This window comes from Hamadaea sp., from assembly GCF_013362815.1.
Classification (GTDB): domain Bacteria; phylum Actinomycetota; class Actinomycetes; order Mycobacteriales; family Micromonosporaceae; genus Hamadaea.
The window spans coordinates 1-57,116 of record NZ_JABFVK010000053.1 but is presented as its reverse complement, the minus strand read 5'-3'; the positions used below and the strand labels follow the sequence as shown (position 1 = coordinate 57,116).

General features: G+C 69.5%; 53 protein-coding genes and 2 pseudogenes (1 of these 55 running past the window's edge). 26 read left to right on the top strand and 29 right to left on the bottom strand.

Translation table 11 applies throughout. From position 1 onward, the window contains the following. Positions 1-214 (bottom strand): annotated as a pseudogene (locus HOV77_RS34825) (MFS transporter); its annotated part reaches 800 nt to the left of the window's first position; the annotation flags it as partial. Positions 215-284: 70 nt separating this feature from the next. Here HOV77_RS34825 and HOV77_RS24305 point away from each other — a divergent pair. The 3 genes from HOV77_RS24305 to HOV77_RS24295 all read left to right on the top strand — a co-directional run bounded on the left by HOV77_RS24305 (position 285) and on the right by HOV77_RS24295 (position 1,972). Further along, on the top strand, positions 285-806 hold the full coding sequence (locus tag HOV77_RS24305) for a hypothetical protein (RefSeq protein ID WP_290865420.1): 522 nt from the start codon (positions 285-287) through the stop codon (positions 804-806). Positions 807-842: 36 nt separating this feature from the next. Continuing rightward, on the top strand, positions 843-1,295 hold the full coding sequence (locus HOV77_RS24300) for a hypothetical protein (RefSeq protein WP_290865409.1): 453 nt from the start codon (positions 843-845) through the stop codon (positions 1,293-1,295). Positions 1,296-1,510: 215 nt separating this feature from the next. Continuing rightward, positions 1,511-1,972 (top strand): excalibur calcium-binding domain-containing protein, encoded by a 462-nt coding sequence (locus HOV77_RS24295; RefSeq protein ID WP_290865407.1) that lies wholly within the window; start codon positions 1,511-1,513, stop codon positions 1,970-1,972. Here HOV77_RS24295 and HOV77_RS24290 read toward each other — a convergent pair. Continuing rightward, positions 1,969-2,304: a DUF952 domain-containing protein gene (locus tag HOV77_RS24290; RefSeq protein ID WP_290865405.1), complete on the bottom strand. Its 336-nt coding sequence runs from the start codon at positions 2,302-2,304 to the stop codon at positions 1,969-1,971. The genes HOV77_RS24295 and HOV77_RS24290 overlap by 4 nt on opposite strands. An 85-nt stretch (positions 2,305-2,389) precedes the next feature. On the opposite strand from HOV77_RS24290, the gene HOV77_RS24285 reads away from it, so the two are divergent. After that, positions 2,390-3,355 carry a hypothetical protein gene (locus HOV77_RS24285; RefSeq protein WP_290865403.1) on the top strand — a complete coding sequence of 322 codons (966 nt, stop codon included), beginning with the start codon at positions 2,390-2,392 and terminating at the stop codon, positions 3,353-3,355. 10 nt (positions 3,356-3,365) lie between these two features. Here HOV77_RS24285 and HOV77_RS24280 read toward each other — a convergent pair whose 3' ends face one another. After that, positions 3,366-5,135, bottom strand: a complete 1,770-nt coding sequence (locus HOV77_RS24280; RefSeq protein ID WP_290865401.1) for an HNH endonuclease signature motif containing protein — start codon at positions 5,133-5,135, stop codon at positions 3,366-3,368. Positions 5,136-5,330: 195 nt separating this feature from the next. On the opposite strand from HOV77_RS24280, the gene HOV77_RS24275 reads away from it, so the two are divergent. Then, positions 5,331-5,954 (top strand): hypothetical protein, encoded by a 624-nt coding sequence (locus tag HOV77_RS24275; RefSeq protein WP_290865399.1) that lies wholly within the window; start codon positions 5,331-5,333, stop codon positions 5,952-5,954. 193 nt (positions 5,955-6,147) lie between these two features. On the opposite strand, the gene HOV77_RS24270 is transcribed toward HOV77_RS24275, so the two are convergent. From HOV77_RS24270 to metH, 4 genes are all read right to left on the bottom strand, one after another. Continuing rightward, a complete protein-coding gene (locus HOV77_RS24270; protein WP_290865397.1) occupies positions 6,148-6,399 on the bottom strand; it encodes a hypothetical protein in 252 nt (83 codons plus the stop codon). Positions 6,400-6,451: 52 nt separating this feature from the next. Further along, entirely contained in the window at positions 6,452-6,961 is a 510-nt protein-coding gene (locus HOV77_RS24265; RefSeq protein WP_290865395.1) for a GNAT family N-acetyltransferase, read from the bottom strand. Between the two features lie 76 nt (positions 6,962-7,037). Beyond that, complete coding sequence (locus tag HOV77_RS24260) at positions 7,038-7,298, bottom strand: hypothetical protein (protein WP_290865393.1); 261 nt, start codon at positions 7,296-7,298, stop codon at positions 7,038-7,040. A gap of 83 nt (positions 7,299-7,381) precedes the next feature. Continuing rightward, positions 7,382-10,915, bottom strand: a complete 3,534-nt coding sequence (metH, locus tag HOV77_RS24255; RefSeq protein ID WP_290865391.1) for a methionine synthase — start codon at positions 10,913-10,915, stop codon at positions 7,382-7,384. Positions 10,916-11,016: 101 nt separating this feature from the next. Between metH and HOV77_RS24250 the strand changes: the two genes are divergently transcribed. The 3 genes from HOV77_RS24250 (at position 11,017) to HOV77_RS24240 (ending at position 13,269) form a co-directional block, all read left to right on the top strand. Then, positions 11,017-11,898 carry a PAC2 family protein gene (locus tag HOV77_RS24250; protein ID WP_290865388.1) on the top strand — a complete coding sequence of 294 codons (882 nt, stop codon included), beginning with the start codon at positions 11,017-11,019 and terminating at the stop codon, positions 11,896-11,898. Positions 11,899-12,000: 102 nt separating this feature from the next. Continuing rightward, the gene (locus tag HOV77_RS24245; protein ID WP_290865386.1) at positions 12,001-12,828 is read left to right on the top strand and encodes a GntR family transcriptional regulator; all 828 of its coding nucleotides are present in this window, start codon (positions 12,001-12,003) and stop codon (positions 12,826-12,828) included. 48 nt (positions 12,829-12,876) lie between these two features. Continuing rightward, a complete protein-coding gene (locus tag HOV77_RS24240; protein ID WP_290865384.1) occupies positions 12,877-13,269 on the top strand; it encodes an Hsp20/alpha crystallin family protein in 393 nt (130 codons plus the stop codon). Here HOV77_RS24240 and HOV77_RS24235 read toward each other — a convergent pair whose 3' ends face one another. Both HOV77_RS24235 and mshC read right to left on the bottom strand, forming a co-directional pair. Then, positions 13,270-14,478, bottom strand: coding sequence for an MFS transporter (locus HOV77_RS24235; protein WP_290865382.1), 1,209 nt, complete (start codon positions 14,476-14,478; stop codon positions 13,270-13,272). An 82-nt stretch (positions 14,479-14,560) separates the two neighbouring features. Beyond that, positions 14,561-15,799, bottom strand: a complete 1,239-nt coding sequence (gene mshC / locus HOV77_RS24230; RefSeq protein WP_290865380.1) for a cysteine--1-D-myo-inosityl 2-amino-2-deoxy-alpha-D-glucopyranoside ligase — start codon at positions 15,797-15,799, stop codon at positions 14,561-14,563. Between the two features lie 100 nt (positions 15,800-15,899). On the opposite strand from mshC, the gene HOV77_RS24225 reads away from it, so the two are divergent. After that, positions 15,900-16,472 carry a DUF3090 domain-containing protein gene (locus HOV77_RS24225; RefSeq protein ID WP_290865378.1) on the top strand — a complete coding sequence of 191 codons (573 nt, stop codon included), beginning with the start codon at positions 15,900-15,902 and terminating at the stop codon, positions 16,470-16,472. Next, entirely contained in the window at positions 16,453-17,226 is a 774-nt protein-coding gene (locus HOV77_RS24220) for an SCO1664 family protein (RefSeq protein ID WP_290865376.1), read from the top strand. The genes HOV77_RS24225 and HOV77_RS24220 overlap by 20 nt, the downstream gene beginning before the upstream one ends. Here the strand turns inward: HOV77_RS24220 and HOV77_RS24215 are convergent. Continuing rightward, positions 17,219-17,668, bottom strand: a complete 450-nt coding sequence (locus tag HOV77_RS24215) for a GNAT family N-acetyltransferase (RefSeq protein WP_290865375.1) — start codon at positions 17,666-17,668, stop codon at positions 17,219-17,221. The two genes, HOV77_RS24220 and HOV77_RS24215, sit on opposite strands and share 8 nt — an antisense overlap. A 52-nt stretch (positions 17,669-17,720) precedes the next feature. Between HOV77_RS24215 and HOV77_RS24210 the strand changes: the two genes are divergently transcribed. Continuing rightward, positions 17,721-18,257, top strand: coding sequence for a helix-turn-helix domain-containing protein (locus tag HOV77_RS24210; RefSeq protein ID WP_290865373.1), 537 nt, complete (start codon positions 17,721-17,723; stop codon positions 18,255-18,257). A 2-nt stretch (positions 18,258-18,259) separates the two neighbouring features. Then, positions 18,260-19,081, top strand: a complete 822-nt coding sequence (locus HOV77_RS24205; protein ID WP_290865372.1) for an MOSC N-terminal beta barrel domain-containing protein — start codon at positions 18,260-18,262, stop codon at positions 19,079-19,081. On the opposite strand, the gene HOV77_RS24200 is transcribed toward HOV77_RS24205, so the two are convergent. From HOV77_RS24200 to HOV77_RS24155, 10 genes are all read right to left on the bottom strand, one after another. After that, entirely contained in the window at positions 19,074-20,045 is a 972-nt protein-coding gene (locus tag HOV77_RS24200) for a trypsin-like peptidase domain-containing protein (protein WP_290865370.1), read from the bottom strand. The genes HOV77_RS24205 and HOV77_RS24200 overlap by 8 nt on opposite strands. A gap of 24 nt (positions 20,046-20,069) precedes the next feature. Beyond that, positions 20,070-20,753: an MSMEG_4193 family putative phosphomutase gene (locus HOV77_RS24195; protein WP_290865368.1), complete on the bottom strand. Its 684-nt coding sequence runs from the start codon at positions 20,751-20,753 to the stop codon at positions 20,070-20,072. A gap of 19 nt (positions 20,754-20,772) precedes the next feature. Further along, positions 20,773-21,612: an undecaprenyl-diphosphate phosphatase gene (locus HOV77_RS24190; protein WP_290865366.1), complete on the bottom strand. Its 840-nt coding sequence runs from the start codon at positions 21,610-21,612 to the stop codon at positions 20,773-20,775. Further along, positions 21,613-22,680: an LLM class F420-dependent oxidoreductase gene (locus HOV77_RS24185; protein WP_290865364.1), complete on the bottom strand. Its 1,068-nt coding sequence runs from the start codon at positions 22,678-22,680 to the stop codon at positions 21,613-21,615. Between the two features lie 39 nt (positions 22,681-22,719). Then, positions 22,720-22,911, bottom strand: a complete 192-nt coding sequence (locus HOV77_RS24180; protein ID WP_290865362.1) for a DUF5703 family protein — start codon at positions 22,909-22,911, stop codon at positions 22,720-22,722. A 40-nt stretch (positions 22,912-22,951) separates the two neighbouring features. Next, positions 22,952-23,905, bottom strand: coding sequence for an aldo/keto reductase (locus tag HOV77_RS24175; protein ID WP_290865360.1), 954 nt, complete (start codon positions 23,903-23,905; stop codon positions 22,952-22,954). Between the two features lie 105 nt (positions 23,906-24,010). Further along, on the bottom strand, positions 24,011-24,655 hold the full coding sequence (locus HOV77_RS24170) for a hypothetical protein (protein ID WP_290865358.1): 645 nt from the start codon (positions 24,653-24,655) through the stop codon (positions 24,011-24,013). A gap of 54 nt (positions 24,656-24,709) precedes the next feature. Then, a complete protein-coding gene (locus HOV77_RS24165) occupies positions 24,710-26,002 on the bottom strand; it encodes a M20/M25/M40 family metallo-hydrolase (RefSeq protein ID WP_290865356.1) in 1,293 nt (430 codons plus the stop codon). Positions 26,003-26,070: 68 nt separating this feature from the next. Continuing rightward, entirely contained in the window at positions 26,071-26,898 is an 828-nt protein-coding gene (locus HOV77_RS24160) for an SGNH/GDSL hydrolase family protein (protein WP_290865354.1), read from the bottom strand. A gap of 229 nt (positions 26,899-27,127) precedes the next feature. Then, on the bottom strand, positions 27,128-27,940 hold the full coding sequence (locus HOV77_RS24155) for a DUF6042 family protein (RefSeq protein WP_290865353.1): 813 nt from the start codon (positions 27,938-27,940) through the stop codon (positions 27,128-27,130). Positions 27,941-28,138: 198 nt separating this feature from the next. On the opposite strand from HOV77_RS24155, the gene HOV77_RS24150 reads away from it, so the two are divergent. After that, positions 28,139-30,079, top strand: coding sequence for a cellulase family glycosylhydrolase (locus HOV77_RS24150; protein WP_290865351.1), 1,941 nt, complete (start codon positions 28,139-28,141; stop codon positions 30,077-30,079). A gap of 28 nt (positions 30,080-30,107) precedes the next feature. On the opposite strand, the gene HOV77_RS24145 is transcribed toward HOV77_RS24150, so the two are convergent. Next, the gene (locus tag HOV77_RS24145) at positions 30,108-31,160 is read right to left on the bottom strand and encodes a LacI family DNA-binding transcriptional regulator (RefSeq protein ID WP_290865349.1); all 1,053 of its coding nucleotides are present in this window, start codon (positions 31,158-31,160) and stop codon (positions 30,108-30,110) included. 205 nt (positions 31,161-31,365) lie between these two features. Between HOV77_RS24145 and HOV77_RS24140 the strand changes: the two genes are divergently transcribed. The 5 genes from HOV77_RS24140 (at position 31,366) to HOV77_RS24120 (ending at position 36,856) form a co-directional block, all read left to right on the top strand. Next, on the top strand, positions 31,366-33,012 hold the full coding sequence (locus HOV77_RS24140) for an ABC transporter substrate-binding protein (RefSeq protein WP_290865347.1): 1,647 nt from the start codon (positions 31,366-31,368) through the stop codon (positions 33,010-33,012). Positions 33,013-33,079: 67 nt separating this feature from the next. After that, positions 33,080-34,075, top strand: coding sequence for an ABC transporter permease (locus tag HOV77_RS24135; RefSeq protein WP_290865345.1), 996 nt, complete (start codon positions 33,080-33,082; stop codon positions 34,073-34,075). Further along, on the top strand, positions 34,072-34,953 hold the full coding sequence (locus HOV77_RS24130) for an ABC transporter permease (RefSeq protein ID WP_290865343.1): 882 nt from the start codon (positions 34,072-34,074) through the stop codon (positions 34,951-34,953). Before HOV77_RS24135 ends, HOV77_RS24130 begins: the two co-directional genes overlap by 4 nt. Next, complete coding sequence (locus tag HOV77_RS24125) at positions 34,950-35,924, top strand: ABC transporter ATP-binding protein (protein WP_290865341.1); 975 nt, start codon at positions 34,950-34,952, stop codon at positions 35,922-35,924. Before HOV77_RS24130 ends, HOV77_RS24125 begins: the two co-directional genes overlap by 4 nt. After that, positions 35,921-36,856, top strand: coding sequence for an oligopeptide/dipeptide ABC transporter ATP-binding protein (locus tag HOV77_RS24120; protein ID WP_290865339.1), 936 nt, complete (start codon positions 35,921-35,923; stop codon positions 36,854-36,856). The genes HOV77_RS24125 and HOV77_RS24120 overlap by 4 nt, the downstream gene beginning before the upstream one ends. A gap of 110 nt (positions 36,857-36,966) precedes the next feature. On the opposite strand, the gene HOV77_RS24115 is transcribed toward HOV77_RS24120, so the two are convergent. Beyond that, positions 36,967-37,218 (bottom strand): Smr/MutS family protein, encoded by a 252-nt coding sequence (locus HOV77_RS24115; RefSeq protein WP_290865337.1) that lies wholly within the window; start codon positions 37,216-37,218, stop codon positions 36,967-36,969. Positions 37,219-37,294: 76 nt separating this feature from the next. On the opposite strand from HOV77_RS24115, the gene HOV77_RS24110 reads away from it, so the two are divergent. The 6 genes from HOV77_RS24110 to HOV77_RS24085 all read left to right on the top strand — a co-directional run bounded on the left by HOV77_RS24110 (position 37,295) and on the right by HOV77_RS24085 (position 47,090). Then, positions 37,295-38,512 (top strand): tetratricopeptide repeat protein, encoded by a 1,218-nt coding sequence (locus HOV77_RS24110; RefSeq protein WP_290865336.1) that lies wholly within the window; start codon positions 37,295-37,297, stop codon positions 38,510-38,512. Between the two features lie 177 nt (positions 38,513-38,689). After that, on the top strand, positions 38,690-41,263 hold the full coding sequence (locus HOV77_RS24105) for a fibronectin type III domain-containing protein (RefSeq protein ID WP_290865334.1): 2,574 nt from the start codon (positions 38,690-38,692) through the stop codon (positions 41,261-41,263). A gap of 49 nt (positions 41,264-41,312) precedes the next feature. After that, positions 41,313-42,308: an AAA family ATPase gene (locus HOV77_RS24100; RefSeq protein WP_290865332.1), complete on the top strand. Its 996-nt coding sequence runs from the start codon at positions 41,313-41,315 to the stop codon at positions 42,306-42,308. Positions 42,309-42,322: 14 nt separating this feature from the next. Beyond that, positions 42,323-43,546: a DUF58 domain-containing protein gene (locus HOV77_RS24095; RefSeq protein WP_290865427.1), complete on the top strand. Its 1,224-nt coding sequence runs from the start codon at positions 42,323-42,325 to the stop codon at positions 43,544-43,546. Next, a complete protein-coding gene (locus HOV77_RS24090; protein WP_290865330.1) occupies positions 43,540-45,810 on the top strand; it encodes a transglutaminase domain-containing protein in 2,271 nt (756 codons plus the stop codon). The genes HOV77_RS24095 and HOV77_RS24090 overlap by 7 nt, the downstream gene beginning before the upstream one ends. Positions 45,811-45,824: 14 nt before the next feature. Beyond that, the gene (locus HOV77_RS24085; protein WP_290865328.1) at positions 45,825-47,090 is read left to right on the top strand and encodes a protein kinase; all 1,266 of its coding nucleotides are present in this window, start codon (positions 45,825-45,827) and stop codon (positions 47,088-47,090) included. 23 nt (positions 47,091-47,113) lie between these two features. Here the strand turns inward: HOV77_RS24085 and HOV77_RS24080 are convergent, their stop codons facing one another. Together HOV77_RS24080 and HOV77_RS24075 are read right to left on the bottom strand one after the other, a co-directional pair. Then, on the bottom strand, positions 47,114-47,521 hold the full coding sequence (locus HOV77_RS24080) for a roadblock/LC7 domain-containing protein (RefSeq protein WP_363260867.1): 408 nt from the start codon (positions 47,519-47,521) through the stop codon (positions 47,114-47,116). A 31-nt stretch (positions 47,522-47,552) separates the two neighbouring features. Then, complete coding sequence (locus HOV77_RS24075) at positions 47,553-48,515, bottom strand: ATP-binding protein (protein ID WP_290865324.1); 963 nt, start codon at positions 48,513-48,515, stop codon at positions 47,553-47,555. Between the two features lie 360 nt (positions 48,516-48,875). Here HOV77_RS24075 and HOV77_RS24070 point away from each other — a divergent pair, with 360 nt between their 5' ends. Further along, positions 48,876-50,711: a chorismate-binding protein gene (locus HOV77_RS24070; RefSeq protein ID WP_290865322.1), complete on the top strand. Its 1,836-nt coding sequence runs from the start codon at positions 48,876-48,878 to the stop codon at positions 50,709-50,711. Positions 50,712-50,836: 125 nt separating this feature from the next. Continuing rightward, positions 50,837-51,658, top strand: coding sequence for a metal-dependent hydrolase (locus HOV77_RS24065; protein ID WP_290865320.1), 822 nt, complete (start codon positions 50,837-50,839; stop codon positions 51,656-51,658). Positions 51,659-51,814: 156 nt separating this feature from the next. Here HOV77_RS24065 and HOV77_RS24060 read toward each other — a convergent pair whose 3' ends face one another. The 5 genes and pseudogenes from HOV77_RS24060 to HOV77_RS24040 form a co-directional block, all read right to left on the bottom strand. Next, on the bottom strand, positions 51,815-53,479 hold the full coding sequence (locus tag HOV77_RS24060; RefSeq protein ID WP_290865318.1) for a bifunctional 3'-5' exonuclease/DNA polymerase: 1,665 nt from the start codon (positions 53,477-53,479) through the stop codon (positions 51,815-51,817). Positions 53,480-53,547: 68 nt separating this feature from the next. Beyond that, a complete protein-coding gene (locus HOV77_RS24055; protein ID WP_290865316.1) occupies positions 53,548-54,465 on the bottom strand; it encodes a carbohydrate ABC transporter permease in 918 nt (305 codons plus the stop codon). Positions 54,466-54,477: 12 nt separating this feature from the next. Beyond that, positions 54,478-55,392: a sugar ABC transporter permease gene (locus HOV77_RS24050; RefSeq protein WP_290865314.1), complete on the bottom strand. Its 915-nt coding sequence runs from the start codon at positions 55,390-55,392 to the stop codon at positions 54,478-54,480. Positions 55,393-55,410: 18 nt separating this feature from the next. Beyond that, positions 55,411-56,838 carry an N-acetylglucosamine/diacetylchitobiose ABC transporter substrate-binding protein gene (gene ngcE, locus HOV77_RS24045; protein WP_290865312.1) on the bottom strand — a complete coding sequence of 476 codons (1,428 nt, stop codon included), beginning with the start codon at positions 56,836-56,838 and terminating at the stop codon, positions 55,411-55,413. A gap of 169 nt (positions 56,839-57,007) precedes the next feature. Then, positions 57,008-57,116 (bottom strand): annotated as a pseudogene (locus tag HOV77_RS24040) (RpiR family transcriptional regulator); the annotation flags it as partial.

Sequence of the window (57,116 nt, the reverse complement as noted above, 5' to 3'; positions counted from 1 at the left end):
CGCGATCAACGACCGCTCCCAGCAGCGGGCCGAACAGCGTCGGCAGGTAGACGCACAGCCCGGCCAGCGAGGCCAGCTCGCTCGATCCGCCGAGGGCCAACACCCACACCGTCGCCGTCAACGACATCGCCGAGCCGCCGAAGCCGGAGGCGATCGAGACTCCGACGAACAACGCTGCGTTCTTGTTCTTCGGTCTTTGCTTATTGAGTGGCACGGGCTCAAGTTATCGTTGCTCTTTGCGGTTGCCAAGGTCAACTTTCCGTTGACTGCGGTACGCTGCGCCCATGACCCGCGCGTACGACGTCGTGGTGGCCGCAGTTGCCCGGGACGACGCGTCTTCCGCCGACCAACTCGCCGCGTTGGGGCAGATCGCGGTCGCCCGCAAGGATCTCGACTCGCTCGAACGGGGGCTGATCGCGAATCTGCGCACGAGCGGCGTCTCCTGGACCCAGATCGCCGCCACCATCGGCGTCGGCTCCCGGCAGGCGGCCGAACAGCGGTACTTGCGCCTCTGCGGTTCCCTCGATCGTCAACGAACCGTTGACACCGCTGCGATCGCATCACTGCGAGCGTCGGCTCTGCGCGCGTACACGTCGTTGGTCGCCTCGCCGCCCGACGACCCGCGCGCCCGGCTCGCCGTCGCGACTCTCGAACACGCCTTGTCCGCCTCCCCCGGAGCCCTGTACGCCCTCGTCGAACAGGCACTCGGCGATCTTCGGGAGGTGGACTTCGACTCTTCCCCCTTGGCGCTGGCTCTTTCGACGGCATCCGCTCGTTCCGCGGCGTCCGCTGGCGGTCCGAAATAGGCGTATTCTGGGGATTCTTCGGCTTGGGGGGTCGTCATGGGCCTGTCGATCGCGCTGGTCACCGGCGCTTCTCTGCTCCTTGGTCCCGTCGCGGCCCCGGTCGCTGATCCATCCACCGACCCACAGGTGCGGCAGGCGATCGCCGACTGGTTCACCAAGGGCGGCGAGAAGCGGCTGACCGCGCTCCAGTCCGACTTCGAGACCATCGCGAAGGCCGCCACCGCAACAGATCTCCCAGCGGTCGAGGCGAGCTGCGGCACCTTGAAGTCCGATGTGGACGCCGCGCAGGCGTACGCCCCGCTGCCCGACGCTCAGGCCCAGAAGTCGTGGGCCGCCTCGCTCGACCTCTACGAGAAAGCCGCACTCGACTGCGTCGCCGGAGCCGACCAGGCCGACGCCCAACTGCTGCTCAAGTCGAACGACGAGATGACGCAGGGCAGCCGGCAGCTCGCCGCGGCCACCGCCCGGGTGCAGGACATCCTCCGCTGACGGGCTTCCGACTTCCTCACTCCACGGCGTACGCATCTTCGGCCGGCTCAGCCCCGTTTTCGGTGACCAGCCGCGACCGATCTCTTCGCCCGCACTGACCGAACTCCCGCTTTCTGGGGTTCTGTCGCTGAGTGCAGAGTTCCACCATGACTTATCCATCTCCGGGTGATCCGTGGAATTCGCACGATTCTTCGTCTCGCCCGTCGCCGCGCCGCGTGAGCAGCGGTACTCCGGCGCTGATCATCGGCGTGGTCGCCGCGGTGTTCGGCGGGCTCTGCGGGATCGGGCTCATTGTCTCGGCCCTGAGCGCCGACCCGGCTTCCCCGTCGGCCGCCGCCACTTCACCGGCTCCGCTGGCCTACACCGAACCGGCTTATACGCAGAGCCCGGAAGCGGTGCAGACGGCCGTCCTCGTGTCTCCCACGATTTCAGTGTCGCGCTCGCCGTCGCGGTTGCCTTCGCGCTCACCGTCGCGGTTGCCTTCTCGCTCGCCCTCACGCAAACCCGCTTGTGATCCCAACTACGCCGGTGCGTGCGTGCCAGTGGCGTCTGATGTGGACTGTGCAGGTGGTAGCGGCAACGGACCGGCCTACTTCTCGGGCACCGCTCGCGTGGTCGGCACGGACATCTACGACCTCGACCGCGACAACGATGGCATCGCCTGCGAGAAGGACTAATCCGGCAGGACGTCGTCCAGCTCGCTCGCGTCGTCCGCCTCGAATGCGCCGGTGACCGCACTGAGCGGCAACGTCCCGTAGATGTGCGGGAAGGCCTCACCCCGGCCCGGGGCCAACTCCCACTTCACCGTGCCGCCCAGGTCCTCTTCGCTGACGGCGAGCACTACTAGCGGCGTACGCGGACCGAACACACGCAGCGCGGTCGTCTGCACCTGCTCCCGTGAGGAGCAGTGAATGAAGCCGCTCTCGTGATCGAACGGAGTCCCGTCGAACTGCCCGGCCGCTTGGAATTCCGCCCACTCGGCGGGCCGCAGAAGCTTGTAGATCGCCATGCCCCACAGCATCGCAGAAGGCGGCCCCCGCAACCGCGTCCATCCTGCTATCGTCCGCTCGCTAGACGATCATGGGGGAGGACCTATGCGGCCGGAGACCGACGATGACGACCCGCTCGCTCAACTCGCCGAATGGGGGCGGGGCGCCGAGCGCCGGGCGCGTCGTGCGTACCGGCTGAAAGCCTTGGGCCGCACGGTCCGGCGAAGTGCGGGAGCAGCGCGCCGAGTCGTGATTTTCGCCGTGGTCTTGGCGATCCTCGGCACGTGCGGCGTGCTGACCTGGCGCAAGGTGATCGCAGCGCCCCGCGGACCTCGGCCGTACGCGACCGCCGCGACGCCGGACGGCATCAGCGCGACGACGGGCGCCGGCGACAGTCTGGCGAGCCCGTTCGACGGTACGCCCGCCGCCCTCTTCCCGGCCGGGCAAGCCGGCATCGTCCTGCCCTCGCCGACGGCGACCGGACCATGGACCGCAGCCGACGTACGCACAGCGCTCGACCGGGTCCGGACCGCCCTCATCGTCAGCCACCTCGACCAGCGCATCCTCGTCCAGCACGATGCCGCGCCGTTCGCGTTGCTCGCCGCCGACAGCCGCACCTGGTGGACGAAAACGCTGAAGGGCACCGACTACGGCGTGACGGTGGTACGCATCGCCACCGACGCCAAGCTGGCCCCGGTCGAACCGCGCGTCAGCGGCCGGCTCACCTACCGTGCCGCCAAACTGAACGGCCACCAGGCGCTCGAAGTCATCACCAACTACGTCTGGGTGTACGCCTTCGACGTGCCATCCGGCTGGACCGGCAGCCGCACCACGGTCGTCCACGGCGAAGAACACTGGTTCTTCATCCGGTCCAAGAACGCGCTCCTGATGTACCTCCAAGACACCGACGGTTACTGGAGCTCGATGGACTGCGCGTCAGCCAAGCAAGGTTTGACGGCACCTTGGCGCGGCGGTCCGGCCGAAGCCAAGCCGACCAGTACGCCGTTCGACGAGCCGACGGAGGCGTACTACCAGCCCGACCACAGCCTGGACATCGCCGAGAGCTGCTGAGTCCGGCGCATTACGGCGGTTCTGGCAGCGCTTCATAGGTTCGGCCGTTGGGGCTGGTCCAGTGGAAACGGCCGGGTTCGGGTTGGACGAGTTGGAAGCCGCCTTCGTGCTTGAGCCGATGGTGGTGTCGGCAGAGCACGCCGAGATTGTCGTGCTTCGTACGCCCGCCGTCGGCGTGGTCGATCGTGTGGTCGACGTCGCAGGACCGGGCCGGTGCGGTGCAGCCCGGGGCTCGGCAGGTCACGTCTCGGGCGTTGATCCAGCTGCGGAGCGCGTTGTTGGGGAAGCGCGCTGTGTCGTCGGCCTGCCCCGGTGGACTCGGCTGCTGCCCTCTCACGCTCGCCCCGGCGTTGTTCGGCCCGCTCTCGCCTGTCCCGCTCCCGCTCACCCGGCTTCCGCTGGCCCCGATCCCGTCCGCCCCGCGGTTGCCCGGCCCGCTCTCGTCGGCCCCGCTTCCGCGCGCCACGCTGCTGTCCACCCCGCTCCCGCTCGGCTCGGGTGGTACGTCATCGACCTCTCGCGCCACCGATGACGTGCGTGACGTACCACCCGAGCCAGAGTCATCCTCGAAGGTCGGCCGCGCACGAGTGGTGCCGCGGAACAGCAGCGTCCCGTCCTCGTCATGCACCCGGTACCGCCACGGCATAGCCGGTTGCGGTGCGACGACATCACCCGACGCCGCCGCAACCACCGGATCAACCCCAACGGCCTCCATCCCGCCCGCGCCTCGCGCGTCGGCGGAAGCGGCCCCCTCACCTATTCCGGCACCGTCGGCAGCAGCCGCAGCCGAAGAGCGGGCGTGGTTCGACCGGGCTGCAACAGCTGCGCCCGCCTCGGCCCGGCCGCCACCGCTGGTGGCAATCTGCGCACCGTCCCTACTCCCAGCTGGAGAGCCGACGACCGTGCTGGCGGCGGCCTGCGCACCGTCCATACTCCTAGCTGGGGAGCCGACGACGGTACTTGCGGCAGCGACTTGGCGCGCGATGTCGGCGATCACCGGCCCGTATCCGGCGAAGGTGCCCGAGGCATCGGACAGCCCGGCAAGCGTCGCCAGCGGCACCAGCAACTCCACCGCGCCCGCCCGCACGATCGGCCCTGACGCGGGCGAGATCCCGGCAAGCAGGTCGCAGAACACATCGGCCCTCAACTGGTCCAACGTCCGGGTCTCACCATCGCGCTTCATCCCCCGCGCAATGGCGTCCACCCGCTCGAACGCAGCCGCCGCCTTAGCCGGAGGCAGGAAGATCCCCGACAGGCACGCGGTCGTGTCATCGTTGTGCGACAACGACACCCGCCGCTCCTCGATCGACCGCTCATAGCGGGCCTTCGCCGCGTCAGGATCAAGATCGAGCAAGGCCTTGAGCAGCCGCGCGCGAAGCTGCGACGCCGTCCACTTCGCCGCCGGGGGCAGGAACCGATCCGCCAGATCTCGTGCCGTGTCATCACGGGCGGGCGTAAGGACATCGGAGAACACGCGCGCCCGCGCCAAACAGATCAAGCCACGCCGCAGGGCGTCCAAGACATGGGGCAGCCGACGGGTCAGATCAAGCGCCAACGCCACCTGGTTCTGCGCCACCATCCGCGGCAGACGCAACGCGAACGCCACTTCATCGGCATCGAACCCGACACCGGTCGACGTCCCGGCCACCGCCGCCATCGCTTCCAACAACCGGGCCTGGTCATGAGCGACGACGCGGGCGACCGCGCAGAGCGCATCGACTCGAGCGCCACCGTCCAAAGACGACAGATCCAGATCATCTGGAATCGCGTCTTCGAACATGTGTCCATCCTACGAATCAGCCCGACAAAAAGCAGCTCCCACCTGCACCGATAGCAGCAAGATCCGGGATATCGCGGTTATCCCGGCCAGACTGGCACACCTCGTGCCAACGGGTCCGGTCCGCTGACTGATCGGCGAAGTCGGTCTGAACGCGAGGATCTGGCCGGTGATCTCGGCCGTACTTACTCTTCCTCCGTGGACATCGACACAGGCACAGCAGTAGCAGGTGTCGCAGTTGCCGTCATCGCCACGGCGCTCGCCGTCTGGCAGGTACGCCTGGCCCGCGCCCAAACGACGGCCGGCAAGGATCAAGTCGAAGTCGCGAAGGATCAGGCGCTCGCGGCCGCCCAGGAGGCGCTGCTCGCCCGGCGTCAGATGCAGGCGGCGGCGCTTCTCGACCTCTCGGCCGAAGCACGTACGACGCAGGCACTTCTGCTGAACGCGTACGAGGTCATCGCAGCGAACGGCATCGTCGGTGGGCTGCTCGCGGGGCTGACGTTGCGCTCGCCTGGCCAACTGGAAGACACGCGGGAACGGATCGCCGCCGACCTCAATGCCGCTAACGTGCGGCTCATGTCGGGCGTCGCCAAGATCAACACACTGTTTCCCGAGCCCGACGAACTGATCCAGCAGGCCGTCGACAATCTCGTCGCGGCCCTCCGAGACGCCGACGACAAGCTGCCCGTCGCCAGCATGAAGGGCTACCGCTCGAAGAAGCAACGTCGAGCGGACGGCTTCCAGGAAGCCGCCGAGCGCATCGTCGCTTGTGCGTACGAGCTGGAACAAATCGCCGCGACCGTGACCGCGGACGTCGCCTGAAGCGCGGACCGGAGGGGATTCGAACCCCCGGTAGGACAGGCGCGTACGCCATCCGTCCCACACGCCTCGCGCCACCTGTACGCAGGCTTCGCGGCGAGCGGCGTCGCAATCGTCCAGACTCTGCCAACGATCCGGAACAACGATGACGCGTTCTTCGGTTCACCACAACGGATTTGCTTGCTAGGTCGAGCCGTCAATCATCGTTACGCACAAGAGGCGACAACACCCATGCGACCACCATGCTCGTGCCCGCCGCGACCGTGGCGAGGATGGCGACCGCAAGCGAAGCCACAAACAGGTAACCCGCGTTGCGCGCGCCGTACTGCACATCGCTCAGCGTGTTACCGACGATGATCCAGCCGACGATCCCGACGACGACGGCGAGGAGAGCGACCCATTTCGCCTGGTCCTGCACCGTCACAACGCTGTGCTTCTGCTGATCCATGCCAGGAGAGTACGAACACCGGTCCACCGCGTCGACGACGCGTCACACGTCCTCAGAGGTCCAGCAGGTACAAGCTGAACGTGACCGGTGTACCGTCGGGATGCGCATCCCGGTTGGACGAGAAGTCCCGGATGTACCTGAATCCGGCCTTCTGCGCCACGCGAACAGAAGCCGAATTCTCCGGCTCGACGCGAATCGCGGCGCGCGTCCCGATGCCGTCGGCGAGAAGGACTTCACAGACCAGCCGGACGGCCTCGACCGCGACGCCTTGGCCTCGCGCCCACGGATGAACCGCATACGACAGCGCCACGTCCTGCGGCTCGATGCCGTCGTCGAGATCGGGGTCGTAATCGACGTAGCCGCAGAGCCGCCCGGGCTTCCAGATCCCGAACCCGCGCTTGCCCGTTCCAGCGGCGGCGTTAGTCGCGAGCCATTTGAAGTACTCGATCGTCCCGTCGACGTCTCCGTAGCCGCCGGTGAGCCAACGGACGGTCAGCGCATCTTCGCCGGCGCAATGTGCTTCCGCGTCCGCTGCCGTGAGCGGCCTGAGTTCGATCGTCACCCGGCGACGGTACGCCGCGCCAGCTCGGATTATCGCCCTCGCTGCAGGCTGCGAGGCGAGACGTCCGAAGCCGTGTTTAGCGTTGCTTGTACGGCCCGAGTGCCGCCGACACCCAGGCCACCACGAGGCCGGCACCCGTCATGACCGTGGCAAAGACTGCCAGCGCGAGCGACCCCGCGACCATGACGCCGATCCCGCTCGACGGATACTTCGCGAATGCGTCATTGAGCGAGGCGGCGACAAGAACCCAGCCGACGATCGCCAGCACCAAGGAGGCTACGGCTACCCACGTCGCCTGCAATCGTGCCCAGGCAAGCTTGTGCTCTCGCTGATCCATGGCGGGAGAGTACAGGCAATGCGCATCCTGCGAGGTCCCCCAGGCTCCGCTAGTTCCGCGACAGTTCAGGCCAGGTGAAACCGTCACTTGGCGTTGTAGTAGCTCGCCTCCGGGTGGTGCACGATGATCGCGTCCGTCGCCTGCTCGGGATGCAGCTGGAACTCCTCGGACAGCTCGACCCCGATCCGACCGGCGTCCAGAAGCGACACGATCTTCGCGCGGTCTTCCAGGTCGGGGCAGGCGGGGTAGCCGAAGGCGTACCGGCAACCGCGGTAGTCGTTGCGCAGGATGCCCGCCAGGTCGGCCGGATCGTTCGAGGCGACGGTCTCCCCGGACGGGAGCATCAGCTCGGCCCGGACCCGGGCGTGCCAGTACTCGGCGAGTGCTTCGGTCAGCTGGACGGACAGACCGTGGACTTCGAGGTAGTCGCGGTACTGGTTGCCGGCGAACAGCTTGTTGGCGTACTCGCTGATCGTGTGGCCGACCGTCACGAGTTGCAGCGCCAGGACGTCGGGACCGAGGTCGCGCGGGCGGAAGAAGTCGGCCAGGCACAGGCGGCGTTCCTGGCGCTGGCGCGGGAAGGTGAACCGGGCTCGCTCGCTGTGGCCGTTCTCGTCCAGCACGATGAGGTCGTTGCCTTGCGAGTACGCCGGGAAGTACCCGTACACCACGGCGGATTCGAGCACCTGCTCGGTGGCGAAGCGCTCGAGCCAGTAGCGCAGCCGGGGGCGGCCCTCGGTCTCGACGAGCTCCTCGTAGGACGGTCCCTGGCCGGCCCGGGCGCCCCGCAGGCCCCACTGGCCGAGGAACAGGGCCCGCTCGTCCAGCATGGACGCGTAGTCGGCGACCGGGATGCCCTTGATGACCCGGGTGCCGAAGAACGGCGCCTTCGGGACGTCCACGTCGACCGCCACGTCACTGCGTACCGTGTCGTCGTCGAGAGCGGGCAGCTCGGCCGTGACGACCGCGCGGTGCTTGGCCCGGCGTTCCCGGCGGGCTGCCAGCGCGGCCTCGCGGGCCGGGTCGATGATGGCCGTCCCCGTACGCTTCGCGGTCATGACCCGGTCCATCAGCGCGAGTCCTTCGAAGGCGTCCCGGGCGTAGTGGACTTCGCCGCCGTCGAACAAGTCGCGGAGGTCGTCCTCGACGTAGGAACGGGTGAGCGCGGCTCCGCCGAGCATCACCGGCCAGCGGCTGTGCAAGCCGCGGGCGAGCATCTCGGCGAGGTTCTCCTTCATGATGACCGTGCTCTTGACCAGCAGGCCGGACATGCCGATGACGTCGGCGTCGTGCTGCTCGGCCGCGTCGAGGATGGCGTTGATCGGCTGCTTGATGCCGAGGTTGACGACCGTGTAGCCGTTGTTGGACAAGATGATGTCGACGAGGTTCTTGCCGATGTCGTGGACGTCGCCGCGCACGGTGGCCAGCACGATGGTGCCCTTGCCAGACGAGTCCGCCTTTTCCATGTGCGGTTCGAGGTACGCCACGGCGTTCTTCATGACCTCGGCGGACTGCAGCACGAACGGCAGCTGCATCTGGCCGGAGCCGAACAGGTCGCCGACCGTCTTCATGCCTTCGAGCAGGATCTCGTTGACGATGTCGAGCGCGCTGCGCGACGACAGGGCGAGGTCGAGGTCGGCTTCGAGGCCGTTGCGCTCGCCGTCGACGATGCGCCGCTGCAGGCGCTCGTCCAGCGGCAGCGCCGCCAGCTCCTCCGCGCGGGTGGCGCGGGCCGAGGCGGCGTCCACGCCTTCGAACAGCTCGATGTAGCGCTGCAACGGGTCGTACTCGACGTTGCCGTCGGCCGCGAACACCCGGCGGTCGTAGATCAGGTCCATCGCGACCTTGAGCTGCTCTTCAGGAATGCGGGCGATCGGAAGGATCTTCGAAGCGTGGACGATCGCGCTGGTCAGCCCGGCTTGCTGGCACTCGTGGAGGAAGACCGAGTTGAGCACCTGACGGGCCGCCGGGTTGAGACCGAACGACACGTTCGAGATGCCCAGCGTGAAGTTCACGCCCGGGTACAGCGACGCGATCTCCTTGATCGCCTCGATCGTCTCGATGCCGTCGCGGCGGGTCTCCTCCTGACCGGTCGCGATCGGGAAGGTGAGCGCGTCGATGAAGATGTCCGCCCGGCGCAGACCCCACCGGCCGGTCAGGTCGTCGATCAGACGCGACGCGATCCGGACCTTCCAGTCCCGCGTACGCGCCTGGCCCTCCTCGTCGATGGTCAGCGCGACGACCGCCGCGCCGTGTTCGGCGACGACCGGCATGACCCGCGCGTAGCGAGAGGTGGGGCCGTCGCCGTCCTCGAAGTTCACCGAGTTGATGATCGAGCGGCCGCCCAGCATCTCCAGACCCGCCTCGAGCACGGCCGGCTCGGTCGAGTCGAGCATGATCGGCAGCGTCGACGCGGTGGCGAACCGACCCGCCAGCTCGCGCATGTCCACCGCGCCGTCCCGGCCGACGTAGTCGACGCACAGGTCGAGCAGGTGCGAACCGTCGCGCGCCTGCTGACGGGCGATCTCGATGCACGCGTTGTAGTCGGCGTTCAGCATGGCCTCGCGGAACGCCTTGGAGCCGTTGGCGTTGGTCCGCTCCCCTACCATCAGCACGCTCGCGTCCTGCTGGAACGGCACGTGGTGGTACAGGCTCGCGAGGCCGGGCTCCGGCTGCGGGCCACGGTCGGCCGGCGCGGCACCGTGCAGTTGGTCGACCACCGCGGCGAGGTGCGCCGGGGTCGTGCCGCAGCAGCCGCCGATCAGCCGCGCGCCGTACTCGGTCACGAAGCGGCCCAGGGCCTCGGTCAGCTCGGCCGGAGTCAGCGGATAGCGCGCGCCGTCGGCGGTCAGCTCCGGCAGGCCCGCGTTCGGCATCACCGACAGCGGCACCCGCGAATGCTGCGACAGGTAGCGCAAGTGCTCGGTCATCTCGGCCGGTCCGGTCGCGCAGTTCAGCCCGATCAGGTCGATGCCCAGCGGCTCCAACGCGGTCAAGGCCGCGCCGATCTCACTGCCCAGGAGCATGGTCCCGGTGGTCTCGACGGTCACCTGGCAGACCAGCGCCACCTCGCGCCCGCTGGCGGCGATCGCCCGCTTCGCGCCGATCACGGCGGCCTTGGTCTGGAGCAGGTCCTGGCAGGTCTCCACGAGGATCGCGTCCGCGCCGCCGTCCACCAGGCCGCGCACATTCTCCTGGTACGCGTCCCGCAGTGCCGCGTACGGCACGTGGCCGAGGGTCGGCAACTTCGTGCCCGGTCCGACGGAGCCGATCACGAATCGGGGGCGGTTCGGGGTGCTGAAACCGTTCGCCACTTCCTTGGCGATCTGCGCTCCGGCCAGCGAATACTCGTAGATCCGCTCGCTGATCCCGTACTCGCCCAACGCCGCGAGGTTGGCCCCGAAGGTGTTCGTCTCGACGCAGTCCGAGCCCGCCGCGAAGTACTCCTCGTGCACCGACCGGACGATGTCGGGCCGGGTCACGTTGAGCACCTCGTTGCAGCCCTCGAACCCGGAGAAGTCGTCCAACGTCGGGTTGGCCGCCTGCAACATCGTTCCCATCGCACCGTCGGCGATGAGAATCCGATCACGAAGAGCAGCGAGGAAGGCGTTCGTCACCCGGCAAGCCTAGCTAATCGGGCCGACGGCCCCTCGGACACGGTCCGGCTCCCGGGTTGTGAGAACGCGGCCGCGTCGGTCCTGCGGACTAGGGTGTAGGTGTGAGCGAGTTCGACGGACTGCCGACCCTGCGCAACCCGGTGGCGCTGGCCGCCTTCGAGGGCTGGAACGACGCGGCCGACGCGGCCAGCGGCGCCCTCGACCATCTCGAGCAGGTCTGGGACGCCAAAGAGGTGGCGGCGGTGGACCCCGAGGACTACTACGACTTCCAGGTCACCCGGCCGCACATCAGCCTGGTCGACGGCGACACCCGGCGGATCGAGTGGCCGACGACCCGGTTCCTGGTGGCCAGCCCGCCCGGCGCCGACCGCGACGTCGTGCTGATCCGCGGGATCGAGCCCAACATGCGCTGGCGTGGCTTCTGCGCCGACGTCCTTGAGCTGTGCCACAGCCTGGAGGTCGGGCAGATCGTGCTGCTCGGCGCGCTGCTGGCCGACGTTCCCTACAGCCGTCCGCTGCCGATCAGCGGCAGCTCGCCGAACGCCGAGGCGATGGAGCGCTACAACCTGCTGCCGACCCGATACGAGGGGCCGACCGGCATCGTCGGGGTGATGCACGACGCGGCGCAGACCGCCGAGCTGGAGTCTCTTTCGTTCTGGGTGCACGTCCCGCACTACGCCAACAACCCCCCGTGCCCGAAGGCCACTCTCGCGCTGCTGCACCGGATCGAAGAGGTGCTCGACCTGCCCGTTCCGGTGGGCGACCTGGCGGAGGAGGCCGCCGAGTGGGAGGACAAGGTGCGCGCCGCCGGCGAACAGGACGCCGAGCTCGGTGAGTACCTGCGGGAGCTGGAGGAGCGCGCCGGCGACGCCGGCCTCCGGCCGCTGTCGGGCGACGAGATCGCCAACGAGTTCGAGAAGTACCTGCGCCGCCGGGGCGGGGGCAACTCGGGCCCGGCCGGTCCGACCGCCGGTTTGTTCTAACCTTCGGCAATACCGAATCGGACACAACGGCGATTCGAACACATCGCCGAAGCAATCCTAGGAATCTAGGTATTCGGACATCAGTGCGGCAGAATCCCGCTTGTGACAGAGGTGAGCACTTCCGGGATCAATCCGGGCGTCGCCGAGTACCCGCACCGGCAGATCGCCGACGCGCTGCGCGCCCGGATCCGCCGCGGCGACTGGGCCGCCGGCGAGCGCCTGCCCAGCATCCCCGCGATGGCGACGATGTTCGGCGTCGCGAAGCAGACCATCCAGCGCACCGTCGACCAGCTCCGCGTCGAGGGGCTGCTCATCACCAAGCCCGGCTCGGGCACCTACGTCCGCGGCACGCGCCGCCGCCTCAACCGCCTCGCGCGCGGCCGCTACGGCGCTCATCGCGGCTACCACGCCGATCTGGCCGCGCGCTACCGCCAGCAACTCGTCTCCGTCGGCCGCGAGGCCGCGCCCGCCGAGGTCACCGACGCGTTCGGGGTCCCCGACAACACGATCCTGGTCGTACGCCGTTATCTCGTGCGTACGCTGGACACCACGGTGTCGCAGGTGACCGTGGAGGTCGGCGCCTCCTGGTTCCTGCCGTCCGATGTCGACGGTTCCGGGATCGAGCGCGCGGAGGCGTTCGGGCGACCGCTCTACCAGGAGGTCGAGGAAGTCACCGGGCGGCGCTACGTCAGTGCCACCGACGTGCTCAGCGCGCGGTTGCCGACGCGGGAGGAGTCCGAGCTGCTGGCGATGCGGCCCGACACGCCCGTGCTGCACCTGCTGCACATCGCGTACGACGCGAAGCACCGCCCGATCGAGGTGGCCCAGTCGACCTGGCCCGGCCCGATGACGACGCTGACCGAGGACTACCAGATCCCCGCGCCCCGGCCGGAGTCCGCCGACGACGATCCGGGCCTGGTCCTCGGCTGAGTTACGTCTTCGCACCGGTCGGGTACAGGGTCGCCGGAGGTGGGAACGATGACGAACGAAACCGTGGAGGTACGCCCGACCGAGCGCGGCTGGGAGGTGGTGGCGGCGCTGCCCGGGGTCGCGCCGGAGGAGGTCGCCGTCGAGGTGGCCGACCGCGAACTGCGCATCGTCGTGGCGTCCGAGGACGGAGCCACGCCGGCGGCGCTGGATCAGCGGGTGAAGCTGCCCGAGGACGTGGACCCCGATCACGTCGACGCGACCATGGATCACGGGCTGCTCACCGTGCGGCTGCCTCGCTCGGAGACGCTTCCGGAGCCGATCCCCGGGCAGATTGCGACAGCCGAGGAACAGCTCGACCGGGGCCGGGAACCGGCCGGCGGCTACCCCACCGGCGAGGACGCCACCGGCAAGAACGTCGCGGCCGGCGTACCCCTGAGGTGATCAGGCCGCGGCGGGCTCGGTGGCGGATTCGGCCGGGGCCCGGCGATCGGCCGGCGTGATCGGCACCGAGACCAGCGCGAACAGGGCGGCGAGCCCGATGCCCACGGCATAGCCGTTGCCCGCGATCAGTGCCCCGATGAGGCCGGGCGTGAGTGCGCCGACGATGTTCTGCACCATGTTGTGCACGCCGAGCGCGCGCCCGGCCCACGCCGATCCGGCGAGCTCCGCCACGGCGGTGAAGGCGAACCCGTTGCCTGCCATGGCGACCACGAGTGCGCCGATCAGCAGGGCTGGGCTCACTCCCGCGTCGAACTTGATGGCGGCCGCCGCCAGCAACCCGACCAGTCCGTTGACCACGGCCAGCTGCCGCATCGGGCGAACGCGGCTGCCGACGGCGTCGGACCACCGTCCACACGCGAGCCGGCACAGCGCCCCGAAGATCTGTACGCCCGCCAGCAGCTGACCGGCGAGCGCCGGATCCCAGCCGCGCTCGGCGACGAGGTAGTCGTAGGTGAACGCCGCGGTGGTGAACTGCGGCACGACGAGCAGCATCGCCGAGCCGTGGATGCGCCACAGATCGGGCAGCCGGTACGGGTTCCGCCCGTTCGCCGGGCCCGCAGCCGCACCCCGGGGCGGGTCGACCACGAAGATCGCCACCACCACCGACGTCACCAGGCACACCGCCGCCAGTACGCCCAACGCCCCCGGCAAGCCGTGCGCGGCGGCCACCGGCGGCAGGGCCAGCGCCGCGACCGCGATGCCGAGCGGCTGCGCGGCCTGCCGGAACGCCATCGCGACCCCCCGGCGCTCGGGCGGGAACCAGCCCAGCACCACCTTGCCGCTGGCGGAGTTCGCGGAGGAGCCCAGCGCGCCGGCTAGCCCTAGCAGCAGGCCGGTCACCGGGATCGACGGGTCCGTGAGCGCGGCGATCGCCAGTACGACGCCGGCGAGCCCCTGACCGAGCGACATCGTGATCCGCTCGCCGAACCGGTCGGCGATCCAACCCCAGGCCACCAGCGTGAACAGCATCCCGGCACTCGGCGCGCCGACGATGAGGCCGGCCTGGCCGAGGCTGAGCCCGTGACTGCGGAGCACGGGCACGAGCACCGGCAGGCCGTACATGAAGACACAGCTGGCGCCTTGGGCCGCCATGCCGAGGGCCAGCATGTTCCAGGGGCGGGGCCTCCGACCCGACGGTGCCGTGCTCATGATCCTGACGCTATGCCCGTCGTCTCACAAGTCAAGACAACTATCCCGACATTTGGGACAGCTGTGGCTCAGCTCACGAGACCTACAGGTAGACGCCGAGGAGGGCGTCGACGGTCGACGACATCAGCTCCGGCGCGTCCGGGTCGCTGCCTTCGCCACTGAGTGCTCCGTCGACCCATTCGTCCACCAGGGCAAGGGCTTTCGGAGTGTCCAGATCGTCGGTCAGCGCTGTGCGTACCCCTGCCAGAAGAGCCGCACCCGACGGACCGGCGGGAGCCGACGCGGCCGCACGCCACCGGGCCAGGCGCTGTTCCGCAGCCTTGAGCACGTCGTCGGTCCACTGGCGGTCGGCGCGGTAGTGGTCGGCGATGAGCGCGAGCCGCAACGCGTTCGAGTCGATGTGGTCGGCCCGGAGCCGGGACACGAAGACCAGGTTGCCGCGGGACTTGCTCATCTTCTCACCGTGCAGGCCGATCATCCCGGCGTGCACGTAGTGCTGGGCGAACGGTGCCGCGCCGCTGAGCACCTCGGCGTGCGCGGCCGAGCATTCGTGGTGCGGGAAGAGCAGGTCGTTGCCGCCGCCCTGCACCTCGATGGTGTCGCCGATGAGGGTCATCGCGATGACGGCGCATTCGATGTGCCAGCCGGGGCGGCCCGGGCCGAGCGAGCCACCCGGCCACGAGGGCTCGTCGGGCCGTACGCCGCGCCACAGCAACGGATCGAGCGCATCCCGCTTGCCGGGGCGCTCGGGGTCGCCACCGCGCTCGGCGAAGAAGCCGAGCATCTGCTCGCGCGACAGGTTCGACTCGTAGCCGAACCGCGGCGCGGCGCTGATGTCGAAGTAGACGTCCCCGGTGCCGTCCTCCAGCCGGTACGCCACTCCGCGTTCGAGCAGTTCCTGCACCTTCTCGGCGATGACCGGGATGGACTCGACCGCGCCGACGTAGTGCTCCGGCGGGATGATCCGCAGCGCCTCCATGTCCTCGCGGAACAGCGCGGTCTCCCGCATCGCCAGCACGACCCAGTCCTCGTGGTCGCGCGCCGCCCGCTCCAGCAGCGGATCGTCGATGTCGGTGACGTTCTGGACGTAGACGACCTCATGCCCGGCGTCCCGCCAGAGGCGGTTGACCAGGTCGAACGTGATCATCGTGGCGGCGTGCCCGAGGTGGGTCGCGTCATACGGCGTGATCCCGCAGACATACAACCCGGCCCGGCCGTCCGGCTGGCTCGGATACTTGTCCCGGCGAGCCGAGTCGAACAGGTACAGGGGCTGGCCCGCGCCGGGCAGGCGGGGCACCTCGGGAGCGGACCACGATTCCATCCCGCCAGCCTATCCGGCCCCCGGACCGGCCCCATCCGGGTGCGCCGGGAACAAGCGCGCCGGGTGCGCGGTTGAGAATTCGGGAGGCTAAGGTCGGAGCATGACTCATCAGGTGTTCGCGTTCGACCCGCCCGAGCGGTTCGTGGCCGGCACCGTGGGTCCGCCTGGGGAGCGGACTTTCTACCTGCAGGCGCGCGGCGGGGGCCGGGTGGTCAGTGTCGCACTGGAAAAGGTGCAGGTTTCGCTGCTCGCCGAGAAGCTCGAGGAGCTGCTCGCGGAGGCGCATAGCCGGTTCGGGCTCAAACTGCCCGACTCGTCGGCCGTCGTCGACAACAACCCGCTCGACTCCCCGGTCGAGGAGGAGTTCCGGGTCGGGACGCTCGGGTTGGCGTACGACGTCGAGGACAGCTCGGTCATCATCGAGGCGATCGCCGTCGAGGAAGTCGAATTCGACGCCGACGCCGAGACCGACAGCCCCGAGGACGAGGCCGCCGAGATCCCCGACCATCTCGACCGGCTGCGGGTCCGCCTGACGCCGCAAGGCGTACGGGACTTCGTGGATCGCGCCAAACGAGTGCTCGCCGCCGGCCGGCCGCCGTGCCCGCTGTGCGGTCAGCCGCTCGACCCCGCCGGCCACCTCTGCCCCCGGAACAATGGCTACCACCGGCGGTAAGCCGACGCTGGCGCTTCTCACCCACGGTGAGATGGAGATCGAAGGCCGCCTGGTCGACGCGTCCAACACCACGCTCCGGGTGATCCTCACCCATGAGGGAGTCGAGGCCCGCGCGGTTTACAAGCCGGTACGCGGAGAGGCTCCGCTCTGGGACTTCCCCGACGGTACGCTCGCCGGTCGCGAAGTGGCCGCCTACTTGGTGAGCGAGGCGCTCGGCTGGAACATCGTGCCGCCGACGGTGCTTCGGGACGGGCCGCTCGGTCCGGGCATGTGCCAGCTGTGGATCGACGAGCTCGACGAGCCGCCGGTCGATTTCGTTCCCGCGTACGCCTTGCCCGAGGGCTGGTTCCCGATCGCGAGCGCGCGGGACGAGGACGGCGACGCGTACCTGCTGGCGCATGCCGACCTGCCAGGCCTGGCGCGGATGGCCCTTTTCGACGCCGTCGTCAACAACGCCGACCGCAAGGGCGGGCACGTGCTCGCCTCCGGCGATCGGTTGTACGGCGTGGACCACGGCATCTGCTTCCACGCCGAACCCAAGTTGCGGACCGTCCTCTGGGGATTCGCCGGGCGGGAGATCCCGGACACGTTGCGTACCGATCTCAAGGGACTGCGGCTCGACGGGCTGCTCGACGAGCACCTGACCATCACCGAGATCTCGGCGCTGGCCGATCGGATCGGGATGCTCAGTACGCTCGGTGTCTTCCCGCAGCCCGACCCGGACCGGCGCGCCATTCCCTGGCCGCCTATCTAGTGACCGCCCAGGTCTTGGCGTCGACCTGCCGAAAGCCGGCCTTCTCGAGTACGCGCACCGAAGCCGGGTTCTCCGTGGACACCGTGGCGTAGATCCGGGTCAGGCCGAGCTCGGCGAATCCCTGGCGCACCATCAGCATCGCCGCTTGCGTGGCCACTCCACGGCCCCAGTGGTCGGGGTGGACGACATAGCCGAGTTCGCCTTCCGACCCCTCGATCGTCAGCCCGATGGAGCCGACCACTTCCCCGTCGAGGACTATCGCGCGCTCCTTGCGCGGCGAATCCGGCTGCGCGGCCAGCTGAGTCACGAAGGTCCGCACGTCTTCGACGGACGGCACCTGCGCGGCGTCGACCGTCGGCAGGACAAGGGGATGAGCCGCGAAGGCGTGGAACTGCTCGGCGTCGCCGGGGGTGAGTTCGCGGACCACAACATCGATCGTCATGCTCGAAACAATACGCTCGAAACAGTTCTTCCGAAAGAGTAGACTTTCCGGCATGGATGCCCGGACAATGCGTGCCCTCGCCCATCCGACCCGCCTGGCGCTGCTGGAGGTGCTCAATCTGCATCCCAGCCTCACCGCGACCGAGGCGAGCGAGCTGATCGGCATCTCCCCCACCAACTGCGCGTTCCACCTGCGCACCCTCGGCCGCTACGGGTTCGTCGAGGAGGTCGAGACCGGTCCCGGCCGCCGCCGCCCATGGCGGATCAAGGAGACCGACATCCGCTTCTCCGATACCGAGGGCGAGGCCGCGAGCGCGCTCGCCGACGTCATGCTCGACCACTGGCTCACGCGCATCCGGGCGGTTCAGGGCCGTCGCCACACGCTGCCTGCGGCTTGGCAGGAGGTCCTCGGGGGTTCGCAGACCATCGTGTACGCGACGACGGCGGAGACCGCCGAGCTGGTGGAGGATCTGCGCGCCGTCTTGAGCCGGTACGCCGATCGCGCGCGCGATCCGGATCAGCGCCCGGCCGACGCCGAGGCGGTCGAGATCCTGGTGTTCACCCAGTTGTTCGACGCCCTATCCTCGTGAGCGTGCGACTGGCGAGCATCCATCTGTACCCGGTGAAGTCCCTCGGCGGCGTGACCGTCGACGAAGCAGCCGTCGAACCCTGGGGGCTGCGGCACGACCGGCGATGGCTGGTGCTCCACCCGGACGGCAGCTACCTCACCGCGCGCGACGAACACCGGATGCTCGGCGTCACCGCCGTTCCGGCGGCCGGATCGCTGACGCTGACCGGCCTGGACGGCAGCCGGTTGACCGTGGCCGAACCGGTGGACGGCGACCTGGTACCGACCGAGGTCTCCCGGCTGGAGCAGATCCGGCTGGCCCCCGCGGAGGCGCACGAGTGGCTGTCCGTCCAGTTCGGACGGTCGCTGCGGCTAGCCTGGCTCGACGATCCGCGCCGCCGCTCGGTCGGGCTCGACCACGGCGGTCAGCCGGGCGACCCGCTGAACCTCTCCGACGCCGGTCCCCTGCTCGCCGCCACCACCGCCTCGATGCGCCGGCTGAACGACTGGATCGCCGACGGCGCGGCCGAACGCGGCGAAAAACTGCCGGAACCGTTGCCCGTCAGCCGATTCCGGCCCAACCTCGTCTTCGACGGCGTGACCGAGCCGTTCGCCGAGGACGGCTGGCAGCGCGTACGGGTCGGGTCGGTGGACTTCCGGTTCGCCGAGGTCTGCGATCGCTGCGTGCTGACCACCATCGACGCGGCGACCTTCCGGACCGGCAAGGAACCTATCCGCACCCTGTCCCGGTTCCGCAAATGGGACGGCAAGACCTGGTTCGGCGTACGCCTCATCCCGCTGCGCGACGGCGTGATCCGGGTGGGCGACGACCTGACGGTCAGCTGAGTTCGGCCGGGACCGCCACGACGTCGACGAACGCGCCCCGGCGTAGCACCGTCAACGACAGCCGCTGCCCGATCGCCGGCCCGAGCATGAGCCGCTGGACGTCCTGAACGCCCTGGACCGGCTTGCCGCCCGCGCTGACGAGGATGTCGCCGAGGTACATCCCGGCGACTCCGGCCGGGCTGCCCGGGACGACTTCGACCACCCGCAGTCCCCGGCGCTGCCCCAGGCGCTCGGCGATCGGCGGGGGCAGCGGCACCGGCACACCGGCGACGCCCAGCCACGCTCGGCGTACCCGTCCATGGCTGACGAGATCGGCGATGATCTGGCGGGTGTTCGCGTTGATCGGCACCGCGAGGCCGAGGCCGATGCCCGCGACGGCGGTGTTGACGCCGACGACGCGACCTTGCGCGTTGGCCAGCGCGCCGCCGGAGTTGCCGGGGTTGAGCGCGGCGTCGGTCTGGATGACGTCGTCGATGAGCCGGACCCGGCGGCCGTCCTGCACGGGCAGCGACCGGCCGAGCGCGCTGACCACCCCGGCCGTGACCGAACCGGCCAGACCGAGCGGGTTGCCTACGGCGACCACCAGCTGGCCGACGCGCAATTCGTTCGCGTCGCCCAAGGTGGCCGGGGGCGAAGCCGTCGCGGCAACCCGGACGACCGCGAGGTCGGCGAGCGGATCGGCGCCGACGAGGTCGAACCGGGTCTCCTCGCCGTCGCCGAACTCGGCCGTGCCGGTCTGCGCACCCGCGACGACATGCGCGCTCGTCAGGAGGAATCCGTCGGCGGTGAACAGGACGGCCGAGCCGGCGCCCGCCCCCCGGGGTGTACGCACGCTGAGGCTGGCGACGCTGGGCAGCACCGTCGCCGCCACCGAGGTCACGATCCGGGAGTACGCGTCGAGGGCGTCCGTCTCGAGGTTGTCGGCATCCATGTATCGGTGAACGTCGGCGCTCAGCCGAACCATCCAGCCGTCCGCCCTAGGCGAAAATCACGCGCCGCCACCGACGGCCGCGTCGCCCGTCGGGACTTCTCCCGTCGCCGGATGCTTGACCGGGAAGAGGCTCTGGAGGTCGCCGCCGGTGTCCGACAGCCGCAGGACGAACGGCCGGTTCGGCGTGTAGCGGATCGCGGTGATCGATCCCGGGTCGACCGAGATCCGCTGGAAGAGGTCGAGATGCAGGCCGAGCGCGTCCGCGACGATCGCCTTGATGACGTCGCCGTGGCTCGACGCGACCCAGATCGCGTCCGCGCCGTGGTCGGCCTCGACCCGGGCGTCCCAGCTGCGGACGGCGGCCACCGCGCGGGTGGCCATCGCCGCCATCGACTCACCGCCGGGGAAGGTGACCGCCGCCGGATGTTGCTGGACCGTGGCCCACAACGGGTCCTTGGCCAGCTCGGCGAGCTTGCGGCCGACCCACGCGCCGTAGCCGCACTCGGTCAGCCCGGCCTCGACGACCGGCGCGACGCCGGGCAGCGCGAGTTCGAGGGTCTGGCGGCAGCGCTTGAGCGGGCTGGTCACGACGGCCGCCAGCGGCAGGCCCGCGAGCCGCCGGCCGACCGCCTCCGCCTGCTGCCGTCCGCGGTCGTCCAGCTCCACCGGCAGGTCGCCGGCGAGCACGCCGTCGGCGTTCGCCGTGGTACGCCCATGGCGCAGGAGCAGAACGGTGGTCACGGCAGAAGTCTAGTTTTTCTCAGTACGCCGTGATCGCCCCGGTGACGAGCAACGCCATGATGCCCAGTCCCAGGAGGACGCGGTACCACACGAACACCATGATCGAGTGGTGCGCGACGAACTTGAGCAGCCATGCGATCGCGGCGTACGCCACCACGAAGCTCACGATGGTGCCGACGGCCAGCGCGACGGTCGACACGGACGGGCCGGAGATCGCGTCCTTGAGCTCGTAGAGGCCGGCCGCGGTGAGCGCCGGGATGCCGAGCAGGAACGACAGCCGGGTGGCCGTCACCCGATCGAGGTCGCGAAGCAGACCGGCGGTGATGGTCGCGCCGGACCGGGAGACGCCGGGGATCAGCGACAGGCACTGGGTGAAGCCGATGATGATCGAGTCCTTCATCGTCAGGCCGCGTTCGCCCTTGATCTGCGTGGCCGCGTGCTCGGCGAACGCCATCGGGATGCTCCACAGGATCAGGGCGGCCGCGACGACCCACAGGCTCCGCAGGCCGCCCTTGATCAGGTCCTGGGCGAGGAAGCCGACCACCCCGACGGGAATCGACCCCACGATGACGTACCAGGCGAACCGCCAGTCGGGCTCTTGCCGGGCCGAGGCCGAGAACAGACCCCGGACCCAGGCCTTGACGACGCGGACGATGTCTTTGAAGAAGTAGATGATGGCGGCGAAGATCGCGCCGATCTGGATGACGGCCGTGTACGCGGTGACCGCCTCGTCCTTGATGTCGAGCCCCAGCAGCTGCTCGGTGATGGTCAGGTGACCCGTCGACGACACCGGGAGGAATTCGGTGATCCCTTCCACGACGCCGAGCACCACCGACTGCCAGACCTCGATCTCCGACATCTACTCTCCCACTCCCGACATCTCCAGCGCCTCAGCGAGCGTACGCAGCGTCGCCATCCCGGATTCCGCGTCCGCGGCGAAGAGCGACACCGAGAGCGTAGTCACTCCGGCTGAGGCGTAGTCACGCAGCCGGGCCGCGATCCTCTCCTTCGGACCGAGAAGGCTGGTCCGGTCGATGAACTCGAACGGAATCGCCGCCGCCGCATCGCGATGACGCTTGGCCAGATACAGGTCCTGGACCTCGCGAGCCGCCTCACCGTAGCCCATGCGAGTGGCGAGCTGGTTGTAGAAGTTCTGCTCACGACTGCCCATGCCGCCGACGTAAAGGGCGGCGTACCACCGGATCAGCTCAGCGCAGTTGGCCAGCCCCTCGGGCGAGTCGTCGTCGCCGACGACCACCGGCACACTGGGCACGACATCGAAACCGTCGAGCGTCTTGCCCACCTTGGCCCGGCCGCGCGCGATCGCGGCGAGGTGCTCCTCGGCGTGCTCCGGCGAGTAGAAGATGGCCAGCCAGCCGTCGGCGATCTCGCCCGCGAGCTCGAGGTTCTTCGGGCCGATCGCGGCGAGGTAGATCGGGACGTGCTCGCGTGGCGGGTGGAAGCCCAGCTTCAGCGCCTTGCCGGGGCCGTCCGGCAACGGCAGCTCGTAATGCTCGCCGTGGTACTCGACGGTCTTGCGGCCGAGCGCCAGCTTCACGATGTCCACGAACTCCCGCGTACGCGCGAGCGGCTTGCCGTAGCGGACGCCGTGCCAGCCTTCGGAGACCTGCGGACCCGAGACGCCGAGGCCGAGCCGGAAACGGCCGTGGCTCAGCGCGTCGATGGTCGCGGCGGTCATCGCGGTCGCGGCCGGGGTCCGGGCGGGGATCTGCATGACGGCGGAGCCGACGTCGATCCGCTCGGTCTGCCCGGCGATCCAGGCCAGCATGCTGGGCGAATCCGAGCCGTACGCCTCCGCCGCCCACACGACGGCATAGCCGAGCCGGTCGGCCTCCTGGGCGAGGGCGAGGTGATCCGCCGGGGTGGACCACGCGGTCTGATAGCCGAGGCTGAGTCCAAGCTTCATGCCGACATGCTACTGGCGAGTAGCCTCCTGGCAACCACCCTAGGTCGACAGGCCCGGCAGCAAGCCCCCGATGCTCGGCCGGCGGAGAACCACCCGGCGCGTTCCGTCTTTGAGCAGCTGGAGCCGGTCGAGCTCCCAGCCGTTGTACTCGGCCTGCAACGTCAGCCGCACCGCGGCGGTCATCCTGTCGACATCCGGTGGCAACCGCAGCGGTGCGTATTCGTAGTCCATAGCCCGATCCTGCGCCTGCGGGGCGAATGCGACAAGTACCTCACGCGGGTTCTATTGCGGAGACGTCGTCGAGCGCCCGGCTGATCTGCGGCGGCAGCTCGACCTCCTCACACCGCAGCGCCTCGCCCAGTTGGTCGGCCGTACGCGCGCCGAGCACCGGAGCAGTCACGCCCGGCCGATCCCGGACCCAGGCCAGCGCCACCTGTGCGGGTGACACCCCGAGTCCCTCGGCAGCTGTGCGTACCGCCTCGACGATCGCCGAGCACCGCGGATCCAGGTACGCCAGCACGAACTGCTCGTATTGGGGCGAAGCCGCCCTGGAGTCGGCGGGACGCCCATTGCGGTACTTGCCGGTCAGTACGCCCCGGCCGAGCGGTGACCACGGCAGTACGCCGACGCCGAGCGCCTCACAGGCGGCCAGCGACTCCCGTTCGACACTGCGTTCCAGCAGCGAGTACTCGAATCCGGCGGCCACGATCGGGGCGCGCTGCGGCCAGGCCTGCTGCCACGTGGCCGCCCGGGCGATCTGCCAGCCCGCGAAGTTGGCCACCCCGGCGTACCGGACCTTGCCGGTGGACACGGCGTGGTCGACCGCCGCCATCGTCTCCTCGAACGGCGTCGCCGGGTCGTAGCCGTGGACCTGCCAGATGTCGAGGTAATCGGTGCCGAGACGGCGCAGCGTCACGTCGAGGCTGCGCAGTAGATGACCGCGCGAGCTGTCGCGGCGGCGCGCCCCCTGCGACCGTACGCCCGCCTTGCCGATGATGAGCAGCTCGTCCCGGGGAACCATGGCGTCCAGGAGGGTGCCGAGGACCGCCTCGGCTTCGCCGTCGGCGTACACGTCGGCCGTGTCGACCAGCGTCCCACCGGCATCCACAAAGGACTTGAGTTGCGCACCAGCGTCATCGGGGTCGGTGTCGTGACCCCAGGTCATCGTGCCGAGGGCCAGCCGGGAGACCGACAGCCCGCTACGGCCGAGCGGACGCTGCTGCATGAGGTGAACGATATTCGCTCCGGGCGTGTCGCGTCACTGCCACCCGGCGGCAGTCGTCCGGGTGGCAGTGGGTGCGCGCGATCGGTCCCTGATCAGTGGCCCTGATCAGTGCTCGTGGTCGTGGTCCTCGTCGTCCTCGGCGTGCAGGTGCTCGTCCATCCGGCCGATGAGCCGGTCGCTGCCCGACAGCGTGAACGGGCCGGCGCCGTCGCTCTCCTCGAACGCCTCCGGGTCGAGCGGCTCGTCCACCTCGGCCACCGCGACCAGGCCGTCCAGCGGCTCCAGCTCCGGGATGTCGAGCGCGGCCAGCGAACCGTCACCGGCCTGCAGCAGCTCGACCAGGGCCTCGCTCACCGACTCGACCGCGCCGGACTCGGCGCCCATGGCCGTGTCCCGTGCCTCCTGGCCCGCTCGCAGCAGGGCCGACACACTGGGTACGCGGTAGTCGCGCCGCTGCCGCACCGAGATCACCCGGGAGTGCGGGTCGTCGCCGGCGGCCGCCTCCTCACCGAAGAACTGGTCGGCCTTGTCGACGTCGATGCTGTCTACGTTCCACGGCGTGACCTCGCCGAACACGTCGAGCAGCGCGTCGTCGTACGCCACCGAGGCGTTGTTGAGCCCGACGTAGGTGCGCCAGACCTCGTCGTCGTCGATCTTGCCACCGGCGGCGCGTACCGCCGCGAGGTGTTCACGCGCCGCGGTGATGACCGCCTCCAGCGCGGCGTCGACCTGGGCGTCGGTGTAACTCATGGGCTTGTCCCCTTCGGACTCTTCAACGGTTCTCAGCGATGGGCGAGGCGGCGCTCAGCTGCTGCGGAGCAGGCGGTCCAGCACTCTAACGCCGAACTCTAGTCCCTCCGCCGGGACGCGCTCGTCAATGCCGTGGAACAGCGCGGCGAAGTCGAGATCGGCCGGCAGTTTCAGCGGCGAGAAACCGAAGCAGCGCATGCCGAGCGTGGCGAACGCCTTCGCGTCGGTGCCACCCGAAAGCATGTACGGCACCGGGCGTGCCCCGGCATCCTCGGCCCGCAGCGCCGCCGCCATCGCATCGACGAGCGGCCCGTCGAACGTGGTCTCGAGAGCGGCCTGGTGGTGGACCGTCTCGATCTCGATCTGGTCGCCGACGACCTCCCTGAGCTGGCGCTGGAACTCCTGGTCGAAGCCGGGCAGCGTACGGCAGTCGATGGTGGCGCTGGCCTTGCCCGGGATGACGTTGTCCTTGTATCCGGCGGCCAGCCGAGTCGGGTTGGCGGTGTTCCGGATGGTCGCACCGACGATCCGGGCGATCGGGCCCAGCTTGGCGATCGCCGTCTCCGGGTCGTCCGGGTCCAGCTCGACGCCGAGCACCTCGGAGACGTGCTCGAGGAACGCCCGCACGGTCGGCGTCACCTCCACCGGGAAACGCGTACGCCCGAGCCGGGCGACCGCCTCACAAAGTGCGGTCACCGCGTTGTCGTCGTTGACGAACGAGCCGTGCCCGGGGCGGCCGGCGGCGTGCAGCCGCAGCCAGTCGATCCCCTTCTCGGCCGTCTGGATCAGATAAAGACGCAGGTCCGGTGCGACCGTCACGGAGAAGCCGCCGACCTCGCCGATCGCCTCGGTGCAGCCGTCGAACAGCTCGGGGTGCTGCTGCACCAGGAAATGAGCGCCGTAATCGCCGCCCGCCTCCTCATCGGCGGTGAACGCCAGGACGATGTCGCGCGGCGGGACGTAGCCCTCGGCCTGCCAACCGGCGACCGTCGCGAGGATCATCGCGTCGAAGTCCTTCATGTCGACCGCGCCCCGGCCCCAGACGTAGCCGTCCCTGACCTCGCCGCTGAACGGGTGGACCGACCACTCGCTCGCGTCGGCCGGCACGACGTCGAGGTGCCCGTGGACCAGCAGCGCGCCCCGCGAGGAATCCCGGCCGGGGATGCGGGCGACCAGGTTGGTCCGGCCCGGCGCCGACTCCAGTACGGCCGGCTCGATCCCGGCGTCGCTCAGCACGGTCGCGACGAACTCGGCCGCCTTCCGCTCACCTGCGCTCGTGGCGAGGTCACCGGTGTTGGTCGAGTCGATCCGGATCAGGTTGCTGCAGAGGTCCACGACGTTCGTCATGCAGTATTCCTACCGCAAGCAGGCCGGGAATCCGACCCCGGCCTGCTGCGCAGAAGATCACCCGAGGGTCACCAGCCGAAGCCGGCGGCGTAGGTCACGCTCGCCAGCACGGCCTGCCCCGAGGTGTTCGGGTGGAAGTAGTCCCACCCGGAGACCTGGGACAGCTGGAACGGATAGTTGAACACCGCGTTGTCGTCGAAGTCGCAGTTCGCCCCGTACGCAGCACAGGCCTGGGCGAGCTGGGTGTTGAAGTCGACGACGCGCTGGCGTACGCGAGCCCGCCGGTCGACGTCGGCCTGAGCGGTCGAGGTCGGGTTGGCCAGCAGCGACTGGCAGATGCCGAACAGGCCCCAGGTGCTCACGGCGGAGCCGCTGACGTGCCCGACGTTCCAGAGCTGCCACACGTTCGGGATGGAGATCAGCGCGACCTTGGCGCTGGGCAGCCCGGTCTTGATCCGGTTGAGCGCGGAGTCGATCGAGGTCCGGAAGGCCGCGACCGAGGTCATCGACGACTCGCTGCTGGTGCAGGCGTCATTCGCGCCGATCAGGATCGTCACGTACTGGACGCCCTGGCCGACGGCGGTCCCGGCCTGGCCGTACATGTCGGCGACCTTCGCCCCCGACTTCGCGTCGTTGTAGTTCTTCCCGGAGATCGCCGAGTTCTTGGCGAGGATTCGGGAGTACTGGCTGTTGACCGAGGAGTACGTGCCGGTGCTCCAGGACCTCGACGGGCAGTCGACGTACCAGCCGCAGGCGTTGAACCCGCGGGTGATGGAGTCACCCATGCTCGCCATCGAGTTGGGCGGCGGGCCGGGGTCGGCGGCGGCCGGTGAGGCGAGCAGAACGGCCGTGACGAGGCCGGCGAAAAGGGCGAGGAACTTGCGCGGTACGCGCATCGGGGGCCTGCCTTTCCTGTGGGGACGGGGGTTACCAGACAGTAACGTCGGTGTGGCCTCCATCACAAGAGTTACACCCATGAATTCACCGACGGGTGCCGGTCCAGCATGGACAGCCGATCGATCATGTACTTACGGGATCGATCAGGGCGCTGGGAACACGCCACGCCGGTCGATCACGACCGAAAGTTCATGATCGCGGGGAAAACCAGAGGGCAGGGCAGTGCGGTCAGATCATGTGCTCGGGGGCGATCAGTTCGTCCATGTCGTACACCTGGGCCAGCCGGGCGTGGTCGGCCCGGATGACGAACGGGTCGTCGAGGCCGACGGTGAGCAGGCTGACCCCGCGGTCTACCGAGATCCACGACTCCTCGGCGGCGATGAGGTCGAGCGCGAGCCGAGTCGCGGCCGGCGTCAGCCCGATCTCGTCGCCCAACCGGCGCAGGGTCAGCCAGACCGCTTTGCCACCACCGTCCGGGGCCTGTTCCTCGGCCAGCCGGCGCAGCCCGATCCCGGCCAGTACGCCGCGTTCGAGCATCTGCGCAGCGGCCTCTTCGGCTGCTTCTTGCGGAGTGAGCGGGAGGATGTCGAGCGGGTTCGCGGCGAACTGTCCGATCAGCCAGGGTTCGTCGCCGGGCCCGGGGACCAGGTCGAGCACGCCCAAGGCGATCAGGCAGTCGACGAGGTGGCGCAGGGTGAGCGGCACCGGGATGCCCGCCCGCGTGCAGCACTCGGTGAACGTCTCGATCCGCCGCGTACGCGCCTCGACCACCTGGTCGTAGTGCGCGCGCACCTCCTCCTCGGAATGACCGGGCGACTGCTCGTACCACTCCTCGACCGGGCCTGGGTCGCACCACACCGGCTCGTCCCACGGCAGCCCCAGCTCCGGCCGGTCATACCAGGAACGGGGAAAGCGCGGCGGGCCGTCGTCGTCGGGCACCACCCGCAGGCTCGCGACGGCGCACGGCAGCCAGCGCACCCAGGACGGATGCATCGGAGCCAGCCTCCACAGTGGCTGCTCCTCCTCCGGCTCCCAGCTCACGACCTCTCCCCCAGGACCGTCCCTTGTCGTCAGTCGCGAACGGTACCGCAGCCGTCCGACATCGGCGCGGACCAGATTGACTAACCGGTTAAGCGCGACCGCCCGACGCCCCCGCGACAGGGCGGGCATATTGACACTTAAACGGTTCAGTGCTGTGATCGCAGGCACGCCCTTCCCCCACCATCACGGGAGCCCTCCATGCACCGTCCCCTCCAGGTCCTCACCAGTGAGCCGCTGCTCGGCGTCAACTTCTGGTCCCGAGTCGGCGGCCCGCGCATGTGGACGCGCTACGACCCGGCGGTCGTCGCCAAGGAGCTGCAGGTCCTCGCCGATCACGGGCTCACCGTCACCCGGAGCTTCTTCTTCTGGCCGGACGCCATGCCCACCCCGGACCGACTGGACGAAGACGTCATGGCGCGCTTCGCCGACTTCTTGGACCAGCACACCGCTCAAGGGCTGCAGACGATCCCGACGCTGATCGTGGGCCACATGTCCGGGGAGAACTGGGATCCGTCCTGGCGCGGCGGCCGCGACCTCTACAGCGACGTGTGGCTCGTGGGCCGCCAGGCCTGGTTCGCCGAGCAGGTCGCGCGCCGGTTCGCCGGGCATCCGGCGGTCAGCGGCTGGCTGCTGTCCAACGAGATGCCTCTGTACGGCGGGCGCGGGACGGTCGAGACGGTGTCGTCGTGGGCACAACTAGTCGTCGCTGGGCTGCGCGCCGGTGGCGCAACGCAACCGGTCTCGATCGGCGACGGCGCCTGGACGATCGAGCTGAGCGGCGTCGAGAGCGGCTTCCGGCTCGCCGAGCTGGGCCCGTTGCAGGACTGGATCGGCCCGCACGTCTACCCGATGGGCGACGACCAGGTACGCCAGCACTGGCGGGCGGCGTACACCTGTGAACTGGCGCAGGTCGCAGGCAAGCCGGTGGTGCTGGAGGAGTTCGGCGCGTCCAGCGACTTCGTGTCGGACGAGAACGTCGGGCACTGGTACCGGCAGCTGATGCATACGTCGCTGCTCGCCGGGTCGACCGGCTGGGTCGGCTGGAACAACACCGACTTCGACGACCTGTTCGACGAGCCGCCCTACTCGCACCACCCGTTCGAACTGCACTTCGGGGTCACCGACGTGCACGGGCAGCCCAAGGCGTCACTGCGCGAGATGGCGGCGTTCCGGCGGATCCTCGACGCGATCGACCTGCCCCGCTGCGTACGCGAGGACAGCCAGGTCGGGCTGGTGCTCACTTCGCACGCCGACACGGCGTACCAGTTCACCGACGAACGGGAGCGGCGGGTCGCCTTCGGCGCGGTCGAGCAGGCGTACCTCGGTCTTCGGTCGGCCGACCTGCCCCCCGCGCTGATCCGCCAAAGCGATCCGACCGCGGCCGGCGGCATCCCGGACGGCGCGCGGCTCTACGTCCTGCCCAGTCTCAAGCAGCTCACCGCGCCCGGCTGGCGGCGGCTGGAGCAGCTCGCCGCGGCCGGCGCGACGGTTTACGTGTCCTATTGCGACGGAGGCTCCGACAATCAGCGGGGACCCTGGTATGCAGGGGTCGACCGGATCTTCGGCATCCGGCACGAACTTCGCTACGGCTTGGTCGACCGGGTGGACGGCCCGTCCGTCCGGTTCACCGTCACTCAGGACTTCGGCGGGCTGCGTACCGGGGACTCCCTGGAGTTCGCGGTGGGCGGCAACGAGCATCTGCGGGCGTACCTGCCCGTCCAGGCGGTGGATGCCGAGGTGCTCGCGGTGGATCCGAACGGCCGGCCGGCCCTGCTGCGGCGGGCGGTCGGCGACGGCGGGATCGTCTTCTGTGCGTACCCCTTGGAAGCCATGGCGGCCGCGACGCCGCACGTCAACCCGGACTCGACCGGCCGGCTCTATGCCGCGCTGGCCGCGCTCGCGGGCGTGACGCCGGGGGTCCGCGTGGACGACCCACGCGTGTTCGTGGACGCCTTGCGGCACGCGGACGGCGACCGGTTCGTCTGGCTGATCAACGCGGTGGGCGAGCCGGTCACAGCGGTTCCGGTCCGCGCTGACGGCACCCCGGCCGGCCTGCGCGATCTCACCACCGGGCACGAGGTGGCCGAGGCGGATCTCGAGCCCTATGGGGTACGCGTTCTGCGCGACCCGAGCCGGTGATGGCTGACGCGGCGTGAACCGGACGGGCCTAGTCCCGGGGTGGAGCGGTACTGCCCCGGGGCACCAACCTCGGCGTCGCGTCCTGCGCAGTGCCCGACGGGGTGCCGTCGACGATCTCCAGCAGCCGCTCCGCCGCGTGCGACCCGTACGCCGCGATGTCCCGGCTCACCGCGGACAACTGCGGATGCACCAACTGGCACAGCGGCGAGTCGTCCCAGGCGACGACGGACAGCTCCCTGGGGATGTCGACGCCCATCTCGTGCGCCACGGCGACCCCGGCCACCGCCATCACGTCGTTGTCGTAGATCACCGCCGTCGGCACCGGCCGTCGCGACAGCAGCGCCCTGGTCATCCGCGCGCCTTCCTCGCCGGTGTAGTCGGCGTACACCGTGTCGACCTCGGGCAGGCCCAGCCGTTGCGCGGTGGCCGCGACTCCGCGGTCGCGCAGTGCGGTGTGGTAAAGCCCGCGCAGCCCGGCGACCCGGGCGATGCGCCGGTGGCCGAGCGCGGCGAGGTACTCCACGACTTCGGTGACGGCTCCGGTGTCGTCGCTCCAGATGCCGGGCAGGGCGCCCAGGCCCTCGGGCCCGCCGATGACCACGCACGGCATGCCGAGCTGTTCGAGCAGCGGCACCCGGGGGTCGTCGCGGCGCAGGTCGACCAGGATGACGCCGTCGACCCGGCGCTGCGCCCACCATTGCCGGTACGCCGCCATCTCCTTCTCCTGGTCGTCGGTGACCTGGAGCAGCAGCCCGACGTCGCGGGCCGACAGGGTCGCCTCGATGCCGGAGATGAGCTGCATGAAGAAAGATTCGATGCCGAGCGTCCGGGCGGGCCGGTCGACGATCAGGCCGAGTACGCCGGTCCGCCCGTCCGACAGCGCCCGCGCCGCACTGCTCGGATGCCAGCCCAGGTCCCGGGCGATGGCGAGGATCCGCTGGCGCGTCGCGTCGGAGACGCCGGGCTTTCCGTTCAGCGCGTAGGAGACCGCGCCTTTGGAGACGCCGGCCGCCTTGGCGATGTCGCCGATCGTCTTCCGGGGGGCCCCGACCCGGGCCGCGTTGGAGCTGCCGCTGTGCATCGCTCCATCTTGAGACCAAGAACCGGTTAAGGCAAACAGGCTTACGGTCAGCGATCAATGCCGACCTGTCATGAGCTATTGACACTTAAACGGTTCAGTGCTGTGATCGCAGACACCTGACGGTCACCTCCGCGAAACATCCGCCGATATCTGGGAGCGCTTCCCACCCCCCTCACCGGAGTCCCACCCCTCACTGGAGACAGCCATGAGTCTGAGCAGAAGGCAGTTCCTCGGCACCACGGCCGGCGCCGGCATCGCGGCCTTCCTCGCCGCATGCGCGGAGGAGTCGGCCAAGCCACCGGCCGAGCGCATCCTCAACGTGTTCGCCGGCGCCTCGGGCCAGTTCACCGAGAACTTCAACCAGTTCGCCCCGACCCCGCTGAACGGCACTCGCGGTCTCGTCTACGAACCGCTGTTCTTCTTCAACCAGGCCAAGGCCGACGATGTGCAGCCGCTGCTGGCCACCAAGTACGAGTTCGGCGACGGCGGCAAGTCGCTGACCTTCACGCTGCGCGAAGGCGTGCAGTGGAACGACGGCAAGCCGTTCACCGCCGAGGACGTCGCGTTCAACTTCCTCTACCGCAAGAACAACCCGGCGTTGAACGCCAACGGCAGCAACATCGTCGACGCCACGGTGGTCGACGCCAAGACCGTGAAGATCACCTTCAAGGATGCGGTCTACACCGAGCTGTGGAACATCGCGGGCCGCACGTACATGGTTCCCAAGCACGTCTGGGAGCCGATCGCCGACCCGACCAAGGAGGTCAACGCCAACCCGGTCGGCACCGGCCCGTTCGTCAAGGACTCCTTCGCCGCGCAGAGCTACGTGCTCAAGAAGAACCCGAAGTATTGGGACAGCGGCAAGCCGAAGATCGCCGGGCTGCGGTTCTGGTCGTTCACCGGCAACGATGCGGCCACCACGGCGCTCGCCTCCGGCCAGCTCGACTGGGCCGGCATCTTCATCCCGGACATCCAGGGTCAGTTCATCAGCAAGGACTCGGCGCACAACAAGTTCAAGAACGAGTCCTTCCTCTACGTCACGAACCTGATCCCCAACCTGAGCAAGCCGCTGTTCAGCGACCCGGCCGTACGCCAGGCGATCAACGTGGCGCTCGACCGCCCGAAGATCATCAAGCTGGCCTTCGCCGACCTCGGTACGCTCCCCAGTCCGCTGCAACTGGTGGTGCCGACGTTCCAGAGTTACATCTCGCCGAAGCACACGGACGCCAAGGTCGAGTACAACCCGGACAAGGCCAAGCAGCTGCTCGAGAGCGCCGGTTGGGCCAAGGGCCCGGACGGCGTCTACGCCAAGAACGGCAAGAAGCTCAGCTTCTCCTGCAACCTCGTCACGGGCTGGACCGACTACGAAGCCACCATGCAGGTCGTGCAGCAGCTGCTCAAGGAGGTCGGCATCGAGTTCAAGCCGAACGCCTTGTCCTACAACGCCTTCATTGCGGCATTGCAGAGCGGCGACTTCGACATGGCGATCTACAACGCCTGGGGCGGGCCCAGCCCGTACTTCATGTACTACAACATCTGCAGCACCAAGAGCATCCCGCCGGCGAACCAGAACAACGCCCGCTGGAAGAACGCGAAGGTGGACGCGGCGCTGGCCACGATCGCCGCCACCCCGCCGGACCAGCTCGACGCGATCAAGCAGCAGATCTACGCGATCCAGGACGAGATCGTGGCGGACACCCCGTACATCCCGATCCAGCAGTCCAGTTCGCTGGCCGAGTTCCGCACCCTGCACGCCACCGGCTGGCCCTCCGAGGACAACCCGTACGCGCTCGCGCTGCCGTTCTCCGAGCCCGACTGCGGCATCGTCGCCAAGAACCTGAACCCGGCGTAGCAAGACTCGGCCCGGTCCCGACCACCAGAGGGACCGGGCCATGACGCGCGTCTGAAAGGAGGCATGGATGCGATTCGTCCTGCGCAAACTGGGGTTCTACGCGATCGCGGCCTGGGCGGCGATCACCCTCAACTTCTTCATCCCCCGGCTGATCAAGGGCAACCCGGTCGACCTGTTCCTGTCCCGGGTCCAGGCGACCTCACCCCCGCCGCCGGAGTACCGCCGCGCGCTGGAGCTCCAGTTCGGCGTGAGCGACGATCCGCTGTGGGTGCAGTACTTCGGGTATCTGAAGAACCTCGCGCACGGCAACTTCGGCCTGTCGATCACGAACTATCCCGTGCCGGTCAGCACCGTGATCGCGCAGGCCCTCCCCTGGACGCTGGTCCTCGTCGGAGTCAGCCTGACCATCACCGTCGTGCTCGGCGTCGGCCTCGGCGCGCTCGCCGGCTGGAAGCGCGGCACCTGGATCGACGGCCTGATCCCGTCGACGACCTTCCTCGCCGCCATTCCGTACTTCTGGCTGGCGTTGATCCTGCTCTTCCTGCTCGGTTCGACGCTCGGCTGGTTCCCGCTGAACTTCGGTTACGACGTCGCGAACTTCACCGGGCCGGAGGCGAGCGGCGCCTTCCTCGGCAGCGCGATCTACCACGGGACGTTGCCCGCCCTGACGATCGTCCTGTCCGGCGTCGCGGGCTGGATGCTCGGCATGCGCAACATGATGGTGTCGACGATGGCCGAGGACTACGTGGTCATGGCCGAGGCCAAGGGGCTGTCGCCGCGCCGGGTCATGCTCTCCTACGCCGCCCGCAACGCGGTGCTGCCGAGCGTCGCCGGGTTCGCCATCTCCCTCGGCTTCGTGGTGAGCGGCCAGATCGCCACCGAGATCGTCTTCAACTACCCCGGCATCGGGTTCGCCCTCATCCAGGCGGTCAACAGCGCCGACTATCCGCTGATGCAGGGCATCTTCCTGATCATCTCGCTCGCCGTGCTCGGGGCGAACCTGCTGGTCGACCTCGTCTACGGCGTCATCGATCCGCGTACGCGACAGGAGGCTCGCGCGTGACCGCCGTGCTCGCCACTCCCACCGCACCGGTGACCGACGTCCGGCGTACGCGCCGACGGCCGTCCGGCAAGCTCCTGGCGGGCCTCGGCATCGCCGCCGTATTCTTCGTGATCGCCGTCGTCGGGCCGCTGCTGACCGGCGATCCCGAAGCGCTCAGCTACGACCAGCTCCAGAGCCCGTCGGGCGCGCACTGGCTGGGCACCACCAACACCGGGCAGGATGTGCTGGCCCAACTCATGTCGGCCACCCGCGGCTCGCTGACGATCGGCGTACTGGTCGGGGTGTTCGCCACCGCCGTCTCGCTGCTCATCGGGGTCGTCGGCGGTTACCTGGGCGGCTGGCTCGACGAGTCGTTCTCCTTGCTCAGCAACGTCTTCCTGGTCCTGCCCGGACTGCCGCTGGTCATTCTGATCACCGACTACACGCAGACCAAGGGCATCATGATGATCGCGGCGATCATCAGCGTCACGGCCTGGGCCGGGCCGGCGCGCGTACTGCGGGCGCAGACGTTGTCGCTGCGCAACCGCGACTACGTCGACGCCGCCCGGGTCGCCGGGGAACCCGGCTGGCGCATCGTCGTCTTCGAGATCCTGCCCAACCTCGCCCCCATCGTCGCCGCGCAGTTCGTGTTCGCGGTGCTCGGCGGGGTGCTCATCGAGGTCGGGCTCGCCTTCCTCGGGCTGGCCGGCGGAGCTTCCGGTTCCTGGGGCGGAATGCTCTACTACGCGCTCTCCGCGTCGGCGCTCCCCCGTGGCGCGTGGTGGTGGTTCGTGCCGCCCGGTCTGTTCTGCGCGCTGCTCGGCACCGGGTTGTCGCTCATCAACTTCGCCATCGACGAGCGGGTCAACCCGCGGCTGCGCAAGGAGACTGCTCAATGAGCGACGTCGTGTTGAGCGTCCAAGACCTGACCGTCGACTATGGATTGCACGATCCGGTGCGAGCCGTCCGGCAGGTCAGCTTCGACCTGGCCCGGGGCGAAGTGCTCGGCATCGCCGGGGAGAGCGGCTGCGGCAAGTCCACTTTGGCGTACGCCGTGACGCGGTTGCTGCGCCCGCCGGCCCGGCTCACCGGCGGTTCGATCACGTTCACCCGTCCCGGCGAGGATCCCGTCGACGTGCTGTCGCTGGAGGGCGACGCCTTGCGCGCGTTCCGCTGGCGGCGCATCGCGATGGTCTTCCAGTCGGCGATGAACTCCCTGAACCCGGTGATGACCGTACGCAAGCAGCTGGCGGACGTGTTCGCCACGCATGAGCCCGATCTGGGCCGCAAAGCCGTCGAAGCGCGCTGCGAAGAACTTCTCGACCTCGTCGGCATCGACCGGGCACGGCTTTCGGCGTACCCGCATGAACTTTCGGGCGGGATGCGGCAGCGCGTGACCATCGCGATGGCCTTGGCCCTGCGACCGGATGTGATCGTCATGGACGAGCCCACGACGGCGTTGGACGTGGTCGTGCAGCGCGACATCCTGGACGAGATCGACCGGTTGCGCGAGCTGTTCGGCTTCGCGGTCGTCTTCATCACCCACGACCTGTCGCTGTTGCTGGAGATCAGCGACCGGCTGGCGGTGATGTACGCGGGCCGGTTCGTGGAGACGGGGACCTCGCGGCAGATCCTCGACAACCCGCAGCATCCCTACACGCAGGGCCTGCTGCGGTCGTTCCCGAGTCTGCGCGGCGATCGTGAAGCGCTGCGCGGCATCCCCGGTACGCCGCCCGACCTGGCCCGGCTCACGGGCGGCTGCCCGTTCGCCCCCCGCTGCCCGCACGCGTTCGAGCCCTGTACGCACGAGCCGGAACTGCTGGACGGAGTGGCGTGCCACTTGTTCTCCTCGAAGGCGGTAGCAGCGTGACGACACTGGACGTAGAGCACCTGAGCAAGGTCTTCACCGTGCGCGACCAGGGGCGTCGTTCCCGGCTCACCGCGGTCGACGACGTCTCGTTCTCGCTGCGGTCGGGCGAGACCGTGGCGCTGGTCGGGGAGAGCGGCAGCGGCAAGTCGACGATCGCGCGGATGCTGGCCCGGCTGACCCGGCCCACCTCGGGACGCATCCTGCTCGACGGGCGGGCACCGGGACCCAAGCGCGCGTATCGCGGGCAGGTCCAGATGGTGTTCCAGGATCCGTTCGCCTCACTGAACCCGGCCCATTCGATCGGCTATCACCTGCGGCGGCCGCTCCTGCTGCACGGCCGGACGCGCCGGGCTTCAGCGAGCGACGGCGCGGTGGACCTGCTGCGCCGAGTCAATCTGACCCCGCCGGAGCAGGTCGCCCGCCGCTATCCGCACGAACTGTCGGGCGGGCAGCGCCAGCGGGTGGCCATCGCCCGCGCGCTGGCTCCCGGGCCGCGCATCCTGCTCGCCGACGAGCCGGTATCGATGCTCGACGTCTCCATCCGGCTGGAGATCCTGCACCTGATCGACGAGCTGAAGCGGGAGGAGGACCTGGCCGTTCTCTACGTCACGCACGACCTCGCCACCGCGCGGTACTTCGCGACCTCGATCATGGTCATGTACCGGGGCCAGATCGTCGAAAGCGGGCCCAGCGACGACGTCATCCTGCGGCCCGCGCACCCCTACACCCAGCTGCTCGCGGCGGCGGCTCCCGATCCGGCCACGGTCCGCCCGGCTCGGGATTCCCTGGTCGTACGCGGCGGGAAGCCACCCGCCACCGGCTGTCTCTTCCGTAACCGATGCCCGCACGCGATGCCCTCGTGCTCCTCGGCGGTACCTACGGTCGCCGTCGGCGGCTCCTCGTCGCACTCCGCTCGGTGCCTACTGCTCTAGTTTTTTGCCTTTGTTGGCGCTGCCTTTTGTTGGCGCTGGATCAGGGTTCTCGGTCGAATCTTGCGGGGTGATTCGACCCGGATCCCTGATCCGGCGCTCCCGTCAGCCGGTCAGTGCCGGAAATGCACGAAGATCCGGCCGAAGTTCTTGGAGTCCTTCTCGACCCGGTGGTACAGCGCCTTGATCTCCTTCTGATCGAGGAAGCGCAGGACCTTCTTCTTGAGCTGGCCGGAGCCCTTCCCCGGGATGATCTCCACCAGGGCGGCCTTCTTCGCGATCGCCTCGCGCACGATGCCGTTGAGCGCGCGATCGATCTCGCCGCCCTTGTTGTAGATGTCGTGCAGGTCCAATACGAGCTTCATCACCGACTAGCTTATCCGCCGCCACCCTGTGGACGACGGGCTGGTGAATATCGCGCCGACGCGGCAGCATGTACGCGTGCCGCAGCCGACTCACCTACCCGAAGTCTGGGCGCAGGCCCGTGCCCTGCGCGACCGAGGCGACCTCGCCTCGGCCCGAATGCTGCTGGAGGACAGCCTCGACAGCGCCACTTTCCAGTACGGGGAGGATCATCCGGACATTCTGGCCACGGCACTCCTCCTGGCGACGTTGCATCGGCGGGCCGCCGACCTGTCCACGGCTCGGCGCGTACTCGAGGAGGCGTTGCAGGCCGGTTCATTGCGCCTCGACGCGTCGGAACCGGTGCTGCTCCGGATCAGCTTCGAGCTCGCGAGCGTCGCCGACCAGCTGGGCAACAAGCACGAGGCGCGTAAGCACTACGGCCGGGTGGCGGCCCACGGCGTCGGCGTCGAAGGACTCCAGGACCAGGTACGCGAAGCGGTCACCTGGCTCGGCCCGCAGACGCCGCCGAGTCCGGCGTACGCCCAGCCGCACAGCCCGGCACCCGGCGTTCTCGCCGTGCCGACCGGACCCGCCGTGCCGACCGGACCTGCGGTGTCGGCCGGACCCCACCCGGCGTTGCCGCAGAACAGCCCGGCGCGGGCCGATCAGGGGCCCGGAGCCGCGCTCGTGGAGCGGACCGAGATGCTGCCCGCCCCGGTGCAGCACGCGCCGCTGCCGTCGCTCAGCGGCCCCGTCCGGTACGCCGAATCGCCGCGCGACGAAATCGCCGTCCGGGAACCGATCGCGCCGCCGCCGGTGCCGATGGTCCAGCCGTCGCAGGTGTTCACGGCCACCCCGTCGGTCATCGTGGAGAAGCGCGGCCGGGGCGCGATGGTGGCAGCGGTCGCCGCCGCCCTCGTCGCGGTGGTCGCCGCCGGTGTCGTGGTGGTCCTGATGCTGAACCGGGGCGCTGATCCGACCGGCCCGGGTCCGCAGACGGCGGAGTCGCAGCAGCAGTCGCAGGCCGCGCGCGGCCCGGCCACCAACCTGACGATCAGCGACCGGGGCGACTCCATCACGCTGCGGTGGACCGATCCCGCCGGCGGTTCGGCCGGATTCGCCGTGAAGATGGGCGCGAGCCGGGACACGATGAAGCTCGTCACCGGCAACCTCGGCGCGAAGCCCACTTTCACGATCACCGGACTCAATGCCAAGTTCGCCTATTGTTTCAGCGTCGTGACGATTTACTCCGGCTCGGAGATCTACGAATCGACTCCCGTATGCACGACGCGCAGTAGCGCCAAGGCCAGCTGAGCAGCGGTTCGCACCGTCCTCCGGAACCTTCGGTCAGGAGGGGCGACATTGTCCACAGCCGGACAACCGCGCCTTTTCGATGTCGGCCGTGGGACCTATGATGACGTCCGGCTTCAGGGAGGAACGCCGTGACGAGCGCAGCCGGCTGTGCCGGCTCGCGAATGGGGAGGGCGAACCATGGTCGATCTGTCACCCGGCGCCATCGGACGACGTGCCCGCACCAAGGGCGGCATCGTCACGATCGCGACGGTACTGGCCCTGGTCGCAGGGGTGGCGTTGACGTGGTTCGGGCTGGGGGCCAAGGACCACGCGGCGGCGAACTACGACTCTAGTTCGTGGCTGTGGAGCTCGCTCAAGGGCGAGATGGCCCGGGTCAACGGCGTGACCGGCCGGGTCGACACCCGGATGGGCGTGCCGAACACCGCGGGTCACACGATGCAGGTCAGCCAGACCGACCGCTACCTCGTGCTGCGCGACGTCAACACGGGCAAGCTCAACGCCTTCGACCTCGCGACGTTGCAGTCCTCGGGCACCGCGGCGAGCACCTCCGGCCTCGGTGTGACGGTTGCGCTCAACGGCGACGCCGCGTTCCTCATCGACCCGGCGCAAGGTGTCGTACGCCAGATCGACCCCCGGACGCTGGCCGGCATCGGCGAGCCCATCCACTTCCCGCCGGGCATCACGGGCGGCACGTTCGACGGCAAGGGCCGGCTCTGGATCGCCATCCCCGAGGAGGGGACGATCGCCGCGATCGAGCCGACCGGGCCGCTGCCGTCGGCGGGCGGCGCGGGCGGAGCCGCCTCCCCGACCCGGGTGAAGACGGTGACCGTCGCCGACCGGAGCCACGACCTCGTCGTCTCCACTCTCGACAGTGGCGTCGCCGTCCTCGACCGCACCAACGGCAAGCTGACCACGGTGATCGACGAGCACCAGCGCCAGGTCGGCCTCGATCTCCAGGGCACCGGATCGCTGCCGGGCCGGACCAACGGTCCCGACGTCCCCGTGACGGTGGTCGACGGCCGGCACGTCTTCGTCGTCGCGGGCGAGAAGGTCAGCGACTTCACCGTGCCGGGGGCCGGTGCGAAGCTCAAGCCCGCCGTCGCCTGGTCGGGCCGCTTCTACATCGCCGATGAGACCAACGGCGCGATCTACGTCCTCGACCGCGACGGCAAGCTGCTCGACACCATCGCCTTCAAGGAGGCCAACGGGCCGATCGACCTGGAGGTCCGGGAGAACCGGCTGTTCATCAATGCCCCGAACGCCGCGTCGGCGCGAGTCGTCGACGACAACGGCAACGTGAAGATCGTCGACAAGTTCGTCAACGACGTCCTCGGCGGCGACCCGCCGAAGCTGCCGCCGCCTCCGCCGCCCACGCCGCCGGTCGGCAAGCCGGGCGCGGTCAAGAACCTCAAGGCGGTCGCGGGCAACACGCAGGCCCGGGTCACCTGGGGCCGGGCGCCGGAGAACGGCTCGCCCGTCCTCAAGTACGTCGTGGAGGGCAACGGGCAGACCTTCGAGGTCGGGGCCGACCAGCGGTCGCTGGTGATCACCGGGTTGACGAACGGGCAGAAGTACAGCTTCACGGTGTGGGCGGTCAACGCCAAGGGCTCCGGGCCGAAGCGTACGAGCAACACCGTGACGCCGAGTTTCGAGGTTCCCGATCCTCCGCTCACCGTCAAGGCGGTCGAGAAGCCGGACGGCACCGTGGCGGTCACCTGGGACAAGGCCAACGGCCAGGGTCACACCATCGCCCGCTACGAGGTGACGGCGGTGTCCAGCGGATCCAACGCGCCGATCGGCACCGCCACGACGAACGCCCTGACCATCAAGGCGGGCGACCTCGAGTACGGCACCCAGTACACGTTCACCGTGATCACCGTGAACGACATCGGCGTCGCCTCGAAGGCGTCGGTGGTCAGCAACACGGTCGTCCCCTTCACCAAGCCGGCCGCCGTGAAGAGCCTGTCGGCGGCCACGGTGACCAGCGCCAAGGGCACCATCAAGGTGAGCTGGACGCCCGGGTCGGACAACGGCCGCCCGATCACCGAGTACCAGGTGACGGTCAACGGCACCACGAAGTCCACGACGGGACTGAGCCTGACCTGGAACGGGCTGGCCGACGGGGCCACCGTTCAGGTCTCCGTGGTCGCGGTCAACGAGGCGGGCGTCGGCCCGGCCGCGAAGACGACGGCGAAGACCCTCGCCGCCCCGGTACGCAGCGCAGAGAACGCCAGCGCCACGTACTCGGCGGTGGCCGTCGCCGCGACGTTCACCGGTGACGCCGTCACCTGCAAGCTGACCGTCTCCGGGCAGGCCGCGGCGACCGACACCTCCTGCGCCAACGGCACCAAGCTCTCCGTCGGGGTGAACCGGGCCGACAAGGCGTACTCGTGGACCCTGGTGGTCAGCAACGCCGCCGGCTCCTACACCGCGACCGGGACGACCCGGACGCTGAAGATGTCCGCCACCGCGCAGTGCAACGGCTGCTCCGAGGGCATCTACGAGTACAAGGACGACGGCGGCTCGATCTACCTCCGGCAGGACAACGGCTGCTGCGACAACGGCGTCTACCACCGCGACGGCACCTCGGTGAACCCCGTCTGCGGGGCCTCCGGCGACAGCATCTACGCCGCCGGGGAGAACAACAACAAGCGCAGCTCGAACTGGGTCATGGTCAACGATCCGTATTACATCCCGATCGCGTACACCGACATCTCCGAGTCAGACTTCAGCAATCTGCCGTCCTGTTGACGCCTGACCACGACCGCTACGACAAGCACTACGACACACGAGGGACGACGTGAATCAGCCCCAGCCGCCGCTGACCCCCGCACAGGTCACCGCCTTCGCCGACCTGTCGGCCCGGCTCACCGGAGCCGTCGGGACGGTGGTCCTCGGCAAGCCCGAGGTGGTGCGGCTAGGGCTGATCTGCCTGTTCGCGCAGGGGCACGTGCTGCTGGAGGACGTGCCCGGCGTCGGCAAGACGACGCTGGCCCGGGCCATGGCCAGCGCCGTGCAGGGGCAGTGGCGGCGCGTTCAGTTCACGCCCGACCTGCTGCCCTCGGACGTCACCGGTGTGACGATCTTCAACCAGGCGACACGCGGGTTCGAGTTCCACCCGGGCCCGATCTTCGCCAACATCGTGATCGCCGACGAGATCAACCGCGCCTCGCCGAAGACGCAGTCGGCGCTGCTGGAGGTCATGGAGGAGCGCACGGTCACCGTCGACGGCGTACGCCACGCGGTGCCGCGCCCGTTCCTGGTGGTGGCCACGCAGAACCCGGTCGAGATGGACGGCACCTATCGGCTGCCGGAGGCTCAGCTCGACCGGTTCCTCATGAAGCTGTCCGTCGGCTACCCCAGCGAGCTGGTCGAGATCGAGGTGCTGCGCGGGGCCAACCTCCGCTCGCCGGAGGCCATCGAGCCGATCTGCACCACCGACACCATCGCCGAGGCGATCCGGCTGGCCCAGCGGGTGCACACGGCCGATCCGCTCTACGCGTACGCCGTGCGGCTGGCCGCCGCCACCCGGGAGCACAAGCACGTCCGCGTCGGGGTCAGTCCCCGCGGCGTGATCGCGCTGACCCGCGCGGCCGCGGCGTACGCCTTGACCGAGGGCCGGGGCTTCGTGCTGCCCGAGGACTTCAAGGCGCTCGTGGAGCCGGTGTTCGCCCACCGCATCCTGCTGACTGCGGACGCGCAGCTGCGTGGGGTGACGGCAGCCGAGGTGCTTCAGGACGCGATCGAGTCGGTGCCGGTGCCGTTGCCCGGTCAGGCTGACACGCGGTCCCGATGAGGTTCGCGGCTCGCCTGCCGATCACGCCGCGGGGCTTGGGCCTGGGCGTCGGCGGGGTGCTGCTGGCCCTGACCGGAATCCGGTTCGGCTATCCCGAACTGGTGGTCGTGGGCGCGACGGCGTTCGTCGCGATCGGCTGCGCGCTGGCCTACGGCGTGTGGCGGCCGCGACTGGAGGTGGCCCGTTCGGTCGACCCCGATCGGGTCGGCCGTGGCGAGGGCAGCCACGTGATTCTGACCGTACGCAACACCAGCCGGCTGCTGGCGGCCAGTCTGGTCGCCGAGGACTCCTGCGGCCGGCTGAGCGGAGACGGGCAGACCGTGCACGACAAGGTCGCCGTAGCCGTCCCGGTGCTGCGCCTGCGGGCCGGGGCGACCATGGACGTCGGCTATCCGGTGCCGACCGGGCGGCGGGGAGTCATCCAGGTCGGCCCGTTGCGGGTGACCCGGCGCGATCCCCTGGGCCTGCTGTCGCTGGGCCGCGACCACGGCGGCTCGGCCTCGATCTGGGTGCATCCGCGCATCCATCCGCTCCAGGCGGTCCCGGCGGGGGTCAGCCGGAGCATGGACGGCCGCATCGACCGGGTGCCGCACGGCAGCATCACCTTCGACGCGCTGCGCGAATACGTCATCGGCGACGAGCTGCGGCACGTGCATTGGCGTACCAGCGCGAAGGTCGGCGAGCTGATGGTCCGCGAGCACCTCGACACCAGCCTGCCTCGCATCGTCGTGCTGCTGGACGACCGGTCCGGGTCGTACGCCGCCCCCGCGCTGCCCGACGGCGAGATCGCCGCGTTCGAGGCGGCGTGCGAGGCGGCCGCGTCGGTGATCGCGGCGGCGGTCCGCGAGGACCTTCCGGTCGTCCTGCACACCGTCGGCGGCCGGGCCGTCGCCGGGCATCGCGGCAGCGCTCAGGCGCAGCTCGACGCGCTCGCCGAGGTCACTCCGTCGGCTACCGCCGATGCGGCAGACACTGTGGACAGTCGGCTCGCCAACGCCGCCAACCGGCTGCGTCAGCACCGCCCCGGTGACACGCTCGTCTACCTGACCGGCACGGGCGGTGTCGCCGATCTCGGGCTCGTCGGAGCGCTCCGGGGGGCCTTCCCCACCGTGGTCACCGGCATCCTCGGCCCGATCACGCCGGACGAGCCTCAGCCGGGCGGAGCCGGGATGCTCTTCCTGCGGGCCGAGGACGGCGTCGAGTTCGCCGCCGAGTGGGAGGGGGTCGGCCGATGGTGAGGCTGGTCCGCGCACTCGGCGTACCGGTGGTGCTGGCCGGGATGATCGTCCTGGCGGGCTGGACGCTCGGCGAGATCTACGACGGTCCGCTGCTGTTCCAGTTGGTCGCCGGGGCCGGCGTCGCCAGCGTCCTGCTCTCCGTGGCGGTACGCCGCCTGCCTTCGTGGATCGACGCGCCGGTGTCGGTGCTCGGGCTGGCCGGCTATCTGGCCCTGGCGGTGTGGCTGTCCGCCCAGCAGGCCGACGTCCCCGGCAGCCTGCCCGACGTCGCCGCCGACGCCGTGGCCAACGGCATACCCCGGCTGCTGACCGCGCTCGTGCCGGTCGCGCCGCAGCCCGACACCGTCGTCATTCCGGTCATCGCAGCCTGGCTCGCCGGGCTCACCTCCGCCGAACTGGCCGGCCGTGCCCGCCGGACGCTGCTGAGCCTGCTGCCGCCGACGCTGCTCTACGGCGGCGCGTTGTTCCTGGTCGGACCCCATCGGGGCGGGCCGGCCACCGGGATCGTCTTCGGCGGACTGGCCATCGCCGCCCTCGCCCTGACCGGCACCAGCGCCGCCCGGGCCGCCGCGCCCGATCCGGTGCGGACCGACCGGGTCGACGCCGTCACCCGGCGCGCGTTGCAGGTCCGGGCCGCCGTCGCCGCGCTCGCCGGAGTCACCGTCATCGTGGCCGTCGCGGCGCTGCTCGGGCCGGGTCTGGCCGGCGTAGTCGACAAGCCGCCGGTGGATCCGCGTGCATACGTGACGCCGCCCCAGCTCGACGCGCTCGACCAGAATCCGCTGATTCGGCTCTCCGGCTGGGCGGTCAACCCGACCGAGCACCTGCTCGACACCAACCTCAGCGCCGACAGCGCGATCCGGCTCGCGGTGCTGCCCGACTACGACGGGGTGACCTGGCACGTCTCCGGGGACTATCGGCCCGCCGCGCGTACGCTGCCGTCGCCGCCCGCTCCCCCGGCCGCCGCGCCCGGGGCGGAGCAGGCCGTCGCGAAGGACGCCACCATCTCCCAGGAGATCACGGTGGTCGGGCTCGCCGGCAAACTCCTGCCCGCGGTCGCCAGCGCTCGCCGCGTGGACGGCCTGCGGGTCAGCATCGACGTCGACAGCGGCACGCTCATGCTGCCCACCGGCCTCACGCCAGGCATGTCGTACGCCGTGACGTCGGTGCAGACGGTGCCGGACGAGAACACCCTGCCCATGGCGGACGTGCCGACCGGACCGGAGGTCAGCCGATACCTGGCCGTCGGCAGCGGCACCCTGCCGGAGCGGATGCAGCAGCTCGCCCAGCGCCTGTCCGCCGACAACTCCGCGGCTTACGCCCGAGCCTCGGCGATCGAGCAGTTCCTGGCGACCCACTACCGCCTCGACAGCGGGGCGCCGAGCGGCCATGCCCTGCCCAACCTCGACTACTTCCTGTTCGGCGACAAGACGGGCTACGGCGGCGGGAAGGGCACTGCGGAGCAGTTCGCCGCGGCGTACGCCGTTCTCGCCCGCATGATGGGCCTGCCCGCCCGGGTGGTCGTCGGGTTCCACGCCAAGAAGGGCGCCGCCCAGGTGCTCGCCTCCGACGCGTACGCCTGGCCGGAGGTCCTGTTCGCGGGCGTGGGCTGGGTTGCGTTCGATCCACTGCCCCGCCCGGGTCAGCAGCCTGAACCGCTGGAGGAGCAGTTCAAGCCCAAGCCGGAGCCGTCGACCGAGCCGCCGACGCAGGAGCCGCTGCCCACCGAGTCGGTGTCTGCCTCGGCGGCGGCGCGGTCCGGTGCAAGCGGATCGGCGGCAGCGGCCGGATCGGTGGTGCCGATGGTCGGCGCGGGCGCGGGTGGGCTCGTCGTCCTGATCCTGGTCGGTTCGGTGCTGACGCTGCTGATCGCCCGCCGGGGTCTGCGCCGACGACGGCTCGACGAGGGCAGCCCGGCCGATCGGGTGGCCGGCGCTTGGCTCGAGGTCTCCGACGCGTTGCGGCTGGCCGGGCAGGGCAGTCCCCGACATCTGACCGCGGCGGAGGTGGTTGCCTTCGCCGGGGAGGCGGCCGCACCACCGGGCCGCAAACACGTGCGGCTGCCGGCTCCCCGGCTCGACGACCTCGCCGGGCTGGTCAACGCGGCCGAGTTCAGTGCGGGACGGCTGGCGGAAGACGACGCCCACCGGGCTCGCGCCAGCGCCACGGCGTACGTCGGGGAGCTTCGCGCCCGCCGTTCGTGGTGGCGGCGGCTCATCTGGTCCATTCATCCGGGGCCACTGCGGTGGCATCGGCGAGGATAAGGCAGACTCCCCTCATGCTCGGGTTCGCCGCGGGTACCCCAGTAGCAGGCCGTTACCTCCTCGTGGAGCGTCTAGCGGCGTCGCCTGGTGCGCAGATCTGGTCGGCCTTCGACGACGTGCTGGGCCGCCCGGTCGCGGTCAAGTTCTTCCCGTCCGCCGCCGGGGACGAGCACAGCCTCATCGCGTTGCGGGCGCGAGCCCGGGCCGCCGCCCGGGTCAGCCATCCGCATCTGGTCGGCGTGCTCGACGTGGGCGAGGCCTTCTCCGGCGACGGCGCGCCCACCCCGTTCGTCGTGCTGAGCCTCATCGAAGGCGAGCTGCTCGGCGACCGGCTGACGGGCGAGACGCTGACCCCGGCGGAAGCGGCGCAGATCGGCGGCCAGATCGGGCAGGCGATCACGGCGCTGCACCACCGCGGTCTGACCCACGGCGAGGTCGACGCAGGCAACGTCGTGCTGACCGCCACCGGCGCCGTGCTGCTGGGCGTTGTGGGTTCCGCTCAGCTCGGCTGGCATACCGAGGCGGCCAGCGAATTCGACGACGTCAACGCGCTCGGCATACTGGTCGAGTCGTGCGTGCGCGAGGTACCGGCCCCGCTGGCGGCGGTGTGCGCACGAGCGGGTCGGGTCGGCGAGAGCGCGGCGGATCTGGCGGCGGCGTTCGCCGCTCTGACGACCTCGCCAGCCCTGGTCGTCCGTCCCCGGTACGCTCCCAATCGCCGCCGGGTCGGGCTCGCCGCGGTCGGCCTCGCGGGAGCCGTCGTGGCCGCCGGCGTGGGCGGAGTGACTGCGGGCGCACTGCCTTCTCTGCTGCCCGTCGGCAGCGAGCCGATCGAGACGGCCGGGAACACACCCGGTTCGACGCCGCGTAGCAGCGCTCGATCGGAAGCGCCCACCGGCGTCGAGTCTCCCCGGCCGTCTACTTCGGCTGCCCCGACCACGCCGGGCGTGAGCACTACCGGGCCGGGCGGATCGCCGACCCCTACGACCTCGACGATCACCGACCCCGCGGCGGTCAAGACCGCGCTGGGAGCGTTGCGCGACAGCGTCACGGCCGGCCGCTCGCTCGGCGAGATCACGGCGGATCTGGCTCAGAAGCTGGACGCGCAAGTCGGCGACATGCTGATCGATGTGCAGTTGGGCAAGCGCATCACCGGCAAGCTCCAGGCTTTCCGCAATCGGGTGGCCCTCGCCGAGCGGACCAACGACATCACGAGCGTCCGGGCGACGGCGTTGCGCGCCGCCGCCGACGACGTCGAGAAGGCCGACAAGCCAGGCTGATCTCGGCCGCCGCCGAGCCTGGCTTACCAGGTGGCCCCGAGCTCGTCGCGCAGCTGTGGGGTCAGCAGGTCGCCCGCCGCCTTGACCAGGCGCACCATCTCGAAGCCGATGACGCCGAGGTCGGCCGCCCGCACGGCGAGCACTACCAGCACGGCCGACTCGCTCACCGACATGATGAGCAGATAACCGCGGTCCATCTCGACGACCGTCTGAGAGACGCCGCACGACAGGGTGAGCTCAGCCGCACCCCGCGCGATGCTGTGGAGGCCGGCCGTGATCGCGGCGAGCTCCAGCGCGCGGTCGTGCGCCAGCGATTGCGCGGCGACCAGCGGCAGCCCGTCGGCCGAGACCACGGCGGCGTGCGCGACACCCGCGGTCCGGTCGACGAATCCGCTGATGAGCCAGTGCAGCCGCTGGGCCGACGGGCTCAACGTGTCGACCACCATGAATCGCTCCGATCGGTTAGTTCTCGCGCAGCCCGTCGTAGAGCCGGGTGAGCACCCGCTCGGTGGCGGGGTCGGCGGCCACCGGCTTCGCCGGGCCCTCCGGCTCCCCGGTCGACGGCGGCAGGCTGGCCATCGGCACCCGGGAGGGCAGCAGAATGGTGTGCTCCTCGACCGGCTCGCCCATGGGCAGGCGCATGGTCGGTTCGGCGTCGAACGGCTCGGTGGTGGTGAGCCGGACAGCCGCTGTGCGGTCGCGCTTGCGGGGCTCCAGGACGGCCTCCGGCAGCTCGACGGTGGCGCGTACGCCGCCGGCCGCCGCCGCGAGGGTCACCCGCAGATCGTGCCGTGCCGCGAGGTGGCCGATGACCACCAGCCCCATGCGTTCGGTGACCGAGGCGTCGACCTCGGGTGGATCGGCGAGCAGCTGGTTCAGCTCGTCTCTGACCTCGTCCCGCATCCCGATGCCCTGATCAGTGACGATCACCCGGGCACCCGGCGCGGTCCGTTCGCCGGTCACGGTGACCACGCTGGTCGGCGGTGAGTAGCCGACCGCGTTCTCCAGCAACTCGGCCAGCAGGTGGACCAGGTCGGCCGCGACCACCCCGGAGACCTGTACGCCGTCCTCGACCTCGGCCCGAACCCGTTGATACTGCTCGTTCTCCGAGACGGCGGCGAGCACCAGGGCGGCCAGCGGCACGGGTTCACGGCTGCGACGTCGGGCCGACCCGCCCGCGAGGACGAGGAGGTTCTCGTTCGTCCGCCGCATCCGGGCGGTCAGCCGCTCCAGCCGGAACAGCGCGGCCAGACGTTCGGGGTCCCGTTCGTCGCGTTCGAGCTCTTCGACCACCTTGAGTTGCCGTTCCACCAACGATTGACTGCGCCGCGCGAGGTTGACGACGATGTCGTTCACCTGTCCCCGGCTGACCGCGCCACTACCGTCCTCATCGGACGTCGGTGCGTCGAATCGCCTGCTGCGCAACCTCCCCAACATGACCGCCGCCCCTCCGGTTGTCGTGTCTGCGCATCGACGCCACCCGGCCGGCAGGCGCCCGCCCCGCGAGAGCCGCCCCCGGCCGCAGGATGCCGGTATGGTAACCCTGCTCGGCCGAAAAGCCGACGCTGAGCCAACCATCTGACATAAATCGCCGGTAGATGTCGCACTCTCGATCATCTTTCTGCTAGCTTTCTGGCATGTACGCGCGACAGAGCTGGTGGCCCGCCCCTACGGCGGCCTGAAGCTCGCGCATCCACGATGCGGCCGCCTCGATGAGGCGGCCGTCGGTGTTCCCGGTGGCGGACGCCGAACCCGAGGGCGGCCCCTGATCTGGGAGAACCCGCCATGACCGACCTCGCCGACCTGCTCCACGGCACCCGCCCGTACGCCCTCCTGCGCCGCGAAGGCGCCGGCCACGTCGAAGTCCTCATCGGACAGATGACGACCGCGCCGTCGACCGGCCTCATTCCGCTCGACCCCGGTACGCCGACCCTCGCCCTCCTCCCCCACCGGCAGATCGCCGAACGGGGCTTCGCGGCGGTGGACGACGGCGAACCGCTGCTCTGCCTCGTCGCCGCCGAACGGGGGCGGGCCGGCCTGCCCGAGGTGCTCGCCGCCCTGCCCGAGGAGATCGGCGAGGTCACCGATCTCGGCTTCGACATCGCCGACGACGCGTACGCCGAGATCGTCGGGCGCGTCCTCGCCGAGGAGATCGGCCGGGGCGAAGGTTCGAACTTCGTCATCCACCGCACCCGGCAGGCGCAGGTCGCCGACGAACGGCGTACGGCGCTCGCCTGTCTGCGGCGGTTGCTGCGCCGGGAGACCGGGGCGTACTGGACCTTCCTGGTCTATACCGGCACGGAGTATTTCGTCGGCGCCAGCCCCGAACGGCACGTCTCACACGAAGCCGGCCTGGTGATGATGAACCCGATCTCCGGGACCTATCGCCATCCCGCCAGCGGGCCCGACCGCGCCGGCCTGCTGCGCTTCCTCGCCGATCCCAAGGAGGTCAACGAGCTGGCGATGGTGCTCGACGAGGAGCTGAAGATGATGGCGGTCGTCGCGGACGGCGGCGGCCAGGTCGTCGGCCCCTACCTCAAAGAGATGGCGCACCTCGCGCACACCGAGTACCTGCTCGCGGGCCGCGGTTCGCTCGACGTCCGCGACGTGCTGCGCGAGACCATGTTCGCGCCGACTGTCACCGGCAGCCCCATCGAGAACGCCTGCCGGGTCATCGCCCGCCACGAGCAGCGCGGCCGCGGCTACTACGGCGGGGTGGTCGCGCTGCTCGACCACGACGACACGGGCACGCCCCGGCTCGACTCCACGATCCTGATCCGGACCGCGCGGATCGGTGACGGGCTCGTGCGGGTTCCGGTGGGCGCCACACTGGTACGCGATTCCACGCCGGACGGCGAGGTGGCCGAGACGCACGCCAAGGCGGCCGGCGTACTGGCGGCGCTGGGTCTCGTGCCCGCGTCGTCGGCTCCGGCCGGTGCGGCGACCCGGTTCGCCGACGATCCCGACGTGGTCCGTACGCTCGCCGCCCGCAACGACCGGCTCTCCCCCTTCTGGCTCGCCGACCGGACGCAGGTGACCTTCGCCCGCCCGTTCGAGGGGCGTACCTGCGTCATCGTCGACGCCGAGGACACCTTCACCGGCATGCTCGCCCACATGCTCCGCTCGCTGGGGATGACGGTCTCGCTTCAGGCGTACAAGTCGGTGGAAGAGAGTGTCGACGCGGACCTGGTCGTGGCCGGTCCGGGGCCCGGCGATCCCACGGATCCGGCGCTGGCGAGCGCGGCTGCTCTGCGCCGGGTGATCCGGCGGCGGCTCGCGGACCGCAAGCCGTTGCTGGCGGTATGCCTCGGGCACCAGGTGCTGGCCCAGGAGCTGGGGCTGACGCTGCATCGCCGTGAGGTGCCGGCGCAGGGCCTGCCGATCGACGCGGACCTGTTCGGCACGGTACGCCGAGTCGGCTATTACTCGACGTTCACCGCGCTCACCTCCGAAGTGGACGGAGTCCGACTGGCCGCCGGGCCGGACGGATTCGTGCACGCACTCCGCGGACCCCGGTACGCCGGAGTGCAGTTCCACCCCGAATCGGTGCTGACCGAGGACGGGCCGGGCATTCTCACCGCCCTGATCACCGATCTGCTGGCGGTCGAACCCGTACGCTAGAAATCCACAGTCATCAGCCGGACATCCAAGGTGGAGGTCCGGCTGATTGCTTTGCGACAAGTGTTCTGGCAAAGTGTGCGCGACCCGTGATCGCGGGGTCATCCAATGGGGAGGAATCAGCCACCATGATGGGGCGTTCGCACGCGCTTTCCGGTGCCGCGACCTGGCTCGCCGGATCCGTGGTGATGGAGCAGGTCTTCGACTATCCACACCAGTCGCCGCTCTATCTGGCCCTCGGCACCGCGATGTGCGCCGGTGGCGCACTCCTGCCCGACCTGGATCTCTCCGGCAAGGTGACCACCAACCAGGGCGGTGCGACGGTGGCGCACACCTTCGGCCCGGTGTCCATGTTCATCTCCGAGGTCATCGAGAAACTCTCCCTCGGCATCTACACCGCCACCCGGTTGAGCCACGATCCCAAGCGTGACTACGGACACCGCACCTTCACGCATACGCTGCCGTTCGTGGTGCTGATGGGCTGGGGCGCGAGCTTCCTGTGCCAGCGCTTCGGCAAGTGGGCCGTGCTACCCATCCTGTTCTTCATGATCGGGCTGGCCCTGCGCGGCGTCTTCGAGCACTGGGCCAAGCGCGCGGGCTGGGTCATCACCACCGCCGTCGCGGCCGCCGCCTCCTGGTACACCTTCGAGAACCTCGACTCCGGCCGCGGCTATCCACTCATCGGGTTCGCCGTCGGCGTCGGCTGTTTCGTGCACCTCATGGGCGACATCGTCACCAGCGCCGGAGTGCCGATCCTGTGGCCCATCCCGACCGGGTTCAAGAAGATCCGCCTGTGGCGCATGATCGGCGTACCGAACGCCATCTCCGTCGAGGTGGGCGGCAAGGTCGAGACGCTGGTGCTGTCGACCCTGTTCATCATCATCTCGTTCGGCGCCGGGGCCTGGCTCGCCGGTGGTGCCATCTTGCGAAAGTTCGGCGTCGACGTCTGACGCCCTCTCCTGCACCCGATGCCCGTCGCGCGCCCTGCGGCGGGCATCGCCGTTTCGGCTCGCGCCGCCGGGCTTGACGGCGTGATCTTGAACGGAAAACGCTGTCATGGCAACGTTTTCCGTTCAAGATCACGCCACACGTGTCCCAGGCGAGCGTCAGGAGGGCTTGGCGTCCGCGTACGCGGTGACCGCCTTGGCGTCCATGACGAAGTGCACCTCCGTCGGCCCGAAAAGCAAGCGCCCGGCTTCGTTCGCGCACTCCTGAAGCAGCCCCGCGACATACTCCGCGGTTTCCAACGAACAGTCGAGAATGACCTCGTCGTGCTGGAAGAACACGAGTTCGGCATCGACGTCCCAGAGTCGCGTACGCACAAGGGCCAGCAATGTGGCGGCCCACTCCGCAGCAGTCGCCTGGATGACGAAGTTACGCGTGAACCGCCCCCGCGCCCGCTGACCGGCCGACGTACGCAGGTCGCCGTCGCGGCTGTTGAACCACTCCCCGTCGTTGTCGGGGGCGGCACCGGGCCGGGGACACGTCCGGCCGAGCCACGAGCGGACAAGCCCACCGGTCTCGCCCGTACGCGCAGCCTCCTCCACGACGGCCCAAGCGTGCGGATACCGTCCTTTGAGGACGGCCAACGCCGGTGCCGCCTGCCCGCCGGTCTGACCGTACATCGCGCCCAGCAGGGCGACCTTGGCGGTGGCCCGGTCGGCGAACCCCTCCAGGCCGGTGTAGATGTCGCCCGGCCCGGCCGCCTTGCACAGCCCGGGGTCGCGGGAGACCGCCGCGAGAATGCGGGGTTCGAGCTGGCCGGCGTCGGCGACCACCAGGCGTCGGCCGGGATCGGCCCGCACCGCCGCCCGCAGCACGGCCGGGATCTGCAGCGCTCCGCCGCCCCGGGTGGCCCAGCGGCCGCTGACCACCCCGCCCGGCACGTACGCCGGATGGAACCGGCCGTCGCGGACCCACTGCTGCCGCCAGGACCAGCCGTGCGCCGTCCAGATGCGGTAGAGCTCCTTGTAGTGCAGGATCGGTTCGATCGCCGGATGCTCGACCTGCTTGAGCACCCACGCCCGCGTGTTCGGCACGTCGATGCCCGCCTTGCGCAGCGCGCGCCGCAGCTCAGCCGGCGAATCGGGATGCAGCCCCGGGCTCGCCAGCAGGTGGCAGATCTGCTCGGTCAGCTCGACCAGCTTCTGCGGCGGACCACCGGCCGGGCGTCGTGCGCCGAGCAGCTCGGTGAGCAGCTCGTCATGCGTCGCCGCGTCCCACGGCAGACCCGCCCGGCCCATCTCGACTGCGACGAGCGCGCTCGCCGACTCGGCCGCCACCAGCATCCGGAATCGTGCGGGGTCGGCCGTCGCGGAGATGCGTTTCAGCTGGTCGGCGTACACGCGAGTGACTTGCTCGATGGTCGCCTCGGCGGCTGCGCTCGGTTCGCCGAACAACGTCCCTTGCGCTTCGCCAGGCGGTGCGGCTTGGCGTACCGGAGGATCGGGTGGCACCGGCCCGCCCGTCAGTCGCGCCCACGCCGCCGCGAACGACCGGGGCGCACCCCACTCACCCTCCGCGCCGACGAGCAGGGCTTCGGTCATCTCCAGGTCATGACACCGTGGTACGCGCACAGCAGCGTCCAGGATCGCCGGGTAGACCGTCTCCGTGGACGGCCACACCCAGCGCACCTCGGGCCGGGCCCGAACCTCGGCGGCCAGATCGGTGACGTGCCGTGGCTCCGCCGTCGGCATCCCGTCGGACCCGAGCGGTTGCACGACGGCACCCCGCGACGGGTCGGGAGCGACGGCGACGATCACGCTGCTCATTCTGCTGCCCAGGTACGACAAACGAGCCGACCTCCAGCGGAGATCGGCTCGTTCGAGGGGACGGATGGCTACTTGACCGCGCCCGCGGTGAGACCCGCCTGGATCTGCCGCTGCATCACGGCGTAGATGAGGATCATCGGGAGGATCGCGATGGTGATCGCCGCGAACAGCGCGCCCCAGTCCGACTTGAAGCCGGCCTGGGTGGAGATCTCGGCGATGCCCTGGGTGAGTACCCAGTTCTTCTCATAGCCGCCGGGGACCAGGTAAACCGGCAGGAGATACTGCGCCCACTGCCCGATCACATTGAAGATGCCCACGCTGATCAGGCCGGACTTCGCCATCGGCATCATGACCCGGAAGAACAGCTTCACGTGCCCGGCGCCGTCGATCATCGCGGCCTCGGCGACGGAGGTCGGCAGCGTCTTGAAGAAGGCGCTGAGGAAGAAGACTGTGAACGGCAGCGAGTACGAGATGTAGACCAGGATCAGGCCGGTCTTCGTGCCGAGCAGGCCCAGATCGCGTACCACGAAGAAAAGCGGCACGAGCGCGAGGAAGACCGGGAACGCCAGGCCGGACACGAACAAGTAGTAGATGAAACGGTTGCCGAAGAACTTGTATCGCGCCAGGACGTACGCCGCCATCGAGCCGAGCAGCATCGTGCCGACGGTGCTGATCGCCACCACGATCACGCTGTTGATCATGTAGGTGCCGATGTGCGCGGTGTTCCACGCCCGGCCCCAGTTGTCCCACCGCAGCTTGGCGGGGAGCGTCCACGGGCTGCTGAAGATCTCCTCCGGCGATTTGAAGGAGGAGAGGAAGACCCAGATGAGCGGGCCCAGGATGATGACCGACCAGACCATCAGCGAGATGCTGCTGAGCCGGGAGAAGAGGCGGATTTCCCGCTTCTGGCGGCCCGCCGCCGTACGGGCGGCCGGGCTCGCGGAGGCCGCCAGGCGGTCCTGCGCGGGGGTGGTGTTCGTCGTCATCGCGGTTCCCACTCAGTACTCGATGGTTTCGCGCTTGGTGACACGCAGTGTCAACGCGGCGAAGGTCAGCGTCAAGAAGAAGAGGACGACACCGATCGCCGATGCGTAGCCGAGCTTGCTCTTCGACGCCGCGTAGTAGAGCTCGGTCGCCAGTGTCGTGGTCGCTCCGTCCGGACCGCCGTAGCCGCCGTCCTGCGCCAGCACGTTGATCAGCGCGAAGAAGTCGAACGCGGCGATGCCCAGGTAGACCCAGGCGACCTGGATCGTGTCCCACAGCAGCGGGAGCGTGACCCGGAAGAACAGCGAGGCACGGGTGGCGCCGTCGAGCTCGGCGGCCTCGTAGATCTCGGCGGGGATGCTGGACATGCCCGCCGAGAAGAGCACCACGTAGAAGCCGATCGCCTGCCAGATGGCGACGAACATGATCGCCCACAACGCGGTGTTCTTGTTGACGAGCAGGGCGACCGGGTCGAACCCGAGCTTGGTCAGAACGCCGTTCACCAGCCCGGTGTTGTCCGGACGGTAGACCGTCTGGAACATCACGCCGACGATGGCGATGGCCAGGACCTGGGGGAGGAAGAACACCACTCGGTAGAACTTCGACCCCCAGACCCCGGTCCGCACTCCGCCCTTGGAGCCGCCGCCCACGTTCAGCAAGAACGCGAAGAACAGGGCGACTGCGATGGTGATCAGCGGCAACGCGACAAGCAATTCGAGGTGGTGCGTGATGGCTTGCCAGAAGCGATCGTCGTCGAACAACTGCTTGTAGTTGTCGAAACCGATCCACTTAGGCGCAACCGAGAAGCCCCGCCACGCGGTCATCGAGATGTAGAACGTTCGCAACGTTGGATAGATGACGAACGTTACATACAGGAGGACCGGCAGGAACAGAAAGCCCGCCACGAACGGGTACTTGCCGTGCCGCATGACCCCAACGCTCCTAAATCAGCGCTTGAACTTGGTGATGGACGCGTCCTTCTTGATGGCGTCCGCCTTCTTCTGGATCCGCTCGGCCCACGCCTTGCCGTCGATGCGGCCGAACATGAGCTCGTTGGTGGCGGCGCGGGCCTCCTTGTCGAGGTCCTGGTACCAGCCGTCGAAGAAGAGGGTAACGACATCCTTGCCCGCCGCGGCAAGAGCGGCCTGCGAGCTCTTCACACCCGCCGGGAAGGCGAAGCCGTCCGACGCGCCCGCGACCACGGTCGGCGCGTGCGCCTCGGTGATCTCGGTGAAGGCACGAGCGCTCTTCTTGGAGAGCATCTGGCGCATGAACTCCAGACCGCCGGCCTTGCTGGCCGCCGACTTCGAGACGAAGTAGCCCTCACCGGCCGCCGAGCGGACCGCCGCCGGCGACAGCTTGTCGGAGCCGTCGTACGCCGGAACCGGCGCCAGCTGGTAGACGAAGTCCTTCGGCGTGGTGGCGGCCTGCTCGCCCTCCAGCCAGTCACCCGACGGGTACATCGCCAGCTTGTACTGGTTCTGCTGGAGCTGCACCTCGGTGTGCTTGAGGCCCTCGAACGCCGGGTTGATGTAACCCTTCGACGCCAGGGTGCCCCACGCGGTGGCGGCCTTGACGACGGCCTCGTTGGTCCAGGCGCCGTCCTCGAGGTTGTCGATGTTCTTCAGGACGTCGCCGCCGCCGATCTTCGCGGCCTGGGTCAGGATCACGTTCCACTGGTAGTACGCGGCGTTGGCGCCCGCGTAACCGTAGGGCGTGATGCCCTTCGCCTTGATCTTCTCGCACAGGGCGAGGAAGCCGGCCCAGTCCTTCGGGGCCTCCCAGCCGTTGTCCTTGAACAGCTTGTCCGAGTGCCAGATGCCGAACACGGTCGACACGTAGTACAGCACGAACGGCTTGCCGTTGAACGAACCCGCCTCGACGGTGCCGGCGAACACGGTGTCGCGGACCTTCTTGTTCGGGTCGTCCACCGACGGCGCGTCCCACAGCTCGGTCAGATCGGCGAGCTGGTCGTCGGCGACCAGGGCGCCGAAGTCCATCGACTTGGTGCCCGAGTTGTTCACGAACTCCGGCGGGTTGCCGCCCTGGAACCGCGGCTGCACCAGCGCCGTGATGTCCTGGGTGGCGGTGTGCTTGACGGTCGCCTTCGGCCAGGCGGCCTTGAAGTTCGGCTCGAGGCCGTCGGTCGCGTACTTCTGACCGTAGCCACCGTCGAAGATGACGACCTCGACGGTCGCGTCTTCCTTCATGCCGAACGGGTTGGTCGGGGTCTTGGCCACAGTGCCGCCGTCGCCGCCCTTGTCGTCGTCGCTGCAGGCGGCCAGGAAGCTGACGGCGGGCACGGCGAGCGCGCCGGCCACCGCGGCACGGCGCAGAACCGTGCGGCGGCTCAGCTCGGAGGGGGAGTTGGACATCTTTGTCTCCTCGGTACGGGTCAGGCGATGGGCCGGTGGAATCCGGCGCATCGGGACTCGAGGTAAGGGTTGGCGTTCGTCCCCAAGAGGACGGTCATGAAACTCATCCCCGAAGGGACCTCGACACGGTGCGCCGTCGGCGCCGCGTCGAAGACAAGGCGGAGGTCCTTCATTCGGCGACCTCCTTGATCCGATGGGCCTCCACCGCACGAGCCGTACGCTGAAAGGCCGCGTGCGAGCGCTCATGAGTGCGCTGCGCCACCGCGATGTACAACAGG

Coding starts and splice junctions, on each gene's coding strand:
- HOV77_RS24305 (WP_290865420.1), top strand. CDS start 285: ATGACCCGCGCGTACGACGTCGTGGTGGCCGCAGTTGCCCGGGACGAC.
- HOV77_RS24300 (WP_290865409.1), top strand. CDS start 843: ATGGGCCTGTCGATCGCGCTGGTCACCGGCGCTTCTCTGCTCCTTGGT.
- HOV77_RS24290 (WP_290865405.1), bottom strand. CDS start 2,304: ATGGCGATCTACAAGCTTCTGCGGCCCGCCGAGTGGGCGGAATTCCAA.
- HOV77_RS24285 (WP_290865403.1), top strand. CDS start 2,390: ATGCGGCCGGAGACCGACGATGACGACCCGCTCGCTCAACTCGCCGAA.
- HOV77_RS24280 (WP_290865401.1), bottom strand. CDS start 5,135: ATGTTCGAAGACGCGATTCCAGATGATCTGGATCTGTCGTCTTTGGAC.
- HOV77_RS24270 (WP_290865397.1), bottom strand. CDS start 6,399: ATGGATCAGCAGAAGCACAGCGTTGTGACGGTGCAGGACCAGGCGAAA.
- HOV77_RS24260 (WP_290865393.1), bottom strand. CDS start 7,298: ATGGATCAGCGAGAGCACAAGCTTGCCTGGGCACGATTGCAGGCGACG.
- HOV77_RS24240 (WP_290865384.1), top strand. CDS start 12,877: ATGACGAACGAAACCGTGGAGGTACGCCCGACCGAGCGCGGCTGGGAG.
- HOV77_RS24235 (WP_290865382.1), bottom strand. CDS start 14,478: ATGAGCACGGCACCGTCGGGTCGGAGGCCCCGCCCCTGGAACATGCTG.
- mshC (WP_290865380.1), bottom strand. CDS start 15,799: ATGGAATCGTGGTCCGCTCCCGAGGTGCCCCGCCTGCCCGGCGCGGGC.
- HOV77_RS24225 (WP_290865378.1), top strand. CDS start 15,900: ATGACTCATCAGGTGTTCGCGTTCGACCCGCCCGAGCGGTTCGTGGCC.
- HOV77_RS24220 (WP_290865376.1), top strand. CDS start 16,453: ATGGCTACCACCGGCGGTAAGCCGACGCTGGCGCTTCTCACCCACGGT.
- HOV77_RS24215 (WP_290865375.1), bottom strand. CDS start 17,668: ATGACGATCGATGTTGTGGTCCGCGAACTCACCCCCGGCGACGCCGAG.
- HOV77_RS24210 (WP_290865373.1), top strand. CDS start 17,721: ATGGATGCCCGGACAATGCGTGCCCTCGCCCATCCGACCCGCCTGGCG.
- HOV77_RS24200 (WP_290865370.1), bottom strand. CDS start 20,045: ATGGTTCGGCTGAGCGCCGACGTTCACCGATACATGGATGCCGACAAC.
- HOV77_RS24190 (WP_290865366.1), bottom strand. CDS start 21,612: ATGTCGGAGATCGAGGTCTGGCAGTCGGTGGTGCTCGGCGTCGTGGAA.
- HOV77_RS24185 (WP_290865364.1), bottom strand. CDS start 22,680: ATGAAGCTTGGACTCAGCCTCGGCTATCAGACCGCGTGGTCCACCCCG.
- HOV77_RS24180 (WP_290865362.1), bottom strand. CDS start 22,911: ATGGACTACGAATACGCACCGCTGCGGTTGCCACCGGATGTCGACAGG.
- HOV77_RS24175 (WP_290865360.1), bottom strand. CDS start 23,905: ATGCAGCAGCGTCCGCTCGGCCGTAGCGGGCTGTCGGTCTCCCGGCTG.
- HOV77_RS24170 (WP_290865358.1), bottom strand. CDS start 24,655: ATGAGTTACACCGACGCCCAGGTCGACGCCGCGCTGGAGGCGGTCATC.
- HOV77_RS24165 (WP_290865356.1), bottom strand. CDS start 26,002: ATGACGAACGTCGTGGACCTCTGCAGCAACCTGATCCGGATCGACTCG.
- HOV77_RS24160 (WP_290865354.1), bottom strand. CDS start 26,898: ATGCGCGTACCGCGCAAGTTCCTCGCCCTTTTCGCCGGCCTCGTCACG.
- HOV77_RS24150 (WP_290865351.1), top strand. CDS start 28,139: ATGCACCGTCCCCTCCAGGTCCTCACCAGTGAGCCGCTGCTCGGCGTC.
- HOV77_RS24145 (WP_290865349.1), bottom strand. CDS start 31,160: ATGCACAGCGGCAGCTCCAACGCGGCCCGGGTCGGGGCCCCCCGGAAG.
- HOV77_RS24140 (WP_290865347.1), top strand. CDS start 31,366: ATGAGTCTGAGCAGAAGGCAGTTCCTCGGCACCACGGCCGGCGCCGGC.
- HOV77_RS24135 (WP_290865345.1), top strand. CDS start 33,080: ATGCGATTCGTCCTGCGCAAACTGGGGTTCTACGCGATCGCGGCCTGG.
- HOV77_RS24125 (WP_290865341.1), top strand. CDS start 34,950: ATGAGCGACGTCGTGTTGAGCGTCCAAGACCTGACCGTCGACTATGGA.
- HOV77_RS24115 (WP_290865337.1), bottom strand. CDS start 37,218: ATGAAGCTCGTATTGGACCTGCACGACATCTACAACAAGGGCGGCGAG.
- HOV77_RS24105 (WP_290865334.1), top strand. CDS start 38,690: ATGGTCGATCTGTCACCCGGCGCCATCGGACGACGTGCCCGCACCAAG.
- HOV77_RS24090 (WP_290865330.1), top strand. CDS start 43,540: ATGGTGAGGCTGGTCCGCGCACTCGGCGTACCGGTGGTGCTGGCCGGG.
- HOV77_RS24085 (WP_290865328.1), top strand. CDS start 45,825: ATGCTCGGGTTCGCCGCGGGTACCCCAGTAGCAGGCCGTTACCTCCTC.
- HOV77_RS24070 (WP_290865322.1), top strand. CDS start 48,876: ATGACCGACCTCGCCGACCTGCTCCACGGCACCCGCCCGTACGCCCTC.
- HOV77_RS24065 (WP_290865320.1), top strand. CDS start 50,837: ATGATGGGGCGTTCGCACGCGCTTTCCGGTGCCGCGACCTGGCTCGCC.
- HOV77_RS24060 (WP_290865318.1), bottom strand. CDS start 53,479: ATGAGCAGCGTGATCGTCGCCGTCGCTCCCGACCCGTCGCGGGGTGCC.
- HOV77_RS24055 (WP_290865316.1), bottom strand. CDS start 54,465: ATGACGACGAACACCACCCCCGCGCAGGACCGCCTGGCGGCCTCCGCG.
- HOV77_RS24050 (WP_290865314.1), bottom strand. CDS start 55,392: ATGCGGCACGGCAAGTACCCGTTCGTGGCGGGCTTTCTGTTCCTGCCG.
- ngcE (WP_290865312.1), bottom strand. CDS start 56,838: ATGTCCAACTCCCCCTCCGAGCTGAGCCGCCGCACGGTTCTGCGCCGT.